58 protein-coding genes and 1 riboswitch (1 of these 59 running past the window's edge) are annotated in these 57,671 nt (G+C 45.6%); of the genes, 18 read left to right on the forward strand and 40 right to left on the reverse strand.

Annotation, left to right across the window (positions count from 1 at the left end; translation table 11 throughout):
• Positions 1–250: 250 nt before the first annotated feature.
• Genes AB3351_RS18865 through acpS form a run of 3 tightly spaced genes read right to left on the reverse strand, consistent with a single transcriptional unit; the run spans position 251 to position 3,359 of the window.
• Positions 251–1,282, reverse strand: coding sequence for a DUF4367 domain-containing protein (locus AB3351_RS18865; RefSeq protein ID WP_371148709.1), 1,032 nt, complete (start codon positions 1,280–1,282; stop codon positions 251–253).
• Positions 1,283–1,330: 48 nt separating this feature from the next.
• On the reverse strand, positions 1,331–2,911 hold the full coding sequence (locus AB3351_RS18870; RefSeq protein WP_371148710.1) for an NAD(P)H-hydrate dehydratase: 1,581 nt from the start codon (positions 2,909–2,911) through the stop codon (positions 1,331–1,333).
• Between the two features lie 40 nt (positions 2,912–2,951).
• On the reverse strand, positions 2,952–3,359 hold the full coding sequence (acpS, locus tag AB3351_RS18875) for a holo-ACP synthase (RefSeq protein ID WP_371148711.1): 408 nt from the start codon (positions 3,357–3,359) through the stop codon (positions 2,952–2,954).
• Between the two features lie 148 nt (positions 3,360–3,507).
• Between acpS and AB3351_RS18880 the strand changes: the two genes are divergently transcribed.
• Positions 3,508–4,020, forward strand: coding sequence for a type 1 glutamine amidotransferase domain-containing protein (locus AB3351_RS18880; RefSeq protein ID WP_371148712.1), 513 nt, complete (start codon positions 3,508–3,510; stop codon positions 4,018–4,020).
• 125 nt (positions 4,021–4,145) lie between these two features.
• On the opposite strand, the gene AB3351_RS18885 is transcribed toward AB3351_RS18880, so the two are convergent.
• From AB3351_RS18885 to AB3351_RS18965, 17 genes are all read right to left on the reverse strand, one after another.
• Positions 4,146–5,897: an N-acetylmuramoyl-L-alanine amidase gene (locus AB3351_RS18885; protein WP_371148713.1), complete on the reverse strand. Its 1,752-nt coding sequence runs from the start codon at positions 5,895–5,897 to the stop codon at positions 4,146–4,148.
• A gap of 164 nt (positions 5,898–6,061) precedes the next feature.
• Entirely contained in the window at positions 6,062–7,126 is a 1,065-nt protein-coding gene (locus tag AB3351_RS18890; RefSeq protein ID WP_371148714.1) for an AI-2E family transporter, read from the reverse strand.
• A gap of 118 nt (positions 7,127–7,244) precedes the next feature.
• Positions 7,245–8,057, reverse strand: coding sequence for a hypothetical protein (locus AB3351_RS18895; protein ID WP_371148715.1), 813 nt, complete (start codon positions 8,055–8,057; stop codon positions 7,245–7,247).
• Between the two features lie 104 nt (positions 8,058–8,161).
• Positions 8,162–8,932 carry a flagellar motor protein MotB gene (locus AB3351_RS18900; RefSeq protein ID WP_371148716.1) on the reverse strand — a complete coding sequence of 257 codons (771 nt, stop codon included), beginning with the start codon at positions 8,930–8,932 and terminating at the stop codon, positions 8,162–8,164.
• The gene (locus AB3351_RS18905; protein WP_371148717.1) at positions 8,907–9,710 is read right to left on the reverse strand and encodes a motility protein A; all 804 of its coding nucleotides are present in this window, start codon (positions 9,708–9,710) and stop codon (positions 8,907–8,909) included. Before AB3351_RS18905 ends, AB3351_RS18900 begins: the two co-directional genes overlap by 26 nt.
• Positions 9,711–9,875: 165 nt before the next feature.
• Positions 9,876–10,001 carry a hypothetical protein gene (locus AB3351_RS18910; RefSeq protein ID WP_371148718.1) on the reverse strand — a complete coding sequence of 42 codons (126 nt, stop codon included), beginning with the start codon at positions 9,999–10,001 and terminating at the stop codon, positions 9,876–9,878.
• 159 nt (positions 10,002–10,160) lie between these two features.
• Positions 10,161–10,691: a DUF3993 domain-containing protein gene (locus AB3351_RS18915; protein WP_371148719.1), complete on the reverse strand. Its 531-nt coding sequence runs from the start codon at positions 10,689–10,691 to the stop codon at positions 10,161–10,163.
• 166 nt (positions 10,692–10,857) lie between these two features.
• Positions 10,858–11,469 (reverse strand): DedA family protein, encoded by a 612-nt coding sequence (locus AB3351_RS18920; protein WP_371148720.1) that lies wholly within the window; start codon positions 11,467–11,469, stop codon positions 10,858–10,860.
• 38 nt (positions 11,470–11,507) lie between these two features.
• On the reverse strand, positions 11,508–12,479 hold the full coding sequence (locus AB3351_RS18925; protein ID WP_371148721.1) for an LCP family protein: 972 nt from the start codon (positions 12,477–12,479) through the stop codon (positions 11,508–11,510).
• 80 nt (positions 12,480–12,559) lie between these two features.
• Complete coding sequence (locus AB3351_RS18930; protein WP_371148722.1) at positions 12,560–14,152, reverse strand: hypothetical protein; 1,593 nt, start codon at positions 14,150–14,152, stop codon at positions 12,560–12,562.
• Between the two features lie 69 nt (positions 14,153–14,221).
• Positions 14,222–15,205: a lysylphosphatidylglycerol synthase transmembrane domain-containing protein gene (locus tag AB3351_RS18935; RefSeq protein WP_371148723.1), complete on the reverse strand. Its 984-nt coding sequence runs from the start codon at positions 15,203–15,205 to the stop codon at positions 14,222–14,224.
• Positions 15,195–15,938, reverse strand: coding sequence for a dolichyl-phosphate beta-glucosyltransferase (locus tag AB3351_RS18940; RefSeq protein WP_373270239.1), 744 nt, complete (start codon positions 15,936–15,938; stop codon positions 15,195–15,197). The genes AB3351_RS18935 and AB3351_RS18940 overlap by 11 nt, the downstream gene beginning before the upstream one ends.
• Before the next feature lie 168 nt (positions 15,939–16,106).
• Entirely contained in the window at positions 16,107–17,507 is a 1,401-nt protein-coding gene (locus AB3351_RS18945) for an efflux RND transporter periplasmic adaptor subunit (protein WP_371148725.1), read from the reverse strand.
• Positions 17,508–17,525: 18 nt separating this feature from the next.
• Positions 17,526–20,597: an efflux RND transporter permease subunit gene (locus AB3351_RS18950; protein WP_371148726.1), complete on the reverse strand. Its 3,072-nt coding sequence runs from the start codon at positions 20,595–20,597 to the stop codon at positions 17,526–17,528.
• Between the two features lie 184 nt (positions 20,598–20,781).
• Positions 20,782–21,090, reverse strand: coding sequence for a rhodanese-like domain-containing protein (locus AB3351_RS18955; RefSeq protein ID WP_371148727.1), 309 nt, complete (start codon positions 21,088–21,090; stop codon positions 20,782–20,784).
• Between the two features lie 50 nt (positions 21,091–21,140).
• Complete coding sequence (locus tag AB3351_RS18960) at positions 21,141–21,863, reverse strand: cytochrome c biogenesis CcdA family protein (RefSeq protein ID WP_371148728.1); 723 nt, start codon at positions 21,861–21,863, stop codon at positions 21,141–21,143.
• Positions 21,864–22,058: 195 nt separating this feature from the next.
• A complete protein-coding gene (locus AB3351_RS18965) occupies positions 22,059–22,673 on the reverse strand; it encodes a cysteine hydrolase family protein (protein WP_371148729.1) in 615 nt (204 codons plus the stop codon).
• 232 nt (positions 22,674–22,905) lie between these two features.
• Between AB3351_RS18965 and AB3351_RS18970 the strand changes: the two genes are divergently transcribed.
• Positions 22,906–23,727 (forward strand): STAS domain-containing protein, encoded by an 822-nt coding sequence (locus AB3351_RS18970; RefSeq protein WP_371148730.1) that lies wholly within the window; start codon positions 22,906–22,908, stop codon positions 23,725–23,727.
• A 29-nt stretch (positions 23,728–23,756) separates the two neighbouring features.
• Here AB3351_RS18970 and AB3351_RS18975 read toward each other — a convergent pair whose 3' ends face one another.
• The 4 genes from AB3351_RS18975 to AB3351_RS18990 are packed head-to-tail and all read right to left on the reverse strand — an operon-like array spanning position 23,757 to position 27,785.
• The gene (locus AB3351_RS18975) at positions 23,757–25,037 is read right to left on the reverse strand and encodes a peptidase (RefSeq protein WP_371148731.1); all 1,281 of its coding nucleotides are present in this window, start codon (positions 25,035–25,037) and stop codon (positions 23,757–23,759) included.
• Between the two features lie 18 nt (positions 25,038–25,055).
• Positions 25,056–25,724: a 3-oxoacid CoA-transferase subunit B gene (locus AB3351_RS18980; RefSeq protein ID WP_371148732.1), complete on the reverse strand. Its 669-nt coding sequence runs from the start codon at positions 25,722–25,724 to the stop codon at positions 25,056–25,058.
• Positions 25,709–26,398 (reverse strand): CoA transferase subunit A, encoded by a 690-nt coding sequence (locus AB3351_RS18985; protein WP_371148733.1) that lies wholly within the window; start codon positions 26,396–26,398, stop codon positions 25,709–25,711. Before AB3351_RS18985 ends, AB3351_RS18980 begins: the two co-directional genes overlap by 16 nt.
• A 16-nt stretch (positions 26,399–26,414) precedes the next feature.
• Entirely contained in the window at positions 26,415–27,785 is a 1,371-nt protein-coding gene (locus AB3351_RS18990) for an aspartate aminotransferase family protein (protein WP_371148734.1), read from the reverse strand.
• Between the two features lie 128 nt (positions 27,786–27,913).
• Between AB3351_RS18990 and AB3351_RS18995 the strand changes: the two genes are divergently transcribed.
• Positions 27,914–29,479, forward strand: a complete 1,566-nt coding sequence (locus AB3351_RS18995) for a PucR family transcriptional regulator (protein WP_371148735.1) — start codon at positions 27,914–27,916, stop codon at positions 29,477–29,479.
• Positions 29,480–29,486: 7 nt separating this feature from the next.
• On the opposite strand, the gene ablB is transcribed toward AB3351_RS18995, so the two are convergent.
• Positions 29,487–30,353, reverse strand: coding sequence for a putative beta-lysine N-acetyltransferase (gene ablB, locus AB3351_RS19000; RefSeq protein ID WP_371148736.1), 867 nt, complete (start codon positions 30,351–30,353; stop codon positions 29,487–29,489).
• 113 nt (positions 30,354–30,466) lie between these two features.
• Between ablB and AB3351_RS19005 the strand changes: the two genes are divergently transcribed.
• From AB3351_RS19005 to AB3351_RS19045, 9 genes are all read left to right on the forward strand, one after another.
• Positions 30,467–31,897 carry a sigma-54 interaction domain-containing protein gene (locus tag AB3351_RS19005; protein ID WP_371148737.1) on the forward strand — a complete coding sequence of 477 codons (1,431 nt, stop codon included), beginning with the start codon at positions 30,467–30,469 and terminating at the stop codon, positions 31,895–31,897.
• A gap of 190 nt (positions 31,898–32,087) precedes the next feature.
• Entirely contained in the window at positions 32,088–33,524 is a 1,437-nt protein-coding gene (gene kamA, locus AB3351_RS19010) for a lysine 2,3-aminomutase (RefSeq protein WP_371148738.1), read from the forward strand.
• 19 nt (positions 33,525–33,543) lie between these two features.
• Complete coding sequence (locus AB3351_RS19015; RefSeq protein ID WP_371148739.1) at positions 33,544–33,816, forward strand: YokU family protein; 273 nt, start codon at positions 33,544–33,546, stop codon at positions 33,814–33,816.
• 14 nt (positions 33,817–33,830) lie between these two features.
• Complete coding sequence (locus tag AB3351_RS19020) at positions 33,831–35,282, forward strand: amino acid permease (protein WP_371148740.1); 1,452 nt, start codon at positions 33,831–33,833, stop codon at positions 35,280–35,282.
• 142 nt (positions 35,283–35,424) lie between these two features.
• A complete protein-coding gene (gene spoVAC / locus AB3351_RS19025; RefSeq protein WP_371148741.1) occupies positions 35,425–35,910 on the forward strand; it encodes a stage V sporulation protein AC in 486 nt (161 codons plus the stop codon).
• Complete coding sequence (gene spoVAD, locus AB3351_RS19030) at positions 35,910–36,914, forward strand: stage V sporulation protein AD (protein WP_371148742.1); 1,005 nt, start codon at positions 35,910–35,912, stop codon at positions 36,912–36,914. The genes spoVAC and spoVAD overlap by 1 nt, the downstream gene beginning before the upstream one ends.
• A 24-nt stretch (positions 36,915–36,938) precedes the next feature.
• Positions 36,939–37,289, forward strand: a complete 351-nt coding sequence (gene spoVAE / locus AB3351_RS19035) for a stage V sporulation protein AE (RefSeq protein WP_371148743.1) — start codon at positions 36,939–36,941, stop codon at positions 37,287–37,289.
• Between the two features lie 31 nt (positions 37,290–37,320).
• Complete coding sequence (locus AB3351_RS19040) at positions 37,321–37,527, forward strand: DUF1657 domain-containing protein (RefSeq protein WP_371148744.1); 207 nt, start codon at positions 37,321–37,323, stop codon at positions 37,525–37,527.
• Positions 37,528–37,589: 62 nt separating this feature from the next.
• Positions 37,590–38,444 carry a DUF421 domain-containing protein gene (locus AB3351_RS19045; protein WP_371148745.1) on the forward strand — a complete coding sequence of 285 codons (855 nt, stop codon included), beginning with the start codon at positions 37,590–37,592 and terminating at the stop codon, positions 38,442–38,444.
• A 96-nt stretch (positions 38,445–38,540) separates the two neighbouring features.
• Here AB3351_RS19045 and clpB read toward each other — a convergent pair whose 3' ends face one another.
• Positions 38,541–41,168 carry an ATP-dependent chaperone ClpB gene (gene clpB, locus AB3351_RS19050; protein WP_371148746.1) on the reverse strand — a complete coding sequence of 876 codons (2,628 nt, stop codon included), beginning with the start codon at positions 41,166–41,168 and terminating at the stop codon, positions 38,541–38,543.
• Positions 41,169–41,298: 130 nt separating this feature from the next.
• Between clpB and AB3351_RS19055 the strand changes: the two genes are divergently transcribed.
• Positions 41,299–41,925, forward strand: a complete 627-nt coding sequence (locus AB3351_RS19055; protein ID WP_371148747.1) for a flavodoxin family protein — start codon at positions 41,299–41,301, stop codon at positions 41,923–41,925.
• A 56-nt stretch (positions 41,926–41,981) separates the two neighbouring features.
• A complete protein-coding gene (locus tag AB3351_RS19060; protein ID WP_371148748.1) occupies positions 41,982–42,134 on the forward strand; it encodes a hypothetical protein in 153 nt (50 codons plus the stop codon).
• 51 nt (positions 42,135–42,185) lie between these two features.
• On the opposite strand, the gene AB3351_RS19065 is transcribed toward AB3351_RS19060, so the two are convergent.
• The gene (locus AB3351_RS19065) at positions 42,186–42,986 is read right to left on the reverse strand and encodes a hypothetical protein (RefSeq protein WP_371148749.1); all 801 of its coding nucleotides are present in this window, start codon (positions 42,984–42,986) and stop codon (positions 42,186–42,188) included.
• A gap of 343 nt (positions 42,987–43,329) precedes the next feature.
• Between AB3351_RS19065 and AB3351_RS19070 the strand changes: the two genes are divergently transcribed.
• Positions 43,330–43,464: an aspartyl-phosphate phosphatase Spo0E family protein gene (locus AB3351_RS19070; RefSeq protein WP_371148750.1), complete on the forward strand. Its 135-nt coding sequence runs from the start codon at positions 43,330–43,332 to the stop codon at positions 43,462–43,464.
• A gap of 185 nt (positions 43,465–43,649) precedes the next feature.
• Here the strand turns inward: AB3351_RS19070 and AB3351_RS19075 are convergent, their stop codons facing one another.
• Positions 43,650–44,021 carry a hypothetical protein gene (locus AB3351_RS19075; RefSeq protein ID WP_371148751.1) on the reverse strand — a complete coding sequence of 124 codons (372 nt, stop codon included), beginning with the start codon at positions 44,019–44,021 and terminating at the stop codon, positions 43,650–43,652.
• 140 nt (positions 44,022–44,161) lie between these two features.
• Between AB3351_RS19075 and AB3351_RS19080 the strand changes: the two genes are divergently transcribed.
• The 3 genes from AB3351_RS19080 (at position 44,162) to AB3351_RS19090 (ending at position 45,765) form a co-directional block, all read left to right on the forward strand.
• Positions 44,162–44,326, forward strand: coding sequence for a hypothetical protein (locus tag AB3351_RS19080; RefSeq protein WP_371148752.1), 165 nt, complete (start codon positions 44,162–44,164; stop codon positions 44,324–44,326).
• 130 nt (positions 44,327–44,456) lie between these two features.
• Entirely contained in the window at positions 44,457–44,654 is a 198-nt protein-coding gene (locus AB3351_RS19085; protein ID WP_371148834.1) for a hypothetical protein, read from the forward strand.
• Positions 44,655–44,739: 85 nt separating this feature from the next.
• Positions 44,740–45,765, forward strand: a complete 1,026-nt coding sequence (locus AB3351_RS19090) for an STAS domain-containing protein (RefSeq protein ID WP_371148753.1) — start codon at positions 44,740–44,742, stop codon at positions 45,763–45,765.
• 62 nt (positions 45,766–45,827) lie between these two features.
• Here AB3351_RS19090 and AB3351_RS19095 read toward each other — a convergent pair whose 3' ends face one another.
• From AB3351_RS19095 to AB3351_RS19150, 12 genes are all read right to left on the reverse strand, one after another.
• The gene (locus tag AB3351_RS19095) at positions 45,828–46,034 is read right to left on the reverse strand and encodes a hypothetical protein (protein WP_371148754.1); all 207 of its coding nucleotides are present in this window, start codon (positions 46,032–46,034) and stop codon (positions 45,828–45,830) included.
• 615 nt (positions 46,035–46,649) lie between these two features.
• Entirely contained in the window at positions 46,650–47,564 is a 915-nt protein-coding gene (locus AB3351_RS19100) for a stalk domain-containing protein (RefSeq protein ID WP_371148755.1), read from the reverse strand.
• A 68-nt stretch (positions 47,565–47,632) separates the two neighbouring features.
• Positions 47,633–47,716: riboswitch (cyclic di-GMP riboswitch) on the reverse strand.
• Positions 47,717–47,987: 271 nt separating this feature from the next.
• Positions 47,988–48,368, reverse strand: coding sequence for a hypothetical protein (locus AB3351_RS19105; protein WP_371148756.1), 381 nt, complete (start codon positions 48,366–48,368; stop codon positions 47,988–47,990).
• Positions 48,350–48,601 (reverse strand): hypothetical protein, encoded by a 252-nt coding sequence (locus AB3351_RS19110; protein ID WP_371148757.1) that lies wholly within the window; start codon positions 48,599–48,601, stop codon positions 48,350–48,352. Before AB3351_RS19110 ends, AB3351_RS19105 begins: the two co-directional genes overlap by 19 nt.
• A gap of 392 nt (positions 48,602–48,993) precedes the next feature.
• The gene (locus tag AB3351_RS19115) at positions 48,994–49,416 is read right to left on the reverse strand and encodes a Fur family transcriptional regulator (protein WP_371148835.1); all 423 of its coding nucleotides are present in this window, start codon (positions 49,414–49,416) and stop codon (positions 48,994–48,996) included.
• Between the two features lie 16 nt (positions 49,417–49,432).
• Complete coding sequence (locus tag AB3351_RS19120; protein WP_371148758.1) at positions 49,433–50,272, reverse strand: metal ABC transporter permease; 840 nt, start codon at positions 50,270–50,272, stop codon at positions 49,433–49,435.
• Between the two features lie 18 nt (positions 50,273–50,290).
• Positions 50,291–51,046, reverse strand: coding sequence for a metal ABC transporter ATP-binding protein (locus tag AB3351_RS19125; RefSeq protein WP_371148759.1), 756 nt, complete (start codon positions 51,044–51,046; stop codon positions 50,291–50,293).
• A complete protein-coding gene (locus AB3351_RS19130; protein WP_371148760.1) occupies positions 51,043–52,023 on the reverse strand; it encodes a metal ABC transporter substrate-binding protein in 981 nt (326 codons plus the stop codon). The genes AB3351_RS19125 and AB3351_RS19130 overlap by 4 nt, the downstream gene beginning before the upstream one ends.
• Positions 52,024–52,129: 106 nt before the next feature.
• Positions 52,130–53,899, reverse strand: coding sequence for an ABC transporter ATP-binding protein (locus AB3351_RS19135; protein ID WP_371148761.1), 1,770 nt, complete (start codon positions 53,897–53,899; stop codon positions 52,130–52,132).
• Positions 53,900–54,027: 128 nt separating this feature from the next.
• Positions 54,028–54,633, reverse strand: a complete 606-nt coding sequence (locus tag AB3351_RS19140) for a nitroreductase family protein (protein WP_371148762.1) — start codon at positions 54,631–54,633, stop codon at positions 54,028–54,030.
• Positions 54,634–54,794: 161 nt separating this feature from the next.
• Positions 54,795–56,609 (reverse strand): IucA/IucC family protein, encoded by a 1,815-nt coding sequence (locus tag AB3351_RS19145; RefSeq protein ID WP_371148763.1) that lies wholly within the window; start codon positions 56,607–56,609, stop codon positions 54,795–54,797.
• Between the two features lie 18 nt (positions 56,610–56,627).
• Positions 56,628–57,671, reverse strand: partial view of an MFS transporter gene (locus tag AB3351_RS19150; protein ID WP_371148764.1) — the 3' portion only. Its footprint extends 126 nt past the window's final position; the window shows 1,044 of its 1,170 coding nt (coding positions 127–1,170); the start codon falls outside the window, past its right edge; it ends in the stop codon at positions 56,628–56,630.

Genomic DNA, 57,671 nt, shown 5'->3' on the forward strand with positions numbered 1-57,671 from the left:
CAGATATATTTACTCGCACACATCGAGTGTCACTGTTCAGTTTTCAAGGAACTTAATAAGCTTGTCTCTATTTTTAAGATGAGACTTTTTACATTCTATCAAACCACTAAAACTTTTGCAATGTTTTTTTTAGAAAAAATTGCAGTTATTTGACTCCGTTTTTTCGCGGCGACAAGAAATAATTTATCACAAAAGAAATAAATTAGTCAACAACTTTTTCAAAAAAAGAAAAAGGGCGGATAACCCACCCTTACTTCCCTACTTGATTAAACATTGATTTTGCTACTTTCACCATTTCTTCTAAAGGCATTTCGCCCGATGAAACCATGTACTCTATCCCGTCGTAATCCCAACGCAGCGTTTTCTTCGCATCTCCTACTACCACACCGACCGTGTACTCCAAATCTACAGGCTCACCTGTGATCAAACTGACTGTAGAAGCCCGCGATTTATTTTCTGTAATAACGAAGGGCTGACTTCCTTTATACGTTAAAACAATCTGTGCTCCTTCTTCAGTATTTACCTTCTCAATACCTTTTAATGCTACACCTTTAGGAAGGTACGTAGGCTCAATCACACCAAAGCTTCCCTCCTGCTTTTTGACAGAAGAATCAGCCATGGCCGGAATCGAATCCAAAATCGCTGCTTGCATATTGCGTTCCTTATCAAAAGCATCTCCATCAAATTTCGGATCCACAGTAAAAGAACTATACTGTACAGTGACCATAGGATTCATATTCGTATCCATAACATCTACACGTGTTGGCTCCAAAGATTTGTTCAGTGTAATCTTCTGTGTAGTCAATGAACGATTTTGATAATCAGCCTTTACTTCGAATGAATATTGTTCGCCTTCTCCTTGGTATTTCCGTGCGGCATCGTTAGCAATGCTTTTAGCAAGGGATTCATATAAATATACTTGCCCGTGCTTCTCCGGCCACTCGCTTTGAAAACGAAAGCTCTTATTTAAATGCGGAGTCAGTACAAAAACTCCTTCATTATTTCGCAAAATAATCTGAGTAATATTTCTTTGCTTAGACGTCAGAGCAATTCGATAAAAATTCGGCTTTTTATGCCACACTTCCACTTCATATTCCTGCGGTGTTTTTCCGGACTGCACTACCAAGGACGCTTTAGACTTATAGCCCGACATCTTCTCCACTTTCTTCGCTAAATCTTCAGCAACATCTCCAGATGATTTCGGCGCACACCCTGCTGCCAGCAGTGAAAATAGCAGCAGAATACTAAAGACTGCCATGCTTTGAGTGAAGAATCGCTTCATTCCGTTTCCAACTCCTTCGCCTATTTTCGACAAAGAAGGGTTCCCATGTCAATTTCCTGGGAAATCTGTAACGTGTGCGTCATCCGCAAATGACAAGCTTTTTATCGCTGCTCCAATTTTGTCGATAACATCGCTTGCCAAAGTAGCATGCATTGACATTTCACCGCAAATTCTGCCGGCTACCCCATGAAGATATACCGCCAGTTGGATTCCCGCTTCGATCTCCTGACGCTGTGCCGCTTTTTGTGCGACCATGCCTGCCAGCATTCCAGTCAGTACATCCCCGCTTCCGCCTTTTGCAAGCGCAGCGGTTCCCGTTGTATTGATAAAAACTTTTCCATCCGGTGTGGCAATAAGCGTATAGGTTCCTTTGAGAACGACATAGACAGCATGTTCCACCGCAAAGTAGCGCGCATATCCTACACGATCCTTCTCGATCTCAGCTGTTGAACAACCGCACAACCTACCCATCTCACCTGGATGGGGGGTAAGGATGATAGGGCCTTTCTTTTCTTTGAGGATTGCCGTATTCTCCGCCAGCATATTTAAGGCATCAGCATCTACAATCAGCGGCACCTCGACCTGTCTGATCAATTCCTTCAGCCACATGTTACCGCCTAACCACGTGCCAAGCCCCGGCCCAATCGCTACTGTATCAAACGATGCTAAACGCTGCTTCAAATCGACGTGACTGTCTTGTGCAAAATGCCCTTCCTCTGCAGGCCATTCCCAGAATACAGGTTCGTTGAGCTTGCTTGCGACAACCGATAAAATCGGCTCAGGAACAGCGAGCGTCAGCAAACCACAGCCTGATCGCAAACCCGCCATGGCAGAAAGCGCTGGAGCGCCTGTCATTTCCTTTGATCCAGCAAGCACAAGGGTATGCCCATATGTCCCTTTATGAGAAAACGAGTGTCTTTGAGGCAGCTTGGTCTGTAATTCTTTTGCTGTTAACACAGCATCACACAATGAAAACTTATCAGCTACATATGGCGGAATTGAGATATCAGCCACAACCATCTCACCAACACAATCCGCTCCTGGATAAAGAAAATGTCCCCATTTTGGATAGGCAAAGGTTACTGTCATATCCGCTTTGACGACTCGCTGTGCCGCTTCGCCCGTATCACTATTTACTCCAGTCGGAATATCAACAGCAACCACAGCTCCCCTGCAGTGCTGAAGTCTCTCTACAACAAGTGAATAGGGAGGACGCAGTTCTCCTTTGGTTCCTGTTCCTAACAAAGCATCAATAATCACTGTCGCCTGTCCGATATCCGCCTGAAGCATATGCGCACATTCCTCTTTCCAGAACTGTACATCATAGCCGACATTTTGCATGATTTCTAGCTGCTGTCTGCATTCAGGACTGCGTTTTGCCTCATCACCGAATAGCCATACGGTTACCTCACGTCCTTCATTGAGCAGATGACGCGCAATAACAAGTCCGTCTCCTCCGTTGTTTCCCGCGCCCGCCAGTACCAATACCGGACCCTTAGGCCAGCGCCTTCTTACCTCCTGAACAACTGCCACACCAGCGTTCTCCATCAATACAAGGCTTGGGATTCCTATTTGCTCTATGGTGAACCGGTCAATGTCACGCATTTGCTGCGCGCTCACCACGTACATACTACTCCCTCCTAACCCGCGTTATATATGTATGTCCGATTTATTCATGATATGCAGACAAGTCTTCTCGTCTCTCAAGAATAACCTGCGCTATCGCATACTGTTCGCTATGCGAAATGGATACATGCAGCATACACCCGCGCCACCCTGTCATTTTCTCCAACAGTGAAGCATCCATGTTAATAACCGGCTTTCCACTCTCTTCAGCCAGAATTTCCGCGTCCTGAAAGGAGAAGTGTCTGCCTATCCCTGTCCCTACTGCCTTCGAAAGCGCTTCTTTAGCAGCGTATCTTCCAGCTACAAATTCAACACGACGCGCCATCGTCTTCGGCACACGCACCCTCTCCTGTTCCGTAAAAATCCGGGCTAAGAAGGTTTCCTCCTGTCGTTCCAAAATTTTTTGAATGCGTTTAAGTTCAACAATGTCAATTCCAGTTCCAATGATCATTGCATTGCCCTTCCTTTATTTTTCCCTCATTATACGCGATTAGAAAACAGAACTGGAATGAAAACTGCGTTTCACAAAAAAATAGAAAGGGTACTGCAACAATGGATGTTACTTTACTATTATTCATAAATAACGGGAGGGAAAAGCCATGGCTAAGAAAATTGCTGTACTACTTGGAGATTTATTCAATGAAGATGAATACATGAAACCCAAAGAAGCGTTCGAAAAAGAAGGACATGAGCTTCATATTATCGGATCAAAAGCCGGGCAAGAACTAAAAGGAGAAAACGGTAAAGGAACAGAGAAAACGTACCACGCAATAACCGATGTATCTGCTGGCGACTTCGACGCCCTCTTCATTCCTGGCGGCGTGTCCCCGGATAAGCTGCGAGCTGACGATAATGTCGTAGCATTCACAAAGGAATTCATTACAAACAATAAACCTGTAATGGCCATCTGTCATGGGCCACAACTGCTTATTACAGCAGAAGGGGTAAAAGGGAGAACCATGACTTCATGGAAGACTGTGCAGGTGGACTTAAAAAATGCCGGAGCCAATGTTCAGGACCAAGAAGTTGTTGTTGACGGAAACTATGTAACCAGCCGCATGCCTGACGACATTCCGGCATTTATCGACAAATCCCTTGCATTGCTGAAATAAAGCATATTGTAGCCGAAACCTTGATAAAGAGAAAACCCAAGAATGCTGTTACATCAACATTCTTGGGTTTTTGTTTTGTGTGCATTTTACTTTATAAAGGGACTTCTTAGACAGCCCCTCTTCTTTTAATTTTTTGCTACATATTCTTTAATGCCTTCATATACAGCATCAGCAACCCGCTGCTGAAATGCTTCTTTGGCCATTTCTTTTGCTTCAGTCGGATTGCTGATAAATCCGATCTCAATTAAAACCGCAGGCATACGGGTATTCCTAGTGACATATAGATTTCTAGCCTTAGCTCCTCGATCTGTAAATCCGGTCGCTTGTACCAACTTTTTATGAATCACCGACGCATAAGACTGGCTTTTCGAGCTATAGTAGAATGTCTCTGTCCCTTTAGCAGAGGCTGTGGCAGAATTGATATGAACTGAAAGGAAAAGATCAGCATTACTGTCATTAGCGATTTTTACTTTCTCTGCCAACTCTTGCTTTACTCCCTGCTGCATCAATCGCTGCTCTACATCACTATCGCGTGTCACTACCACTTCAAACTTTTCATCCGATCTAAGATTATCCGCAATTCGTTGAGCCATTGCAAGGGTTAAGTTTTTCTCGCTTAATCCATTTCCAGAAGCGCCAAAATCCTTACCGCCATGACCGGCATCTATTACAACCTTTACCTTCGGCTTAGATGATAACGGAACTGCTGGCGGTACCGGATTCGGAATTTCAGGTGTCGTATCCCCAGGAGTAACAACAGGCGGCGGAATTTCCACGGGATCTGTTACAGGAGGAGTCGAAGGTACAGAAGGCAGCGGGATTTGAACATCTGTAAGCTTTACTCCGACACTGGATGAGCTTCGTATCAGATCATACTTTGCCGAACCTGACAGCTCTATTACTACTCGGACTACATCCTGGCTGAATTGGCTATAACGGATATTCTTTATGGCCGCATGCTCCTGCAATCCCTTTGTAGGTATGGAAGCTCCGGCAAGCTTCGCATTCGATACATCTACTACAATCCGATCGGGGTTGCTCATCACAAAATCTTTGGCCTGTACTTTTCCACTTGTCTGCACAGTAATGATTCCATCTACCTGTTGGATTTCCCTCACCTTGCCCACCGCAGGCGCTTCGGGCTTCGGTGGAGGTGTAGTTAACCTGCTTACTGTGTATGTAGTGTTGTTCGCATTCCATTTTCCTTCTCCCCCCGCTAGATCCTCAAGGAAGGAGAGAGGGACTACGATGTCATCATCGATCTTTTTGTAAGCGGCAGCCGACAGTTCCTTAGATTCGCCCCCTTTAGAAAAGACGGCTTTTCCATTCTTTACACTGAATGTGTATCCGGTTGCAGAAGCAATCTGCTTTGCCGCCACAAAGTATGCATTGTTTTGCTGAAATGTTTTTGCGGCTACAGCTTGTCCATTTACTTGAAACCGAACCGGATCATTAAGAATAACGCTTTTTGTCTTATCTTCCCAGCCCACTTCCGCTCCAAGCAACTCACCTACTGCGCGAAAGGGAAGAAATGTACGGTCCTTTATGATGACAGGTGCGGTATCAAGTTTTTTTACTGTACCATTTACACGTGCCGTCTTTGAGCCGATCGTCAGTTCTATTTTTTTACTGCCCTCCGCAATGACTACTTGACGAGTTTTTCCATTCCACTGCACTTTCATGCCCATACCTTCTTCAAAGGTATATACTGGGATTAATGTCCGGCCATTTACCAGCTGCAGCGGCACCTTCGGCTCAATATTGTTCCCATTAATCCACAGTTGAATCGACGGGGCAGCCGCTGCCTGTACTGCCGTAGACCATATCCCCAGGAAGAGAAGAAGAAGTATTCCCACCCCATATAGTGTCTTTCTCATTCTGTACCCTCTCTCTTTCTCTTAATTTAACGCAAAAAGACCACTTCACCTACATTTCGACAAAGAATCCTAGCATTATATGCTGTTCTGGGAAATATTTTCTTTTATTGTACAACTTTCGCCATAAAGAATGAACATTTTTTACCTATGAAAAAAGCCTCATCTTAATAAGATGAGGCGTTATCGTTCTGGAACTTAGGCTGAAGATATTCAAAAATATGACAATATATTACTTTTACTACCGCATAGACCGGCACGGCAAGAATGACACCAGGAATTCCCGCCAAACTTCCCGCAAATAATAGAAGCACAATAATCGTAAGCGGATGAATCTCAAGATTGCGGCCCATGATATGCGGTGTAATAATGTTACCTTCAATCATCTGGACGATTAATGAAACGATAACTACTTTTGCGATCATACCCGGAGACATTGTGAGCGCTACGACAATCGCGGGCATCGCTGCGATAAACGGTCCAAGATAGGGGATAAAATTAGTTAGCATCGCTACAATTGCTAATATGGCCGCATATTCAAGTCCAATCATGTAATAACCGATAAAAAGTAAAATTCCAACGATCAGACTTACCGTAATCTGTCCGCGAACATATTCTCCTATCGTCTCATCAATTTCAGATAATACACCATCAATTTGTTCACGCTTGTTCTGCGGAATCAAATACTTAATGAACCTCCAAAAATTCTTCTCGTCCCTCAGCATATAAAACAGGATGAACGGAACGGTAACAAGCGAAAACAACGTGCTAAAAAACCATGGAACAAGTACACCTATTCGTTGTTTCATCTTTTCAATACTTGCATTCGCTACGGAAAACGCTTCGTTAATTGTATCCTGAAGGAACGGCGACATGCTCATTTTCATCTGTTCCCATTCTTCAAGCTGCTTCGGCGCTTGCTCAATCATTTCAGATACCTGTTTAAACAAATACGGACGGATAAAGAAAAATCCGGCGACAAGCAGGCCAATAATACATACGTACATAAAAAGAATGGAGTAGATTCGCTTAATCCCTTTGCGTTCGGCCCACCGAACGACCGGCCGCATAAGATAGAAGCCAACACCTGCTACAATGAAGGGAAGAGCAATGGCTCGAATGATAATAATAATGGGATGAAAAATAAAGCTTGTCTGGTACAGCATCCAAATAATTGTAAGAATAAGGAGCAGCACCACTCCTCTTACTATCCACTTGTTCTGATTTACCATATCTGTCCTCTCCTACTGCGGCATAAAATACGTGCATATATAGATTTACACATCGACCCCTCTCTTCAAACCAAAACAGCGAGAACTCTATCATACTGTTCTCGCTGTCATTCTATATTTATTTATCATTGTCAAAATAAGACACTTTTAGTTTCGCTAAATCGTTACCTGCATCCACATATCTCATGGCCTGCGTAATAATATGCGAGACCAACTCATGCGCTTCCATGAGCGTATTTTGCGTAATATCAAAATCCGAATGAAGAAGGCTCGGGTCGTTTGGTGAGTGGGCGATGTCGGACGCATTGCGCAAATTAAGGATGATGCGCTGCACATCATCTTTTGTTGCATCGATATTTAATTCATTAAGCACATAAGGCAATTGTTTACGCGCATGACCGATAATGGCTTCTAATGCTTTGGTAAACATGAGCATACGTAATTTTGGGTCGCGCTGCAACTCTTCTGCAATGCGCATGTAATGAAGGGCATTGCGAATCTGGGGCGAGCTCATCGCACTTTGAAGACTATTGATGGTATCGCCTAGTACCTTCCGTGCATAATCCGGATTATAGCAGATAATCTCTTGATCAAGATGATGCTTCACCTGCTTCTCTCCGTTGGCTTCACATGCGTATACAACGGTATCTAGCGCCATTGTGAATCCTGCGGTAAAGCTAACATAGTCAAGCAGTAATTCGGCGATATGCTCCCATGACTCGACAGCCTCCTCCATGTTTTCAGCATCAATGCGTGTAGAAAAAAGCACCGTTTTTCCCTTTGTATCTGTACACCGTCCCTGGCATATTATCTTATGTTCACCAAGGCGGAGCGTCACAGAGCTATTTTCATACGACGCATCTTTTCCCCGTATCGCATCAAACCAAAGAAACGCGGAAGTACTCTCCGCATCAATACAATACTCAGGCATATGGTTTCCCCCTCAACTTTTGTCTCTCTCTCTATACCCAAGATTGCTTCTGGTCTATCAAATAAAAAAAACAGACATCCAATAAAGAAATGTCTGCTTCTAGCTTAGTGCTTGCTCTGCGGTTTTTGCGCATCTGCTTGCGCTGCTTTCGAACTTAAAATCATAATCTCGACCCGACGATTTTGCGCCCGGCTATCCGGCGTATTGTTCGGAGCCACCGGACGATATTCTCCATAGCCCGCACCGGAGAGACGCTCCGGCTTGATCTTATATTCATCTGCTAGATAGCGCACCAAATTCATAGAACGGGCAGCAGATAACTCCCAGTTAGATGGATACTGCGCCGTACGGATCGGTACATTGTCGGTATGTCCTTCAATCCGTAATGGATTGTCAATTGAGTTAATGAATTGGAACATATCTTTAACAATCATCTTGGCCTGCGGCTGCAGTGTTGCATCACCATTAGCAAACAAAACCGTACCTGTAATGGTTACATTAATCCCATTCTGGTCAATGTTCACTTTCACATTCTGGTCAAGACCCTTCGCTTTCGTATACTGCTCCATCTTTTCTTTGATTTCTTCAAACTTCTCCTGCTCAGCCGCCACTTGATTCTTTTTGTTTGTCTTGCCTGTATTGCGATCTGTTGTCGGCGTGCTCGTCGAACCAGGAGCAGGCATAACAAGCGAAGCGCCTGATCCGGTTACTTCACTGAATGATTCCTTCAACGCCTGAAATTTCTGGGCATCCACGGCACTCATAGAGAACAAAATCAAGAAAACGATGAACAATAACGTAACAAAGTCCGCATAAGAGACCAACCAACGTTCTAAATTAACGTGCTCCTCATGCCTCTGCTTCCTTTTGGACATAAGCCTCTTCACCGCCTGTCTCAGTATTGCGCTCCGATTCGGAAAGGAAGACAAGCAGCTTTTCGCGCAGCGCAACCGGGTTCATCCCCTGTTGAACGCCGATAATTCCTTCTAATGCAATCGTCAAGTACAATGCTTCGCCTCTTGATTTCGCCTTCAGCTTCTCAGCAAACGGGAAGAAAAACAGATTGGCAAACGCAACCCCGTACAGCGTAGCAAGGAACGCTGCACTAATCGAAGGACCGAGCGATTCAGGCTCATTTAAGTGTGTCATAATAACTACCATGTGCATAACCGTACCCATGATCCCGATGGTCGGACAATATCCGCCTGCATTCTCAAACATTTTGGCTCCACGCTGATGACGAGCTTCCATAGCGGAGATATCGTATTCGAGCATCTCACCGATCACCGATTGGTCCACCCCATCAATAGCACTGCGCAGTCCGCGGGAGATAAACTTATTATCAATCTGTTCAATTTCCTGTTCAAGCGAGAGCAAGCCTTCACGGCGAGCTTTGCCTGCGAGTTGCTCCATCTGGTTTACCAAACCGATATAGTCCATCTTTTGTTCGGTAAACAACTTTTTGAACAATTTTGGTATATTTTTCACATCTTTCATCGGCATTGAAAGGATGACCGCACCGGTCGTACCGCCTAACACCAATACGAAAGAAGCTGCACTCCATAACAGCCCAATATTTCCACCGTCATAGAAAAAACCAAACGCCGCAGCCGCTAAAGCTACCACAATCCCTATAATTGAGGCTAAATCCATGTGACATCACCCTTATTTCTTTACTATGGTAATTTCTATCTTTTTCGTTCTCATTACTATATATCGGCATAACTGAGTCAAAATCAAGCAGATTTTTAACGAAATTAAGACCCTTCTTTTACACAAATAAAAAAAGCGCCCAAACGGCGCCTTTCTCTCTCTCTATTAATAGTCATTCTCAAATTCTTCTACAGATTCCTCTTTTGCTTTGGCAATGAACGGGAGGGCCAGAATCACAGCACACATAGCTGATGTAAACACCATCTCAGCAATCACAATTGCATTCCACATACTGTAACCGCTCCTTTTTTACATAAAGATTTTTACTATTGCTACCATCATTTTACTCTAAACTTCACAAAAACGTCAATATTTTTGTAACTTTTTTGTCAAATTTAAAGTAAATATCGTATTGAAAAAACCAGCGCTTTATGCGCTGGTTGCTTTTATCTACTTGTATTGTACCTCATTTACTTTCCAACTTCCTTCTTCTTGGATCAGTACAACTGTTTCGGTATGAGCTGGAGTCTCCCATGGTCCTTCTTCAGCCGGAAAATACTGTGATATATGAGCAACACCATTCTGTATTTTCACATCCGTATGTGTATCCCAAGAGAACGATGGCATAAATAAATACATATCATCCGAGCCTGGAATCGACCACAGTCCTTGCTTGTGGCCTATCGTCTCCGGCATGAGGCGTTCACCTAAAAATGTACGGGAGAATTCATCTGTCATATATGGACGAACCTTCTCTAACGCTTCAAGCCGTGTCATCGGTTCATTCAATGCGAACTGCGCTTCAGCCGCTTGCTGAATTACAGTGCGTGCAGCTTCCCTATCCAGTTCAGTACTCTGTGCCGCCAAAGCCTCTGTCCCGACCCCTGCTGCCATTTCTTTTATCTGCATTGTACTCGTTGGGGCAAAGAATACAGCGAAGACCACCATACACATAGCAGCGCTTTTCCATATGTTTCGCATTCGTCAAAACCCCTTCCCATTTATTGCACAAGACTGCGAACGTCTCTCCTCTGCACCAAACCTTACATTATAATTATTCCGGAATTATTGCTCTTTACCACTAAATACTTTCTTTGAAAGCCGCATGCACAAAAAAGGGACTCCTGGTACGAACCAGGAGTCCTTGTCAAACAAATCGACTTCTTCTTTTTCTTTTCCATATATAATACACAAGCAATGCTGCACCACCGAACACAACCAACGCATCCCCATAATGCAAATACGTCTTAATTGCTGTCCAATTCGCACCAAGTATCCAGCCGACATAAGCAAGCGCCGTACACCAAATTGTCGTACCGACAAAACTGTATACAATAAAGCGAAGAAAAGGAGCTCGTGCCATCCCCATCGGCAGTGAAATAAATGTGCGTATCGCTGGCAGAAGGCGGGTAAAAAAACCCACGCTGTCCCCATGCCGTGAAAGCCAGCGCTGCGCACGTCTAACTTCATGCAGCGGCACAACAAAACGGAGCGGTCCTTCTAGCAGATGCCCATACTTATACCCAATGATATAAGCAACAATACAGCCAAATGTTCCTCCTATGCTTCCTGCTGCAATAGCTGCAAGCAAGTTCATCTTCCCCTGCGAAGCTAAAAAACCGGCAAAAGGCATAATCAATTCGCTTGGGATTGGAATGCAGGCACTTTCAAGAAACATCCCCCAAAAGACGCCCATGTATCCAAGATAGTCGATAAAAGCGGTAATCCAAGAACCGATGGCTTCGATAATCTCACCCATATGTTCGTCCCCCTTTACCAACTATCCTATACACGGAATCAGTTTGTAGAACTTTTTACCGTATCATTTATACCCGTTTGATCCGGCTCACTTCCAAGCGGGTTCTCTAACAATTCTTTAATATATTCCTGTGTTTCTTCTTTGCGCGGATCAATTACTTTGGCTCCGTTCACCGTCTTCTCACGCAAAATATTGGCCGGAGGAATCTGTTCTGTCTGCAAATGCTCTACATCAAGCTTGTATGCAAGATTAGCCAAACGCAGCATATCCGTTGAACTCATGTTAGTCGTAACATATGGCGATACAGCCTCTAGCACACGAGGGACTTTCCAGATGCTTGTCGCGCTCATGCCCTGCTGAGCAAGTGCCTTAAGCAGCTTACGCTGACGTTCTGTCCGACTGAAATCTCCCATCTTATCATGACGGAAGCGGGCGTATTGAAGAGCCTTTCGCCCATCTAAATGCTGCTGTCCTTTTTTCAGAATGATATCATAATAGCCATTTTCCTCGTACAAGTAATATTCCATGTCTTTTTCTACATACAGATCCACACCGCCTAGCGCATCCACAACTTTTTCGAATCCTTTAAAGTCAGTCGTTACATAATACTGAATCGGTAACCCCGTCAGGTTCTCGACCGTCTGCGCCATCAGCTCCGGTCCGCCGACTTCGTATGCCGTATTAATCCGGCTTTTGCGATATCCCGGAATTTCTACCCAAGAGTCACGCAAAATAGAGAAAAGCTGTGCTTTCTTCGTCTCCGGGTCAATACTGGCTACAAGAATAGAATCAGAACGTGTTGATTCCTCATCCGGCCGCTTGTCAACGCCCATAAGGAGAATATTCACCCGTTCTTTACCTGTCCATTCCGGCATGGATGTGGCAGTCTCCGGCTTTTGAATCTTTGATGTGAATGAGTAGAAGGAATAAGCATAATAGCCGCCAATTCCAATTGCACCTAATAGAAGCACAATAAAACTTATTCGCAATATGCTTCGTAATACTCTCATCGAATGACAAAACATCCTTTCTTTACAGTGAGCAAAACACCATTCCTATTATATCGCACCGGAATGCTCCATCACTATCTTTATTTTGTTCCATTTACTTTATCCATATTTATACTTTCGGAGTTAAAACGCGTATGATCAAGACGCAGCAGCTCGTACGTCTCACCCCGGTTTACCAGCCGCAGCGGCACAACACGCATATCCGGCTCTAGGCCAAGCAGAATACCATGCTTCATTTCTTCATTTATCACAATTTTTTCATTTTGTAGAATGGGACGCACCGTCGGAAAGTAACGGTTATTGGCAAGCGCTCGAACGTTCCCGGTTAGAGCCCAATCACTGCTGGCGGTACTGCGAACATGGTTTAAAAACGGCACACCAACTTCTACCAGTTCCTTATCTGCTCCAAACAAATAGATAGCATGATTCCCATCCAGCTTCCCACTCTGATGTCCTTGTGCAATAATCTGCTCCGCAACATAACGATCGGTCTGGCTCACTCGCTTATAATCTACAATGTCTGCTACATTAACAACAATAAATATACATGTCAAACAGCCGAGAATGGCGCTGTATAGGAGTTTTCCTTTTTCCTTCTTTATAAGAAAAAGAAGCAAGCCATCAATGAAAAGCGCAAACCCTAATAGCGGAGGAAGAACATTGCGCAGGGCAAGACCGCTCTTATCGAGAATAAAAAACGGAGAAAGCGGAAGAACTATCAGCAGCACTCCAGCCAGAAGTTGTACCTTCGGATGATATGGCTGCTGTCTGGCATGGAGAAAACGAAACACCGTCCATCCGATAGCTAGCGAAAGAATACTTATGGCAATCATATACATGTACGATTGATTCTCCACCAACAGCCGAAGACCACGTCCAAAACCGATGCTGTAAAACTTAGCATGCAGCAGCACGACGATATCGTAAAATTCATGGAAAACGCCTCCCGTATGAACGAGAAGCCGCTCTAGCGGGACGATCTGACCTCTAGTTGCTGCATTTCCTCCTTCTTTGAATACCACGTAATATAGCCCAATGATCACAACATTTAGAATAGGAAGCCATACAAGCCGCTGCCTTCCCTTCCAAAGCAGGATAGCAATAGCACTGCCCGCCCCCATCGCTATGATCTGCTCATACATACCGAAGGAAAGAAGCTGAAATATAAAAAATCCGATCAAGCTGCCAACTTTTCTCGGTCCCTTAAGAGCTTGCACCAGAAAAAAAAGGGAGATGAGCATAAGAAATACGCCAACAAGCACGCGTGACGAGGCCGAAATCCAGTATACACCCTCACTCGCTAACGGAATCAAGCCGAAAATAATGGCAGTCCCTGCACCTAGAGCAATTCCCAATTGGCGAAAAATCCGATACAACAGATAACAACTCGCAAAGTGAAGGATGGTAAGCAGAATAAATGCCCAACTTAGATCAGGCCAGAATTTCCCCCATATGTACAAGTCAAATAGTGAGGCAAGCGGACGTGTATGATACGTATAGCTTAAGAATACCTCTTGAAATGGATGTGCATACTGCTGGAAAACGCCATATTGAATCCAATCATCTAATATTGGATAATAGCGAAATGCTTCATAACCGAATTTTAGCCCAAAAGCGATACCAAGCAATCCCCAAAACCACCATCCATTTTTTCTTATGTGATTTTCATTCATTTCGCTTCTCCTTTCTTTATACTTTTGCAGAAAAAAAGACAGGACTTCACCTGTCTTCCTCATCCTTTCCTACTCTGAAAACCGCTGCCGTCCTGTAGCGCTGCGATAAACGTCCCGTAGTGTACACTCTCCTCGCACAAAGTAATACAGTGTAAGCGGAAGCAGTGCGACATATTGGATCAAATGCAGCAATACCGATAGAAGCGCTTTTTGAAACAACTGCACATCAAACAAAGAAAGCGAATAAATACATGCATATTGGAACACGCCTATTCCGCCTGGAGCAGATGGAATCAGCATAATCAAATTCGTCATCACGACCACAACTAAGCTTGCTATCCAGGCCGTATGATCATAGATTCCTACCGCCATCAACCCGAATACAGTCGATATGTAGACACATGCCCACGAACATCCTATATAAAATAGCACACGTACTCCTACCCAAGGAGATTGCAATAGCGGACACTGTACGACAAGGCCGATCGCTCTTCGCATGAATGACGGTATATGTACAGAAGCAAGAATACGAGCACGGAATCTAAATACAAGCATAAGGGCTACGCCGCCCCCTGCTATCGCTGCCAGCAACGCCTTGCGAAGGAACGCAAGTTTCGCTTCTACCACAGATTCAAACGGAACGAAAAAAGCTGCACTCACAGCTAGCAGAGCAAGAATTAAAACATCAACCATACGCTCCACTACCAAATTCATGCTGACGACCCCATACTCCTGTCTCACCCGCCCTGCAGTAATCACGCGAACCGCCTCACCCATCCGAAATGGCAGCAGCATATTCGCACCGTTTCCCATGCAGACAGATGCAAACATTGCGCGAAGAGGGATATCAGGTGCAAGCCCTCTTGTCCAGGATAACGCGCGGAACCACTGACTTGCCGCATAAGCTGAGATGGCAAGTATTACATACAGATAATGAATCGGATACTGCAGAAGATGCACAGGATTCAACGTATCTAAACTGCGATAGGCTAGAAAGAGAAACAAACACGTAATCAACAGGCTTCCTGCAAGCTGCAACCACTTACCCTTCATGCCGCATTTCCTTTAGCTTATTATATACACCATTCCAATCGTTCATCCGAACCCGAAGAGCATCCCGGAACATCACCCAGGAATCTCTCATCATATGTACCTTTGAATCAGCGGAATGCCTAAGATTAACCGGGATTCTTTCAATATCATACGCATATTTGCGCCCCAAAAATAGCATTTCAAAGTCAAATCCAAAGCCTTGAATCGTCAACTGCGGAAAAATTGTCCGCGCCGCCGCACGGGTAAACCCCTTGAAACCGCATTGTGTATCAGGAATACCTAGGCCGAGCACCGCATTAATAAATCGCGAGAACATAGCCGATGCAACTTTACGAGAGAGGGGATAAGGTATATCCGACTTTCCCTCATATAAATCACGCGCTCCTAGCACAATATCCGCTTTTCTGGTATAAAAAACAGCCAACGCTTCATGAATGCTCGTAAGCGGATACGGCAGGTCGGCATCCATAAAAAAGATATACTTCCCCTTAGCCAAAAGCATTCCATGCTTTAATGCCATTCCCTTGCCCATATTTTGCTTAAGCGACACTACATGCAGTTGGGGATGCATAAAGCTTTCAACAATAGAAACTGTACGATCTGTACTTCCATCATCTATGACAAGCACCTCGAAATCGGAAAAATGATGGTCCATAAATGGCATGATTGTCTCTAGGGTATATATGATACGTTTTTCTTCGTTGTATGCAGGGATGACAACCGATAACTCCACTTCGAACACGTCCCTTATTCCATGGTTTCTTACATAGATAACAATTATATAGTAAACATAAAAGCGATGTATATGGTGCGAATTTACACTTTCCTGCTCTGTCCCGATATACGCCTGTTATCCTATAAAAAAGAAAGAGGGAAAAGGACAAGCCCATTCCCTCTTGTATTACTGTATAATCCGCACCGGGGTCTGATCCTTTAGCTGAGTCTGCCCTTTCACTACCACCTTATCCCCGGCTTTCAAACCGCTGACTACAAGAACATGCGTAGAATTACCTTCCGCCGTCACGATGGAACGTTTGATTGCTCTTGTTCCTTCTATAATATAGACGCTCTTCTTCCCATCCTTCTCTATGATCGCATCAGTAGGAACAAGAAGCCCTTTCTGGCTGTCCATTTGTGCGCCGACTACATTTACCTTCATACCGGGCAGGATGGTGCCAGATGCATTAGACAACTCAATCTCTATCGGGAACATCCTCGACTGATGATCGGCTTCTATGCCTTTGTACGTGACTTTCCCTATAACGGTCTTCTCTAATGCTGGAATCTGCACATCCACTTCGCTTCCTTTTGTGAACTTAGCAATCATCGACTCGGATACGTTAAGCTTGACGAGAACCGAATTCATATTAATAATGGTGGCAACTGGCACTTGCGGACTTACAAGCTCTCCTTGTTCATATCCTAATGAGCTAATGGTGCCTGTAACAGGCGACTTGATAACCGTATCATGTAGAGCATGACGTGCTTTTTCTACACCGACCTGCGCCTGCTGCACCCCGGCACGGGCAGCCCGTTCTCCGCCTATGGCTTGTTGAACAGCGGCAGCAGCGGTTTTATTCGCACCGACTTGTGCCTGCTTTACATTCGACTGTGCCGCATTAATGGCACCCTGCCCCTGCGCATCTGCCTGCGCCGACTGATTCAGTACATTTTTCGCCTGAAGCAGAGCTTCCTCCGCTTGATCCAGCTGCGCCTTAGAGATAGCCCCTGCATCCACCAAGCTTTTTACACGATCATAATTAGCCTGGGCAATCATCACGCCCTGCTTGGCAATCTCATACGAAGTATTTCCTGAGGCTTTTACACCGTATGTATTCTTCGCTTGAGTAAGGGAGGCGGCAGCGGTTTCTACCGACGCCTGTGCCTGTGCCTGCGAAGCCCTGGCCGCACTTATACCTGCCTGTGCTTGAGCTAGGGACGCATTGGCGGTGTTAAGAGCAGCCTCTGCTTGTTTTACTCCCATTACATAATCCGTTGCATCCAGACGTCCAATCACTTGCCCCGCTTTTACTGCATCCCCTTTTTGCACGGATAATGAAGCTAACGTGCCTGATTGTTTAGCAATAACAGTCACGCTGACCTTCGGCCATACTTCTCCTAATAGTTGGCTTCCGCCTGTCAGCACGCCCTCCTTCACCTGGGCTACACTAACCGCAACCGGCTTTACTTCTGCCGCACTTCCCGCACTCATCGTACCCGTCTCCTGCGCCGCTCCACAGCCGCTAAGCAACGAAGCCGATAGGAGACACGCCGTCCCAATCTGCATCCATTTTCGTTTCATAAACACACGTCCCCTCCTTTACGCGGGCTTTTGTTCTTCTTCGGTCGATTCCGCCGCCGGAAGCATACCGCGCTTTCGTAATGTGTAATTGCGTATTTTATCCAGAACCTCATAGCCAACCGGAACAATAACGAGCGTAAGCAGTGTCGAGGTAGTCAAGCCACCGATCACTACAATCGCAAGCCCAGGTGACATAAGAGATCCCTTTACTTCTCCCAATCCAAGCGGTAGGAGAGCGACAATCGTCGCTACGGCTGTCATAATAATCGGCCGCAGACGCGTAATCCCAGCTTCAAGCAACGCCTCCCGTGTCGATAGTCCCTTCTCCTTCTGCTGTTGCACACGGTCTACATACACAATCGCATTCGTAACTACGACTCCAATCAGCATCAGAAAACCAATTAATGCTGTTAAATCAAGCGACGAACCCGTAACGAACAGGCCCACAATGCCTCCAATGGCTGCAAGAGGCAGAGAGAGAAGGATCGAGAGTGGTGCCATAGCATTCCCAAATGCAATGACCATTACGATATATACCATGACAACGGCTGCCCCTAATGCGTAAAACATCTCCTGAAAGCTCTTCTGCATGTCTTCACTGATGCCCCCGCTTGCAACCGTTACACCATCCGGCAACTTCATTTTCTTTACTGCCTCATTCTGTGCTGTGCTGATTCCCTCTTTATCGTTACTGGTAATATCAGCTGTGATAGAGACGAATTCCTTTTCATTGCGGCGCATAATCTGAGAGGGCGCCTCTTCTTTTATTACCTCTGCCACATCCTCAAGACGAATCTGTTGTCCTGTCGGTGTATTCAATAGAATTCCTTTAATCTTCTCTAACGAATTGCTATCAGCTTCTCTTAGTCCGAGAATGAAATCGTATTCTTCGCTATCAATCTTAATCTTACCGATTTTAAGACGACCTGTCAGACTGCTTACATCACCGGCAACTTGAGCTGGTGACAATCCCCTTTCTGCGGCCTTATCACGGTCTACCCGTACAATCACTTCTGACTTTTTGTCTGATAGATTATCTTTTACGTTGACGAGAAGCGGGTTCTTTTCTACTTCTGATCTAACCATCTCCGCCGCCTGAATGAGCGCTTCCTTATTCGGTCCATTCAGCACAACTTCATAACCTTCATTTGCTCCGCTGCTAATTTTGTCTATTGTCAATTTAGAATCGGCAGGAACAATCGGTTCGGTCTGTTCACGAAATTTACTCAGAATAGCTCCTACATCAGCACCGTCTTTTAGCATAATAAACATGGAAGAACGGTTGGGCGCATCATTCTCCCCTATATTCGTCTCAATATAATCAACGCCTGGCTCCTTCTGAAAAACATCCTGGATTCGCTGCGTTGCTTCTGCCGTCGCCTCAAGCGTCGTACCTTTGGGCATTTTTAGCGCAGTCTGAATAATACCCAGATTGGAATCACCGAACATACTCACATTCAAGAAGCCTACCAGACTTACACTTCCAAGCAGCAAACCAAAAGAAAGAACTACGGTTATGATTTTATGGCGCAATGACCAGTTCAACAGGCGCTGGTATGCAAATGAAGCTTTACCCGGCTTATGTTCCTTTACTTTTGTGGAGTGAAGCAGCAAAAGCTTGGTCATCAGCGGAACTACCGTAACCGCTACCAAGAGCGAAGCAAGCAGCGAACATACGACCGTAATCGCAAACGGCCGGAATACTTCACCTACAATACCGCTCACAAAGGCAATCGGTACAAATACAGCGACAGTTGTAATGGTAGAGGATGTAATGGCGCTCGTTACTTCCTTGGCAGCAAATCGAATTAAATTCGGTGTACGCTCACGACTAAGCTGCAGGTGACGGAAGATATTCTCAATTACAACAATACTATCGTCTACAACCCGCCCCACCGCAATTGCCATACCAAACAGCGTCATCATATTCAGTGTTAGTCCAAGCCAACCCATAAAAATCAAACTAACTAAAATCGAAAGCGGAATGGATACCAGAACGATCAGTGTGGATTTCATGTTGCGAAGGAATAGAAGGATCATGAGGGAAGCCATAACCGCACCCATCATTCCTTCATTCATCATACTCTTGATGGAGTTCTTGATGTCTACCGAGGTGTCATATACCGTTTTGAAGTCAATATCCGGATAACGCTTTTGCAGTTCTGTAAGCTTTGCATTAATCATGGTTCCGGTTTCTACCGCATTGCCTTCTCTTGATTTGTAGAGGCGAATGCTGATACCGGGCTTGCCATTGAGACGGCTAATCTGGTCAATGTCTGTTTCGAAGGCAACGCTTGCTACGTCACCGATCTTTACATACGATAGTCCTCCGTTCATCCCGGAGGGTAAAAATAGCTTGGTATTTTTAATTTGTTCAATATTAGTGAATTCAGTAAGTATGCGGACCGCCTGATCTTCTCCCTGGATTTTTACATTTCCGGCGGGGATGCCGACATGATTGGCCTGAATAAGCTGCTTAAACTGCGAGGCAGAAAATCCATAGCTGCTTAATGCGGACAGGTTGGGATAGATGTGGACCTTATTCAGACGTTCACCAATGGTCGAGACTTTTTCTACCCCACCAATGTCCTCTAGTTCCGGTACGATCGTATCCTTCACCAACAAATTTAGCGAGTCATCGGATACACCGTTATTTTTCGTGCTTATAGCCAGATAATAAATCGGCTCCGTACCGAATCCTTCCGTGCTTACCTGCGGACGCTCCGCATCTTGAGGCAATTTGACCCCTGAGATCTTCTTCTCAACCTCGTCTCTTGCCTCCTCTGCATCCGTACCTGCGTTCAGCATGAGGACAAGCGTTGAATGATTATCAACAGAATGTGATTCGAGGTATTTCGTTCCTTCGACAGAACTGACCGCTTTCTCCAGCGGTTTTGTCACATCGTCAAGCACGTCTTCCGGTGCTGCATTCGGGTAATCCGTCTGAATGATAACGACGGGGAATGAAATATCCGGCATGCTCTCAATTTTTAGAGAGGTTGCCGCTACGATGCCGCCCATTGTAATCAATAGAACAATAATGATAATGGCAGCCGAATTTCGCAATGAAAAGCGAGTTAAAAACTCCACGCCTCCTCCTCCTTTCTCTTTTCCACTATGAAATACCATGAAATGAATTCGTTTCTATGTTAGCGCATCGGTCTTTTATAGCGGAACGGCCTAAGAATGATTCTTCATCAGCCTTAGGACGGAGGGATTATGACATAAAAAGGGAGAAGGTCTTTCAACCTTCTCCCATCTAATTCCTATTCTTTTACTTCTCAGTAGAACCGGACCAATCCAGCATGCCGCCCACCATGTTTTTGACGCGGTAGCCGCGCTCTGCCAGCCATTCGGAAGCCATACCGCTTCGATTTCCACTGCGGCATACCATTATATATTCCTTGTCTTTATCCAATTCATGCAAGCGAGCCGGAATTTGACCTAGAGGAATATGCTTGGCACCCGGAATACGGCCGGATGCATACTCATCGTCCTCTCGAACATCGATGAGATTGAGTGTTTTGCCCTGCTTGACCTGCTCGTCTACTTCACGCGTTGAGATCTCACCATGTGCGCTCATTACATCGCCTCCTCTTATCTGTGCGTAACGCTCTCATTCTTATTATACCCTTATATGCCCGTAAAAATAGTAAAGGAAGACAGCCAAGCGCTCAAGCGCTGCATCTCTCCAGTATAGATCAGCACACCCATGCCGATCAGAAGCCACCCACTTACGTTTTTGATTACAGGCATCCAACGATTCAAACTGCGAATCGCCTTAACGGAATAAAGCATAATGAAAGAAATGACAAAGAACGGAACCGCAAGGCCAAGAGAATAGACACCCAGAAGAAACATCCCTGTATTCACAGTGTCAGCATTGCCGGCCAAAAGCAGAATCGAAGACAGCGCAAGCCCTACACAAGGTGTCCATCCAGCCGCAAAAGCCATGCCGAGCAGAAGGGAAGAGAACCACTTGCCTGCCTGAATACGCGACATATCGAATCGCTTCTCACGCATTAAAAATCCAAGCTTTAACCACCCGATCGTTTGAAACCCAAATATAACGATTAAAATTCCACTCAACTGTTCAAACACTTCACGGTTTGAACGTAGGAACTGGCCAAAATAGCTCGCTGTCGCTCCGAAAAGCACAAAAATAATGGAAAATCCGATAATGAATGCCAGCGAACGAATAAACAATGTACTGCGCCGGATCGTCAGCCGGTCATCCTGCACCATCCCTCCCGTCAGATGGGTCACATATGCCGGGATTAACGGAAAAACACACGGTGAAAAGAAAGAAATCAAACCGGCAAACCAAGCAAACGATATTGATATGGATTGCTGCATCGTACCTACCACCTCATTAAGCATTTTCGCATATTCCTTTCAGTCAGTGCAATAAGAGCAGGCTGTTTTCCACCGTTGCCGTTCTCGGGTGTCACCTTCCCGCCACAATTCAACCTCATATACATAGTATATGAGGTTGAATAAAGAAAAAACGGCTGCATCTCCGAATCTGTCATCGGAGGCACAGCCATTTTATTATAAAATAATCACTTTCCCATCTTTGTTTACAAACTCAATGCCCTCCTGCAAACGCGTATCCACATCCAGAACCGTCTTCATAATTTTAATGGCATTTTCGTTATCTTCTTTATGATTCGAGGCGATACAATCGGAAGGAATGTACAAGTGAAAATCCCGCATATAAGCATCATTTGCTGTAAACAAAATACAGCTATTACCTGCTACTCCTGCTATAATCAGCGTTTCTACTTTGAGGTATGCAAGCAGCGTATCGAGTACTGTAGAATAAAAACCCGAATGCTTAGGTTTTAAGACAAAGTAATCGTCTTCATCCGGGAGCAACTTATCTACAAACGGCTTCCCGCGTACATTATCGCTTGTAGCATGGGCCACCAGCTTAAGAAAATCAGATTGCCATTTTCCATAATTATCATTTACATAAATGACAGGAATATCCGCTTCTTTCGCACGTTTTTTCAACGCAACAATATTGTCTACAATCTTCATGGAATTGGCAAATAATAAATCACCTTCCGGATATTCAAAATCATTAACAACGTCAATTAATAAGAGCGCCACGTTAGAAATATCCGGCACATTCCCATGAAGATCAATATTTTTAGATGGCACACTTCCACCCCTATTCTGCTATCTCTTCCTATACTCTCTACCTCTTTCCCTATTCTCACAAACACTATGCATGCGCCCCATCTGCTTCATGAACGTAAAAACAGGGAAGAAATAAATAATGCGCAATGGCTTGTTTGGCGTACTGGGTAGAATGTATCATGACACATACATAACCGACCGTTGATTCAACTTAGACGTACTATACGACTTGTCTGGTAAGGGGGTAAATCGTTTGAATTCAATTCAGCAATTCGCTTCACATCTAATAGAAGAACATGCAGCAATCGGGGAACTTATCACAGAGGCTATCCTCTCGCAAACAAAGGAATCGGCACGCCCCGATGAACGAGAACATGGACAAGCAATCCTCTCCAAAATCGTAGAGGTTGCAGGAAAATCCTTACTCCTACCTTTAGAAGATCTTGAGAGGGAACTGGTTCTCTGGAGTCGAACCATCGGCGAGCAAAGGGTTCACCAAGGGCAAAGACTCGGTAAAGTCCTTGCATCTGTACCTATTGTTCGTTCTGCATTCATTGGCTATATGGGTCAATTATGTATAGAACAGCAAATAATAACGAAAGACATCCTCTACATCATGGAGAAGATCAACTATACGCTTGATATTGCAGTCAATGAAATGATCAGAGCGTTCGATCAATTCAAAGACAAGATCATTAGTGCAGCTTATGAAGAAGTAAGCGAACTCTCCGCACCGATTGTGCCTATACTAAAAGGAACGGCTGTTCTTCCACTCATCGGTTCTATTGATTCGCATAAGGCCAACCATATTTTGCACAATGTTATTCCTAAGGTTGCAGAATTAAAACTCCACTGTCTTATTATTGATTTCTCGGGAATTCATGTGATTGATACGATGGTTACTGATCATATTTTCAAAATCCACCGCATTCTTCGCCTGCTCGGCATTCATGCTGTATTGACAGGGATTCGGCCAAGCCTGGCGCAAACCGCCATCGGCATCGGCATTGATTTCTCTACAATTAAAACATATGCTACCGTACAGCAGGCGCTTGAAGCCATACAAAAAGAATAGCACACCCATTCGCAGGTGTGCTTTCTTTGCTATTTCTTAGCACCGATTGTTTTTTCATTCTCCACACCGCACCAATGCATAATCGTATGCGCCATAATCTCGGCACATTCAATCACACGGTCAAGCTCGATGTATTCATTCGGATAATGTGCCATGCTGGTTACACCCGGTCCGAATACAAGCGATGGAGTCTCTCCTACCTTAGTCAGCAGACCACCGTCCGTTCCCCACGGCGAGGCTTCGATTACAGGATCTTCACCTAGAACCGTGCGATACGATTGGACAAGATGATTCATCAATTCATGATCGGAATCCATCATTCCAGGTACCCACTGAGCACCGAACCATTCTAGTTTTGGAGGATGCTCTGTCAACCATTCATCATCAAGTTCTGCCAGCGCTTCAGCCATTGCCTGCTTAGCATCCTCCATGTCTTCATCCGGGGCAACCCCCATTCTTCCTTGAAGTTCTACCAGATCCGGTACAGAAGACGGCCACTCTCCCCCTTGGATCATTCCGATATTAATCGGAATCGGAATGGGGATATTTTGATAGAGCGGGTCTGTAATCTGATCATTCCGCTTTTTTTCAAGGTTGCGAACCGCTTCTACGATCATCATCGCTTTCTCGATGGCACTCACACCTTCATAGCGAGTACCACCGTGTGCCGAACGTCCCTTAACCTTGATTTTGAACCACATGGAGCCTTGCTGTTTCGGAAAAATCTTCATCTGTGTCGGTTCCGGGATGAGCGCTGCATCTGCCTTATATCCTCTTAGCACAGTGGACAGCGTTCCTGAGCCTCCGCTTTCTTCTTCAACTACACTCTGAAAAATAATATCTCCCTTAAGGCGAATACCTAATTCCTTTAGGCATTCAATGGCGAACAGCATAGCGACATTGCCGCCCTTCATATCTGTAACCCCACGTCCGTACATTCTCCCATTCTCTATCTTACCGCTGAACGGGTCATCATCCCACTGCTCCAGATCTCCTGCAGGTACAACATCGATATGGCCGTTCAAGATGAGCGACTTACCGCCGCCCTCACCTCTCCACACACCGACCACATTAGGACTGCCTTCAAACGAGGTGCGCGGTGAACAGAAATATGGATGCTTTACCAACTCATCTCCCGCTGGCTCCCATACATCCACTTCCAAGCCCAACGCGGCCAATTTATCAGCTACAAGCTTTTGTGCTTCGGCTTCCTTTCCCTGTACACTCGGAGCTTGCACGACCTGCGCCAGAAAATCCATCGCTTCCTGCTGATGTTCCTGCATCCATTGTTTAATTTGATCCTTCATCATGCCTTGGCACCTCCCTGGTTATTTAAAGACCGGAACTTGACTACCTTCAGCAATTATAAGTGGGGCTTCTGTGCTTTCCACTACCTGTTCAACTGTGTAGGGATAGAGCACTTCACGCAGATAGAGCGCATCACCTACTACTTCAATCACTGCACGCTCGGTAATAATCATATCCACACATGCTGGTGCGGTCAGCGGTAGTGTACACTTCCGCAGAATCTTAGGCTCTCCTGCCTTATTCGTGTGGTTCATCAGCACAATAACTTTCTTTGCTTTCTGCGCCAGTTCAATTGCTCCTCCCATGCCCGGCACCCGCTTACCAGGGACGATCCAATTCGCCAAATCACCGTGTTGGCTCACTTCAAGCGCTCCTAGAATTGTAATATCGAGATAGCCACGACGAATCATTCCAAAAGCCACCGTACTATCAAAGTACGAAGCACCCGGAGCTAACGTAATCGGAAAGCCGCCCGCATTACACAGATTCTCATCCTCTTCTCCACGTATAGGCGATGGTCCTGTACCGAGAATGCCATTCTCGGCATGGAACATCACATTCCACTCATCCGGAATATAATCCGCTACAAGCGTCGGAATGCCAATGCCTAAGTTTACCAGCATACCGGGATGGATTTCTTTTGCCGCGCGACGCGCGATTAGGTGACGCTGCTCTACTCCCACGCCCATTTCCAGTTCACTCCTTCGCTTTTGACGATATAGTCTACATATACGCCCGGTGTAACAATACATTCAGGGTCCAATTCGCCCTTTGGCACAATCTCATTCACTTCTGCAATCGTAATATCACACGCCATAGCAACCAACGGATTGAAGTTGCGGGCGCTTTTATCATAGATGAGGTTTCCGTATTCATCGGCCTTAAGCGCATGTACAATCCCAACCTGTGCTGTTAGCGCAGGTTCTACCATATATGTCCTGCCCTCAATCTCAATCTGCTGCTTTCCTTCCTCCACAATCGTGCCAAGTCCAACATCCACCAGTATGCCGCCAAGCCCCATGCCACCCGCACGAATCTTCTCTGCAAGCGTTCCCTGCGGATAGAAGGTTACATTCATTTTTCCTTCCGTCATAAGCCGACCCGCATTCGGGTTGGAGCCGATATGTGAAGTAATCAAGCTGCGAGCACGTTCCGCCGTGACAAGACGGCCAATTCCGATATCTGGAAAGCCTGAGTCATTACCAATTAAATCTAAGTTCTTCACTCCTTTATGGAGAATGCCATCGATCAGTGTCGGAGGATTGCCTACCCCGCCGAAGCCTCCAAACATTAGAGTGATACCGTCATTAATATGTGTTAACGCTTCATCAAGCGCAACGACTTTGGATATGGTTTCCTTCATACCTGCTCCTCCTCTGCTATACGTTTTCTTTAGAAGCAAGCAGTCCTTCCTGCTCTAGCTCCAACGCCAACTCACCAATCGATTGGTCAAGCATAAACAATAATTCATTCATTTCCTCTTCTGAAATAACAAACGGCGGTGCTACTATGATGCAGTCTCCAGCCTGGCCATCCATGCCGCCGGATGCATTGTAGATGAGCAATCCATTCTCCGACGCGCGCGCAATCACCCGTTCGGTTACACCCGCGCTCAGTGCAAACGGCTCTTTCGTAGTACGGTCTTTAACGAATTCGATGCCGCACAGCAACCCCTTTCCTCGAACATCACCGATTATTTCATGCTTATGCATAAGTGTTTTTAATCCTTCTATTAATTGACGACCGCGCTCTTCAGACTTGGCGATGAGCTGATGATCTTCAATGTATTTCATAACCGCAAGCGAGACAGCAGAAGACTGCGGATTTGCGCTGAACGTATGACCCGACATGATCGATTTAGAACCGGCGGCAATCACATCAATAATTCGCTGGCTGGCAATCGCAGCCGCCATCGGCGTGTAGCCCGCGCTCATTCCTTTACCTAGTGCCATAACATCCGGTACCACACCCCAATGATCAATGCCGAACGGCTTGCCTGTGCGTCCGTTTCCTGTCATAACTTCATCGGCGATGAACAGAATATCATAGCGTTCACAGATGTCTTTAATTCGCTGATAATAAAACGGAGGTGGCGTCACCGCACCGGCGGATGCGCCAATGATCGGCTCCGCAATAAAAGCGGCGATATTGTCTGCGCCGACGCGATGAATCGCCTGTTCTAGCTGATTTGCACATAACAGATCACAGCTCGGGTACGTACTGTTAAACGGACAGCGGTAGCAGTACGGAGGCTCTACAGCCGGGAATTCTTCCAGAAGCGGAATAAAGCGCTTTCTTCTTAAAATATGTCCGGACATAGACAGCGCTCCCAACGTAATACCGTGATAGCTCATCCATCGGGATAGAACCTTATTCTTGCTGGTCTTACCCTGCTCCTGCCAATATTGGATGGCAATCTTCATCGCGGTCTCCGTCGCTTCCGATCCGCTGTTTACAAAAAATACGTAATTCAAATCACCCGGCGTCCAGCTCGCAAGCTTCGCCGCCAGTTCCTCTGCTGCCTCGCTCGTAAACTGAGAGCGGTACGTAAACGACACTTTTTTGGCCTGCTCATTCATCGCATCAATAACCGATTGTACACCATGTCCAATGTTGGCTGTAACAGCACCTGAGCAGCCGTCCATGTAGGCTTTTCCGTTGGTATCATATAAGTAAACCCCGCTACCATGTGAGACGGTTGGGTATTCTTTATCTAAAAACGGTTTAATCACATTGCTCTTTTTATCCACCGGGTTCTCCCCCTCTGCATTTGTCGATTGATTTCATCATAACAAGAGACCTTAGGAAAAAATATTCTCACTATTAGATAAATTTATAGTATATTTTTTATACATGATGTATAAAGAGAGGCGGTCCCATGTCGATTACACTAAAGGAAGCACTAACATTACCTAATATCCAACAGATGAAGCTGGTAGGCGGCCACAGCGGCATTCATCATATTATTAAATGGGTAACGATTGTTGAAATTGTTGAAGATATTTCTCGGCTGCAGGAGGGTGAGTTCCTCATTACGACTGGCTATGGGCTTGATACAGAAGCTAATCGGCGCTTCTTCATCGAAAAGCTCGCCAAGCAAGGCTTATCAGCCGTAGCCATTCATACGGGCTTCTATATGGAGACGATTCCACCTGAGTTCATCGCGGCTGCTGACGCTCACCATCTGCCACTCATTGAAATTCCGCGCCATATGAATTTCTCTGAAGTAACCAAAGCTTTATTAGGTCATATCGTAAATCGTCAGTTGCAGTTGATGCAGGATACACAACAAATCCATCGAGAGTTGACTATGTTAGCGCTGAACAATAAGGGGTTTGCTCCGCTTGTACACACGTTGGCGGATCGGCTACAGGCGGAAGTAGAACTTTATGATGCACAAGGCGAACGAATCGAGCGTAGCGGCAGCGAGGAGAACCATACGCAGCCACTCTCCTTTCCTAAAGCGGTTGTCTTGCAGCCAGAAAGCAGTACAGACGCTTCTCTGCTCCTCTCCGAACAACGGCTTGTGCATGCGATAGCTACTGACACAGAACAATACGGACACCTGCATATTCAAAAAAACACCGCACTTACAGAGATGGATCATCTAATCGTAGAGCAGGCCAGCATGGTATGTGCAATTGAATTTCTAAAACAAAAAGCGGTCGACGAGGCCATTTTGCGCATGCAGGAAAACGTATTCGATGAACTTCTTGAGCATACCGGACAAGATGAATCCACCTTGCAGAAGATGGCACAAAAGCTCGGATATCAGCCGGTGGAGAATCTATGTATCATGCAGATTGCTGCACCGAATGATGATACGCTGCGCCAACTCGCACAAGTATGGGCTCACAAGCAGCCAAGGCCGGTACTCTTGCGTGAAAAGCAGCGTACCGTCACCATCCTGCTTCCTGTACAACAAGAAAGAGATGCCATCCGTGCTGCGCAATCCCTGCAGCAGGAAGCCCAACGAAAAGGCTTAATGGGATCGCTTCATATCGGGCTCAGCTTTCCGTTTTGCGGATTCACTCCGATTGCGGCCCATGCTCAGGAAGCGCGTGAAGCACTGCAGATAGCAATTGCAACCGAAGAGGCGCTTATGACACATGATAAAATCGGAGCCTTTGCGCCGCTTTTGCAGATGAAAAAAGCGGGCATTGAGCTGACGACCCTATTCCGCCCTCTGCTCGACCCGCTGCTTGCATACGATCATAAGCACAATTCAAGTTTGGTAGACACGCTAGAATGCTATCTACAGCACAATTCCAACATCAAGAACACAGCATCCGCATTATTTATTCACCGCCATACACTCAAGTATCGGCTTGAACAAATCGAGGAAAAAACAAAGAAGGATTTACAGAATGCCCATACGCTTACACAATTTCATCTTGCCCTTATGGCATACCGGCTTGAGCATGCAGCCATTACCATACTATAGCGAAAGATTAACACCGAGAAAGATCCTTCACCCAGAGACTCATGTCCTCAAGCTTATCGAAAATATTGCAGTTTTTCGTCATGCGCCCTGCATATTCATAGCCGAGTTGATGAAATACCGCATTCATGCCAAACGATAGGGAACGGGCCAACGAATAGGCGCAATAAATATGGCGCGTTTGCAGTTCATTCTCAAGCGCCGTAATCAAGTGACGCATCAAGCCATGCTTGCGGTGTTCATTATAGGTCGCACAATCTGTCATTTCTGCATTGTTATATATAGCATTGATTTCGGCCGATGCGGCGCTAACAATACGCGCCTCCGCTTCCGCTACATAGAAAACCGTGCCTTCAAGCATCACCTTCTTAATATAGGCAGGATCGTTCATTGGCGTCGGATATGTCTGAAATACCGTTCCATATAGATGGGCTAGCTGCTCCGCATCTTCAGTGACAGCAATACGAATCGTATATCCTTGTGCGAGCGGCTCATCGGATGCCTTAAGCGGCAGAGACAGCACTTGACGGAGGATATCGTCCTCTTGAATCCAGTACTCACTTGTGCGACGCTCATCTGAGAGGTACATTGCCATACTGTACGCATCACCGCCATTGAAGTATTTCTTAAATACTCCTTCGAGCATATAACCAAGACCGAGAAGCGTCGCAACGTCTTCCGGCCGGGATTTGATGAATATTTTTGTAAGCGCATGCTCGTTGGCGAGCGCTAGAATCCGGGTATGCATAAGCCGCACACTCCCCCGGTAATCGTCAACACGCAGCCGCGCATTAAACCGGTCAAGACTTGCATCCATTGTAAAGGATGAGCCTGTTTCTATGAGTGATTGAGCGTACAATTCGTTTTTTGTTGTCATAAGATGCCCTCCGTTCTTCTATAGTTTTCATAATAAATAACTTTGCAATAAATGTGCCATTCTTTTTTCAAGCGGCGTGCATACTCACTACTTCAAAGAAATGGGGGATCGATATGTCCAAATTAGCGGCGATATGGTCGGAAGAGTTCGAATGGCTGCTAAGCATCATTAATGTCGGTATTCATCTAGTGGACAAAGAGGGAACCACTTTGTTCTTCAATGAGACGATGGCCGAAATTGATGGGCTGGATCGCCGAGATGTCATCGGACAAAGCGTATTCGACCTGTTCCCGTCTCTCACCAATGAAAGCAGCACGCTTATTGGTGTCCTTCGCACCGGCGAAGAAATCGTAGACAAAGTACAAACTTATATGAATATGAAGGGCAAGCAGATTACATCCATTAACAGTACCTATCCTCTACTCAAGGACGGAGAGATTGTCGGAGCTGTAGAGCTGGCGGAGGATATCACCCGAATCGTGCAGCTCAACGACCAAGTACTGGACTTGCGACAACAGCTCTATCAGAGAACAAAAGAAAAGAAAAGCACCAAAAACGATACCCAATATCATTTCAGTGATTTGATTGGTGCAAGCGCTTCGTTCCAGCAGGCGCTCACGCGCGCCAAGCGGGCAGCACGCACACATTCGCCTGTGCTTATCTGCGGTCCCACAGGAACAGGAAAAGAGCTCATTGCCCAAAGCATTCACAATGCGGGCATTCGGCGTGATAAGCCTTTTATTGCACAAAATTGTGCTGCCGTACCCCGCGAATTAATGGAGGGCTTATTGTTCGGTACAACAAAAGGAGCCTTCACCGGCGCTATTGACCGCCCCGGGATTTTTGAACAGGCTGATGGCGGCACGCTTTTTCTTGATGAGATTAACAGTCTTGACATCATGCTTCAGGCTAAGCTTTTGCGCGTGCTGCAGGATGGGCGTGTTCGTCGGGTTGGCGGGGCTGTCGAACAAGAAATCAATGTTCGAATCTTAGCAGCCATGAATATTCGGCCGCATGAAGCATTAAAACATAACATTCTACGATCGGATTTGTTTTTTCGATTAAATGTAGTTAATATCGAGCTTCCCCCACTGCTTGATCGTAAGGATGATATCGCATTATTAACAAACCATTTCATCGATAAATTCAACCAGACATTCGCCATGAAAGTACAAGGTGTAAGCGAAGAAGTAAAAGCGGCCTTCCTCGCGTATACATGGCCGGGAAACATCCGGGAGCTGCGTCATACTATTGAAGCTGCCTTCAACATGCTAGAGGAGAACGAGGAGCAGATCGAAGTACGGCATCTTCCCCTACAGTTCAGCGAAGTACCAGCAGAATATCTATCTTCTGACACCAGTAGATCAACCGTGCCATCGCCAACTGCGTATCCGATTGATCTGCCTGGCTATATCGATCGCATCGAACGGGAGATTCTCTCCGAAGCACTGCAGCATTATGAAGGAAATATTAGCAAAACTGCAGATTCACTTGGCATTAAACGACAGGCCCTTCAATATAAACTCAAAAAATTCAATTTATAGACAAAATTTTTGCAGCAAAAAATTCATGAACCGCCAGTTTTTTTGCAGTAAAAGAGCAAAAAAAGAGAGAGAGCCATCCTCTCTTTTTTTCGTATATCGCGTCATATCAGTATTTTTAGAATTTTTTTATTTTGGCATGCATCTTGCTGTAGTTAAAATGTGACGAGAATACGCTTAGGAGGTACAGCAAATGAGCTTACTAGAAAGAGATCTGAATAATGAAAAGCAAGCGCCAGCAGTAGGTCATGGATGGCATGCAGCTCCTGCAAAAACACGTAACTTTCGCGATATTGAACTTTGGAAAGATGTAACGGATGAACAATGGAATGATTGGCTCTGGCAGCTTACTCATACAATCAAAAGTGTGGAAGATCTGAAGAAAGTCGTAAACCTAACTCCAGAGGAAGAAGAAGGCGTACGAATTTCTACACAGACGATTCCGCTGAATATTACACCATACTATGCTTCTCTTATGGACCCTGATGATCCGCGTTGTCCTGTTCGTATGCAGTCTGTTCCTGTATCGGCAGAGATCATGAAGACAAAATATGACTTAGAAGATCCGCTGCATGAAGATGAGGATTCGCCTGTTCCGGGCTTAACACACCGCTATCCGGATCGTGTTCTATTCTTGGTTACAAATCAGTGCTCCATGTACTGCCGCTACTGTACACGCCGCCGCTTCTCCGGCCAAGTAGGCATGGGCGTGCCGAAGAAGCAGCTCGATGCAGCAATTAACTACATCGCTAATGCGCCGGAAGTACGCGATGTGCTTATCTCCGGCGGTGACGGCCTGCTAATTAATGATACCGTGCTTGAATACATTCTTAAAAACCTGCGCGCCATTCCACATGTAGAGATCATCCGCATCGGAACCCGCGCACCAGTCGTATTCCCGCAACGTATTACGGAGAACCTGTGCAACATTTTGAAGAAATACCATCCGGTATGGCTGAATACGCACTTCAATACACCGCTTGAAATCACACCGGAATCAAAGCTTGCCTGTGAAATGCTGGCTAATGTCGGCGTACCTGTAGGAAACCAAGCCGTCATTCTTGCCGGTATTAATGACAGTGTACCAATCATGAAAAAACTGATGCATGAGCTGGTCAAAATCCGTGTACGTCCGTATTACATTTACCAATGTGACTTATCTGAAGGTATCGGACATTTCCGTGCTCCCGTATCAAAGGGTCTTGAGATTATTGAAGGCCTACGCGGACATACATCCGGCTATGCTGTACCAACATTCGTCGTAGATGCTCCTGGAGGCGGCGGAAAAATCTCGTTGCAGCCAAATTATATGATCTCGCAAAGTCCAGACAAGGTTGTTCTTCGCAACTTCGAAGGTGTAATCACCTCCTATCCAGAGCCAAAAAACTATACGCCTGGCCGTGCGGACGCCTACTTCAATGAGCAGTATGGCATCACCGAAGAAGAGGAAGGCGTGGGCATCACCGCAATTATGCGTGATGAGAAGTTCAATCTGGTTCCGGAAGGACTGCGACGCATGAATAAGCGCCAAAACTATCAGCAAGCAGACGACCATGCATCGCTTAAAGACCGCCGCGATAAACGCGACGAGATGAAAGCAAAATTAGCAAAAGCAAAGGACAACAAATAAGCAGCAAGGGGGAACGTTTATGAAATGCATCTGGTGTGAGACTGAGGAAGCGAAAGAAGGCCGACTGGATTGCTACTGGGTAACACCGGACGGAAAAGCCACCGTGCAAATTCAAAGCATCCCTTCTGTGGATTGTCCGAATTGCTACGATAAATTCGTCCCAGAAGATACTTCGCAAAAAATCGAGGACGCACTATACTTAAACGATATTTCCTCTTTAGGTGCGGCATTCACGTATGAGCAGCTCCTACAGGCACCGCGCATCAACTTATTTAATGCCAAATCGCAATAAGAGGAGAGGAATTGATGAAACAACGCGAGCATTCGTCTTCGCATGAATTAAAGCGCACAATGAAAAGCAGACACCTGTTCATGATTTCTTTGGGCGGTGTAATTGGTACAGGATTGTTTCTCGGGTCTGGCTATACGATTAATCAAGCCGGACCCGGAGGCGCAGTCCTCGCCTACTTAACAGGCGGATTGATTATGTATCTGGTGATGCTCTGTCTTGGGGAACTGGCGGTCGCTATGCCGGTTGCCGGCTCCTTTCAAACATATGCCACCAAGTACATCGGACCCGGAGTCGGTTTTACAATCGGCTGGATGTATTGGCTCAACTGGGCGGTTACGGTCGGTGTCGAATTCACCGCTTCAGGACTTCTTATGAAGCGATGGTTTCCCGATTCACCGGTCTGGCTGTGGTGTATTATATTTGCCGGAGTGCTTTTCCTTCTCAATGCACTCTCAGCGCGCAGCTTTGCTGAAACCGAGTTTTGGTTTGCCGGCATCAAAGTAGCAGCGATCCTGTTGTTTATTATTGTAGGTGCAGCAGCTATGTTTGGCTTTGTCAGTCTTAACAGCACAGGACAAGCCCCCGGCTTCTCCAATTTTGTTAATGATGGCGGTCTTTTCCCTAATGGAATGACAGCGGTTCTTCTGACGATGATCGCCGTAGTCTTTGCCTTCCAGGGAACGGAGCTTATCGGGATTGCCGCAGGTGAGAGTGAAGATCCGGAGAAGAATATTCCACGTGCCATTAACACGACAGTATGGCGCACGATTTTCTTCTATATCATTTCGATGATTATTTTAGTCAGTCTCATTCCTTGGCGTCAGGCTGGTGTCGTGGAAAGCCCGTTCGTCATGATTTTCGACAGTGTGGGGATTCCTTATGCCGCCGATATCATGAATTTCGTTATTCTAACCGCTGTTCTATCTGTAGGCAATTCAGGTCTGTACGCATCAACTCGTATGCTCTGGGCAATGTCGCGCAACGGAATGGCAAGCCCGTTTCTTAGCAAGCTTACCAAGCGCCGCGTCCCATTGAATGCTCTTCTTGTAACACTTGCTGTCGCTTGCTTGTCGCTGCTTTCAAGTGTAATTGCTGAGAATACAGTCTATATGTGGCTGCTCTCAATTTCTGGTATGGCGGGTATTATCATCTGGATGTCCGTTGCGGCTTCGCAATTTATGTTCCGCAAGCGCTTTCTTGCTGAAGGCGGACACCTAAAGGACTTAGCATACAAGACTCCGCTATATCCGTTAGTTCCTATCGTTTGCTTCATTGCCTGTACTATCGTATTCATCAGTATGGCCTTTGTCGAGGAGCAGCGAATGGCGCTCATCTGCGGTATTCCATTTATGATTGCATGCTATGCGTATTACCGGATACGGATTCATCCAAAGAAGGAAGCGGAACGGCTTTTCGAAGGGTCAGAATCAAACGAGCCCTCCTCGTTACAAATCGCCAATAAGTAGTGAGAATCGCATCTAAAAATAAAGCACGAGACACGCATCCACCCTGCTGTCTCGTGTTTTTATTTGCGTCCGTACGCATGAAATTCCGTATTTTCTCCAAAATAATAGAAGCTACCTTAACTATGAGAGAAGGAGAATGCGTATGGTCAGCAAGGAACAAAAAAAGAAACTCACTCCCACCCAAATGGAATACCAGACACTCGCACAGGCACACGAACCGGCTCGACCGGTTATGAAGAACGTGCTGCGCGCTTTTTTTGTAGGCGGCTTCGTCTGTCTTATCGGGCAGTTTATCCAGACTTTCTTTATGAACTACTTCCACTTCACCGAGAAAACAGCGGGAAATCCGACTGTCGCTGTTCTAATCTTCATCTCGGTGCTGCTCACCGGTCTTGGGGTCTATGATAAGATCGCTCAGTATGCGGGAGCAGGAACCGCTGTCCCTGTTACCGGATTCGCCAACTCCATTGCGTCTGCCGCTATGGAACACCGCAGCGAAGGTCTTGTACTTGGTGTTGGCGGCAATATGTTCAAACTCGCTGGTTCTGTCATTGTGTTTGGCGTTTTCGCCGCGTTTATTATTGGGCTTGTTAAATGGGCATGGATGGCGATAGGAGGAATGTCGTAATGCTACAGGGACACCAATCATGGGTTTTTCCAAGTAAACCTGTTATTCTATCGTCTGCCGCGGTCGGCGGACCGTTCGAAGCGAAGGGAAATCTAGCGGACGACTTCGATTTACTGTATGGCGATATTTGGCTGCAACAGGATAGTTTTGAAAAAGCGGAGAAAAAAATGCTCGAAGATGCCTGTGATACTGCGATTAAGAAAGCAGGCATCCAAAAAGGCGAAATCAACTTTCTTCTTGCTGGCGACCTGATGAACCAAATCATCTCCAGCAGCTTCTCCGCACGTACTGTCGGCGTTCCATATCTTGGTATTTTCGGAGCCTGCTCCACCTCTATGGAAGGACTGGCTCTTGCCGCTCAACTCATCGACAGCGGCGCTGCTAAGTATGCACTTGCAGGTACATGCAGCCACAATGCAACTGCTGAGAAGCAGTTCCGCTATCCGACAGAATATGGCTCACAAAAACCGCCGACCGCTCAATGGACTGTAACAGGTGCAGGTGCGGCTGTCGTCGGTCCATCCGGTACAGGCCCACGTATTACCGCAGCCACCATCGGCCGCGTCGTCGATATGGGGATTACCGATCCGTTCAATATGGGTGCTGCTATGGCCCCTGCCGCTGTAGATACCATCGAAGCACATTTCCGCGATTTGCAGATTACCGCCGACCATTATGACTTGATCGCAACAGGCGATTTAGGGAAGGTCGGTCATGCGATTGCACGCGATCTCTTAGCAAAACATGGCATAGCTGTTCCGGAAAGCAAACTGACCGATTGCGGCCTGTTGATCTATAACGATGAAACACAAGACGTCCTGGCCGGTGGAAGCGGCTGTGCCTGCTGTGCGACCGTCACCTACGGCCATCTGCTCAAACGACTCCAGGCCGGAGAATGGAAGCGCATCCTCGTTATTGCTACAGGCGCTCTTCTCTCCCCGCTCAGTTTTCAGCAGAACGAGAGCATTCCCTGTGTGGCACACGCAGTTGCCATCGAACAATAACGATAGGAAAAGGAGGCATACGGCATGATTTTTTTCTGGGCTTTCGTCATTGGAGGTCTTATCTGTGTCATCGGCCAATTGCTGATGGATGTCGGAAAGCTAACCCCCGCCCATACCATGTCTACACTCGTCGTAGCAGGAGCCATCCTAGACGGATTCGGATGGTATGAACCGCTCATTACATTCGCCGGGGCAGGCGCAACCGTACCGATTACAAGCTTTGGCAATGCACTGGTACACGGCGCGATGCAGGAGATGCAATCTGATGGTGTTGTAGGGATTATTACCGGTATTTTTGAAGTAACCAGCGCAGGCATTTCAGCCGCCATTATTTTTGGATTTCTTGGCGCTTTGGTGTTTAAACCAAAAGGATAAGCACATACTATCTGCTGTGGAGGTGAAGGTCATGACAGTATCAGCACAGGTGAAACAAGCGCTGGCGAGCTTAAAAAGCGCGCAGGCCAGCTTAGAGACTTTTGCTCTGAGCACACAAAATCAGCAAGCAAAGCAGCTTTTCACCCAAAACGCGCAGCAAACCCAAACCATTATTGATGCGCTCGAACCGCGTATTCAGCAATTGGAACAAGAGGAGCCACAGTACAAAGGCTTCTAAGCACGCAACAGCAGGGTGAGTCATCGGCTCACCCTGCTTACTTTCTAGGGGGGTACATCAAGGTGGATGTTGTAAACATCGCATTACGCGCTTTTTTTGCACTGGTGACCTTATTTATCATCACACGGTTAAGCGGCAAAAAACAGTTAGCACAGCTTACGTTCTTCGAGTACATAGTCGGCATTACGATCGGCGATATTACCGCATTTATCGCCACAGATCTTGAGAATAATCTGCTGCACGGGTATACAAGTCTAATCGTATTTGCCGCAATTCCGTTTCTTATTGATTACCTTTCATTAAAAAGCAAATTCGTACGCGACCTATTCGAAGGAAAAGGCACCATACTAATCAAAGAAGGCAAAGTATTAGAAGACAATATGAAGAAGGAGCATATCAGCACAGACGAGCTGCTTGAACAGCTTCGTCTTAAGGGTGCTTTCAAAGTAGCAGACGTGGAGTTCGCCATGCTTGAGACCAATGGACAGGTAAGTGTCTTACCAAAAAGACAAGCACAACCCGCTACTATCAAGGACCTACAGCTAAACCTACCTAACGAGGAAGAACCGGAAACAGTCATTATGGATGGAAACATTCTGCTTGATTCTTTACGGGCGAGCGGGCATACAGAGCAATGGCTGCATACAGAACTCGAAAAAAGCGGCGTCACACTCGATAACGTATTCATCGGTCAAATTGATTCGCAAGGTCAGCTTTATCTTGACGTCTATAACGATCAGCTGCAAATGCCTACCCCAAGCCAGAATCAGCTTCTGCTCGCCACGCTTAAAAAGTGTCAAGCCGACTTTGAAATGTTCGCTCTTGAGACCAAAGCACCCAGAGCAAAACAAATCTACGGCAAAGCAGCCGAGAAGCTGCAGCAAACTGTCGATCAGGTAAGCCCGTATCTTCGGTAGTATGACAAAGCCTGGAATCCTATACAGACCATAAAAAAGATGGGCAGCTTACTCGGTTGCGAACCTGCGCCCATCTTTTTCACACTTGCGTATATGTTATTTGCTATCGGTACGGTTCCGCCATTGCAACGTTAGCTCATTTTCTTTATCATCCACTATCAATACTGCTCCGTCCATAATCTCCCCGCCAATCAACGCCCTTGCAATCATTGTCTCAAGATGTCGCTGCAAAAAGCGGCGCAGCGGGCGCGCTCCATATACCGGATCATACCCTTCTCTGGCAATATGCTCTTTGGCTGCGTTCGTAAGCTCTAATTCAATGCTGCGTTCTGCTAATCGCTTCTTCAAATCAATCGCAAGCAGCTCAACAATCTGCCCGATTTCAGCAGCAGTCAACGGCTTAAATAGCACAATATCATCCACCCGATTCAAAAACTCCGGGCGGAAATTCAGGGACAACTCATTCATGACCTGTTCACGCGCCGCTTCCTTGATCTCTCCATCTGATGTAATTCCATCAAGCAAAAAGCTTGAACCAATGTTGGACGTCATAATAATAACCGTATTCTTAAAATCAACAGTCCGTCCCTGCGAGTCCGTAATGCGACCATCATCAAGCACTTGAAGCAGTACATTGAATACATCATGGTGCGCTTTCTCGATTTCATCAAACAAGATTACTGAATATGGCTTACGCCGTACCGCTTCAGTAAGCTGGCCGCCTTCTTCGAACCCAACATAGCCCGGAGGCGCACCGATCAGACGGGATACACTGTGCTTCTCCATATACTCACTCATATCAATACGTACAATATTTTCTTCCGTATCAAATAAGGTTTCCGCTAATGTCTTGGCAAGCTCGGTTTTTCCAACACCGGTAGGGCCAAGGAAAATAAACGAACCAATTGGCCGGCGGGGATCTTTAATACCGGCACGCGCGCGAATAATGGCATCTGCTACACTGTTGACCGCTTCCTCCTGCCCGATCACGCGCTGATGCAGAATTCGATCCAGCTTCAGCAATTTTTCTCTTTCACCTTCTACCAGCTTAGCCAGAGGGATACCTGTCCAGCGCGAGATAATACGGGTAATTTCTTCTTCTGTTACCTCTTCACGCAGCAGCGATTCTTCCCCTTTGCGATCGTTCTGCTTCGCTTCTTCCTCCTGCAGTTTCCGCTCCGCTTCCGGCAGTCTGCCATACTTAAGTTCAGCGGCTTTGTTTAAGTCATAGTCACGCTCCGCCTGGGCAATCGCTTGATGAATCGATTCAATCTCCTCGCGCAGCTTCTGAATAGTAGTAAGCGCCTGCTTCTCGCTCTCCCATTGCGCTTTCATGGAAGCTGCGCTTTCCCTCCGCTCCGCAAGCTCCTTCTGCAGCTGCATGAGCCTCTCACGACTCGCCGGATCGGTTTCTTTTTTGAGAGCCGCCTCTTCAATCTCAAGCTGCATCACGCGCCGTGCTACCTCATCAAGTTCCGCGGGCATCGAGTCAATCTCGGTACGAATCATTGCGCATGCTTCATCCACCAGATCAATCGCCTTATCGGGCAAGAAGCGGTCCGTAATATAGCGGTGCGATAATACTGCGGCTGTAACAAGCGCATTGTCATGGATTTTCACACCATGAAATACTTCAAAGCGTTCACGCAGACCGCGCAGAATTGAGACTGTATCTTCAACCGTCGGCTCATCTGCAACCACAGTCTGAAATCTACGCTCTAATGCAGCGTCTTTTTCGATGTATTTACGGTATTCATCCAATGTCGTAGCACCGATACAGTGCAGCTCGCCGCGCGCAAGCATTGGCTTTAAGAGATTGCCTGCATCCATCGCTCCTTCCGTCCGTCCAGCCCCTACAATCGTATGAATCTCATCAATAAAAAGCAGGATTTTCCCTTCACTGCGCTTAATCTCCTGCAGCACCGCTTTTAGGCGTTCCTCAAATTCCCCTCTATATTTGGCACCTGCAATCAAAGCGCCCATATCCAATGCAAAAATATGCTTATCACGCAGGCCTTCCGGCACATCCCCTCGTACAATCCGATGCGCAAGCCCTTCTACAATCGCCGTCTTGCCTACGCCAGGCTCCCCAATCAATACCGGATTATTTTTTGTCTTGCGCGACAAAATCCGGATCACATGACGAATTTCTCCATCGCGTCCGATAACCGGATCAAGCTTATTGCGGCGCGCTTCCTCTACGAGGTCATGGCCATATTTCTCCAACGCCTCATATGTTACTTCAGGCGTTGTGCTGGTAACCCGCTGATTGCCGCGCACTTCATTCATCGCTGCAAGAAATGTCGGCCGCGTAATTCCTTCATTCGTAAGCAGGTTCCGCAACATGTCTATCTTCTGCACCTCATCTATAATGCCAAGAAAAAGATGTTCAACAGAGATGTATTCATCCTGCATCGCCTTCGCTTCATCTTCCGCTTTCAGTAAAATGTTATTTACGCTTGCACTAATGTAAATTTTCCCTGCTTCCCGCCCCGTACCGGATACACGGGGCTTTTGTTCCAACCTTGTTTCGATTTTTTGAAGCAAATTGTCAACCGATGCATTCATTTTGCGAAGCAATCGCGGCAGCAATCCCTCATGCTGCGTCAGCAGTGCCAGCAGCAGGTGTTCCGTCTCTACTTCTGGATTTCCGTATCGCAGGGCTTTCGTCTCCGCCTGCTGGATTGCTTCAAGCGATTTTTGTGTAAAACGGTTCATGTCCATCCTGATTGTGCCTCCTTTTCGATTCGCTTTTCTTTTTCTCAAGCTACTATATAGAACATTCTATATTATACCCTTCTGCTTTAGGGTAAGAGTACATGTATTCTATCTTTGTAGAAAGGGAGGACGTATAATGAGCCTTCAAGCACTCGTCATCAACTGCACATTGAAAAAAAGCCCGGAAGAGTCGAATACAGAAGCTCTTATCCAGGATGTTGTTTCAATTTTTAACGAACAGGAAGATATCAGTACGGAAATCATCCGCGCAGTCGATTACAATATCGCATTCGGTATGTCACCGGATGAAGGCGATGGAGATCAGTGGCCCGATATTTTTGAGAAGGTACGGGCTGCTGATATTTTACTTATTGGTACACCAATCTGGCTGGGTGAGAAGAGCAGTGTAGCAACTCAGGTAATCGAGCGGCTGTATGCATGCAGTTCCATGACCAATGAGAAGGGACAGTATCTATACTATAATAAGGTCGGCGGTGTCATCGTCACAGGAAATGAGGACGGGGCTAAGGAAGCCTCCCGCTCCGTATTGTACGCACTCTCACATATCGGATTTACGCTCCCGCCTAATGTCGATACGTATTGGGTGGGTGAAGCAGGTCCTGGCCCTTCGTATATTGAAGCACATGGGGAACGCAACGATTTCACCCGTCAGCATGGACGCATCATGGCATATAACCTCATGCATTTCGCAAGACTTTTGCGCAATAATCCGATTCCCGCCCAGGGAAATGTGGTAGAGTAAAAGATAACTTATCCTCACATACTACCTATGATGTGAGAGCACACAGGAGGGATAGGATGGATAAGGAAAAGAAAGGCACACCGACTACGCTGAAAGAATTAGAAGAAAAGCGCCACATGCAAAAAGAGCCGCCCAGCACACCGGAGAACAACCGGGAGATGAAGGAGTTAGGTGAACTCAAAGAAGAGATGGTGCAGGATGAACCGTAAATGAATACACATAACGACCTCGCGGGCAGCCCAGCGAGGTCGTTTTTTCGTTTATTTACTATTAACGGCCGTGCAAAGGCTATCAATTCCAAATGTTCCGAATTCTATGCCTGTGCCTGTAATTTCTTTTCGAGTATCAGACAAAATTTTCATTGCATTCTTTTTTGAGATGCAAGCAGTCTTGATTGCCTCTGCCCGTCTTTGATTTACTTTCTGTACAGTTTGTGTTGCAGTCTGATTAAGCTTATTTTGTGTATTTTGCCTAATCTTCGCAAAGGTTTTATACAGGTTTGTGATATTACCGCCGTTACGCTCAAAATAATGAAGCGTTAAGCCGCTTCTATATAATTCTCCATAGTAACGATCCAATGCAAGCCCGCTCCTGTAGACTTCTCCATAGTAACGATCCATCGCAAGTCCGTATCTGTATATCTCTCCGTAATAGCGATCAAAAGAAAGCCCGTATCTATGTATTTCTCCATAGTATCGGTCCATTGCGAGTCCATTTCTATTAATCTCTCCGTAGTATGCATCTGCCGCCCTTGAATCGTATTGCTTCTCCACGATTCGATAATCAGCCCTTGCCTTCTGCATAAGCTGCTGGTAATCGCTCTGAACCAGTGCAGTAAGTTCCCGATAATTTGTCTCTGATTGCTGCTTGTAGCGTTGGTAATCACTCTTGACTTTGGCTGCATATGCCTGATAATCAGCCTTCACCTTTGCAACAGCCCGACTCTTAGCAGATGGAGCTGCCTGTGCGGGTGTGATCAGCAGCGAGCTTTGCAGGACGGCAAAACAAAGAAGAAGCGTACATAAAGCTCCTGCTGTTTTTTTACTTAAAAATCTGTTCACCTACTCCATTCCTCCTTTTCTTACTCCCGTACCAATTGTTAGTATCAAATACCAAAATAATACATACACCTCTTTTTTACACTGTTTACCTATATTTGTATATAGATCGTTAGTTTTACAGTTTTTGTATGATAATACTGAACGTATGTAAAATATGTACGCTCCTTTGTTTTCCACTCTTTTGGACTACATCTTTATAATTAATGAAATTTCAAAGAGTCTTATCTAGTCGATTTTTACCATGGATGAAAGTGTAAATTTTGCAGTTGTCATCTACAAAAAAACAAGATAGATTTGTTAGAGATTAACAAGCAAGGGAATGAATATATTGAGTGCCGTATGTATGTCTGAGATTGAGGATATGAAACATCTATTAATAGAAGTAGCAGAAAAATACGACTTTGATTTTCAGCACCCTGATGTGATTATGGTAAGTCAAGAACTTGACCTTTTAATTATAGAGGCTATGAAGGCATGATAATGATTCAGTCGGGCCTTCATAACCTCTATCGGTAACCACGTATATACAAAGGAACCTTTTTGTTTTATCGTTCTTGCTTCGGGGTAATTATATTACTACCTAGTTGTCTTACATAGGGATTGCATCCCGCTTATGAATCTCCCCTCTTCGCTCCTTCCTTATGGAAGGAGTTTTTTTATCCGCTACTGCATTCCGCCAGCCTGCTCTACAATATGCAATGCCTGATGATGTTTTGCCTCATCCACGACTACCGTCAACAGAATGTCGCGGCCGGTTATATCGTCCTGTCCTCCATCACTCATACCACTTGCACTTACATCCGCTGCCAGAAGTACACCAGCCCCTCGATTCGTAATATCAGCATCCAGCACAGTGCTCGCCAAGGAAGGGAGGTCTCCGCTCAATGTGTTGATCATCTGATCTGTACCCTGCCCAGCATATCTAGAAATGCGATCGATAGACTGATCAATAACGCCAAGCTCGGTTAACCTTCTTGCTGCTTCTTCTGCTTCTTCCGGACTTTTGAAGTAAGCCAATATATTCTTTTCCGCCATGATATATTCCCTCCTTTTACCTTAGTGTTAGAAAAGAAAAGCTTTTTATACAGCCTCCACTGATCACATTTTGCATGTATAAATACTTAATCTTTTTCTATCCTAATACAATACAAACAAGCAAAGGAGACAGCATAATTATGAAAGAGAAAAACAATCCTGAACTGGAAATACTGGGAACACATCAAGCTGCTTTAACCGATTCCTTTGAAACCATCGAAACAGCACAGCCACAGCATATTGATCCTCCCAAAACAGGCCCTGGTGTCTATGACGGGCGGCGCATAAACGAAGAGAAGTCGTAATACTGCGTTGATTACGAAAAAAGGAGCCGCCCATACATACAGTAGGGAAGCTCCTTTTTTGTTCAATCCTCATCCCCCTCTCTACTTCTCCTCCTCTTTATCTGCTATGATATTAGTTGTTAAATTCAATATGAGGGTGATTTCCTTGACCACTGAGATAAAAGAAGACGAGAGTTATGATCTAACCATTGTGTATGACTATAAAGAACACCCAGATGTTGTTAGCGGGCGTTGCGATCATTGTGGCACTGCCCATTTTAAAAGTTCTGTGAAGGACACCATTTTTATTAGAGAATGCAGAAAGTGCGGCATGAAAAAAAGTATTTAGCCCTAGAAACTGCAAAAATCGGGGCATGAACCATTGCTGCTATTATTTGTAGACGTATAAAATTATGCAGAGGGGCAGCCATACAATGGAAAACAACGGCCTTATCGAACATAAAGTTGGAAACTCAACCTTCGGATGGGATACTGAAAAGGGAAAATTTTATTTTGATGGTGCAGAATGTGTTCTATTCTGGATCGATTCCGCTTTTAAAATGTTGATGGATGCGATTGAGGAAATATCAGGTCATGATTCGGCTGTATTAGTTCTCGAAACAGCAGGCTATCGTATGGGGGAAGTCGTGGCTAGCTATTACTCACGCATCGGTGACATCGCACAAGTACTGAATGATCTGCCTGTCATTTACGGTTCAGCCGGCTGGGGGAAAATCGAGATTCCTTACTATAGCTTACAAGAAAAAAAAGCAGTGGTAAGGCTAAGGGATAGTTGGGAATATGTCATTAATAAAGAACAGCAAAAAGCACGGGCCGGCTCTTTTTTACCCGGACACTGGGCAGGCACCTTTACCGGCTTATTTAAGGAAAATATGTGGTATCGGATTACCAAAAGTCAAATTTCCGGTGATGACTATGATGAATTCGAATTCTTCGCCTCCCCCATCACGCCAAATCAAAACATCCACGATCTTATTCGTCAAAATGAAAAACAAAAAATTAATGTCTTAGAGAAAATAGTGGCCGAGCGCACCAAGGAATTGGAAATACTGGTTCAAGATTTGGCTGTGCCTGTCATTCCGGTTTTGGAAAACATTATCGTTATCCCTCTTATGGCTAAATATGATGCCAAACGTGCCGAAGAACTGATGGAAAAAGCGCTCTACGGGATTAAACAATACGAGGCAAAGTACTTATTGCTTGATTTAACCGGCTTAAAGCATGTAGATGACTATACCGTTCAGCTTTTACATAAGTTAGTACAAGCTACAAGATTGCTGGGCAGCACCTGTATTCTCGTCGGCATTTCTGCCTCTTTAAGCCAACATATTATCCAGGCCAACTATAACGTCGATGATATTGTGACATTCTCTACCCTGCAAAACGGTATCTACTATGCTCTAGCCCAAGAGGATATGCATATTCTAAGCAAGAAATAAGATCAATATCTTTAGCACCGTACATCTCAAAAGGAAGACTGGGCATAATCGCCGGGTCTTCTTTAACTCGCTCTCTTTTCTTTTACTGGTCGCATGGCTAACACATTCTCAGCAGAGAAATATCGTGTTGCCTTTCGTGTAAAGCAGTACGCCCGGACTCTTCCGTTCTTTACGGACAGCAGCCGGATCTTTCTCTGACTCAACTCTCCGTTTCGGTCTACATAGATAATCTCCACTGTTTTTCCTAGATGCGTGAAAAAGTTCATCACTCACATCGCCTCTTCTCGATGAATGTTCCCATAACCGCTCCGCTGTACATACTCTGGCTTACGATTTCCTTTCCGCCAGTAACCTTTTACAATAAGATCATTTGTTCTTGTTTTATATTATAACAGAACACTAGTTCCTATTCAATTAGGAGGAGAGAAAACAATATTAATTCATGTTAGTTTTGCTGATAAGCCAGAAGAGGCCGAATGAAAGGGTACTATTCTTTTTCCTTACTTTTTGGCTAATCAACACTTACACCTTGATAGGTTTTAATTTATACATTCCTACCAACATACAAATGACACTTATCGCCCATAATACGCCTGCTGTTGCTATTTTTGAAGAGGTATTCTCAGATAACATAGTATGATTTGAGCTATTTATAACTGATAACCATAAGGCGATACTCAATGACAGAAAAAGTTATGCCTCCGCTGCTACTTAATAAATAAAAGTATATAGCTGGTGAAAACTACAGTTGTGAAATCATCGTCCCAATGTATTTTCTCTAATCGCATCCTTCTCTATCTTTCCATATAAAAAAACCCGAATAAGGGACTTTTTTCAAAGCGTCCATCATCCAGGTTATAGTTCAATCTAAAGAACATTCCTTTTTATTGAGCTTGAGTGTTTGTTTTCTTTGCAGTATTTCCTTCTTCGTAAATAACTACCGCTTTCGTTTCAGGTTCATATTGTACATTCGCGCCAAAGGCCTCGCTAATAAAACGAACAGGAACCAGGGTTCGTCCGTTAACTATTTCAGCTGGAACATCAAGCGTAACTTTCTGATTGTTCACATGTGCAGTCGTATTTCCCAAACGAAGTTTTATTTCCACTCCATTTTTTGTAACCGTGACAGATTGCTCCTCCGCATTCCACACTACGGTTGCATCCAAGGATTCAGAAATAGCTCGGAACGGAATCAACGTACGTCCTTCCTTAATTACAGGAGGCACATCAACCGTTAGTTGTTCACCGTTAACGAAAGCACGCATTCCCGTTTCACCGATTTTCCCGTACATTTTACCTAACTTCTTATAGGATTCTAAGTTCCTGATATTTTCTTTAACTACTTCCTTTTGAATGGCTATCGCTTCGTTAATTTCGCCTGATTCTTCATAAACATCCGCTAGCTCTTCAAGATATTCTTCAATATTTTCTAGTGATTCTTTCTGTTTTTTAATCTGTTCTCTCAAAGTTTGTATATTCTTTTTAAACTCTTCTTTAGATTGATTACCAAAACCTTTTGAAGATTGATCCTTCAGTTCTTGTAAAGATTTTTTCAATTCTTTCTCTAGTGTATTTTTGTGATCGTCTTTGTCGTCATCATCTTTGTCGTCATCATCTTTGTCGTCGTCTTTGTCATCATCATCAACTTCATCTTTATCATATCGCTGGTAGTCCTTACCTTTTTCACTTTGACTTTTCGGGCTGCTGCTTTCATTAGCTAAGGCCTGTGATGCATCTAATACGAAAGGTGACGCACTTAACGCAAAAACTAAAGATAGTGACACAATTTCTTTCTTCATTACGATTCCCCTCTCCATAATAAAAAGCTTATTCGATTGCCGAATAAGCCTATGCTGTCATATAGGTATCCGGTAACTGGCTGGCATCGTCTGAGACATTAGCCCCTGTAGCTTTGCGTCCCCATCTTTCAATGGGTTTGCCTTTATCGAATGAAGTTATTTTTCAAAATAATACTATGTTTTTACATTTTTTTCACAGGCAAAAAGTAATGAATCATTTGTCTATTTGTTCATTTTTTTACTTTGCTTTAAATCGCACGTCTCCACACTAGAAGCATACGCTGTACATCTCAAATCTAATCGGTATACAGAAAACAAAGATAAAACCCGGCACTCAGCCGGGTCTCTTTTTTCTTTTACTGACCACCTCTTACTAACAAATAAGATTTGACTCTTTTATATAAAGGAAATGGCACATTTCAGTTATAGGTCATCAGATTTTGCATCTGTAGCAATTAAGAATACAAGACTTTTTTGATTGCTGGATTTCACAGTTGTTATATGTGCCGCCATCAAAATGTCTCCAATTTTCTCAAAACCATACTGTGATATGAGTAACTCACTGATTTTTTTGTTTATATCATCCCCTCCAACTCCCAGAGCAGAAGCTACGATTTTTGCTCCTTTAATGGCCTCTTCGATTGTTTTATCTGTTAATTCACCTGAAAAGTATGTACCAACGCCTATGATTGATACTTTATTTTTCTTATTAGGGATAATAACAAATTTTTGTTTCGTATTTATTGCTAAGGAATAGGAACCGAATTTTCCTTCCTCATCATTTTTTAATGGTTCCGTTTCCATTCTCCAGCGCTGATCTTAGGAAATGCATTCTTTTCCTTGTAATGTGACGATGGATCAGAAAGTCTTTTTTTAATTTCATCTACCGAATATTTAAACCCTGCTTGATGTAATGTAGTCTCGCTAACTGAAACTGGTTTTCCTTGTTCTTGGGCATGTACAACATCTTTTGGATTGAAGCTAGTAAAAATAATCATGCATACTACTAGGCTAAATAAGTACACGTATTTTTTCATATTATTCCTCCTTACAAGCATACTTGATAGTCTGATTATTTTTACTATATTTTACACCAAATACTTACAATTAATGTAATTTTCCCAGAATAAAAAGCCCTCTCATCTAAAATTTCCTACATATGGTATAATACTTTCGTTACTTAATTTGATATGGTTTCTCAACGATGGACGGCTCACTCCCTGTAAGAAAGGGGGTAAGCTTATGACGGTATTCGAAGCACTGATACTATAAAGTCGAGATCAATTTGGGGAACATCCGAAAATTGTTTCCGAGCGCCCTTAAAAAATCGCTTTAGTATACTAAAGGCGGTCAAAATGTGGTCAAACGGGGCTTTTCAACAATGTTTACCCAACAAAAAAACAAAAAACCCCTTGTATCTCAAGGGATTTTAAACACGTACCTCTTCGCACTGGGAGCATACGCCGTAAATCTCAAATTTATGCCCGGTAATCGTAAAGTCGTCCGGCTCGCCGAACATCTCATCTAGTGGACACGACGTAATATGACGCGTCTTGCCACAAGATAGGCAGATCAAATGATGATGGTGATCGCCTGTCGAGCAGCGAAAACGATACTTCCGCTCGCCGCCAAGCTCTGTTACTTCAAGAATGTCCAGTTCGGTAAACAATGTCAGGTTCCGGTACACCGTATCAAAGCTCAACGCCGGGTATTCTGTCTGCATGTAGGCCAGAATATCCCGGGCTGACAAGTACCGCTTCTCTTTGGCGAAAATGCGAATGATCTCTTCGCGCTTTCCTGTATATTTATATCCTTGTTCTTTGAGCATCTGCAATGCTTGTTCTACGGTCATCATTTCCACCGCCTTCTTAATTCAATGAATCACGTACCCGCTTGCCAATCAGCACACATATAAGCAGAAAAACAGCAACCAGCACAATCGTTCCGCCTGAAGCCAAATCAAACGTATAAGCAATCATAAGGCCGCTCAGTACGGAGATCTCTCCGAAAATAATAGCATATACAAACGTTTGTCGAAAACTGTTGGCCAACTGAAGAGCGGCTGCAACCGGCAGTGTAATAAGAGCTGACACCAGCAGAATCCCAACGACCTGCATCGAGATGCTGATGACAAGCGCGACGAGTACGCTGAAAACGACATTAATCAAGTTGCGCGGTACACCGGAGATACGGGCGCCTTCCTCATCAAATGACAAATATAATAGCTCTTTATAGAACACCCATACAATCCCGATCACCAACAAACTCGCGACAATAACACGCCATAAGTCTTCTTCTGTGACCGACAGCAGACTGCCGAACAAGTACCCGAATAAATCAACGTTAAAGCCATTTGCCAAACTGATTAATACAACCCCAAGGCCGATTCCCGCAGAGAGAATAATCGGAATGGCCAGTTCTTGATAAAATTTGTATGCCTGTCGCAGCTTATCCACCATGAATGCGCCACCGACCGAGAATACCATGCCGGTATAGATCGGACTCACACTTTGGAAAAACGGTATATACTGCGAGAGTAGAAGGCCTGCCGCTACACCCGACAGCGTAATGTGTGACAGCGCATCGGCAATCAAGGACATTCGCCGCACCACCAAAAACACACCAATCAACGGCGCGACAAAACCAATAATCACCCCCGAAAGCAGGGCGTGCTGCATAAATGTATAATTCATAATCGCTTCTATCATCGTCTACGTAAATCCCTTCTAATGGTCATGATGAAGAATATGTACATCATGGCCGTATGACTTAAGCAAAAGCTCCGGACGTAGCCGCTCAAACTCCTCTGCTCGCCCATGAAAATGAAGCCTATGATTTAAACAGGCAATGGAATGCATCTTCGTACTGACTGCTCCCAAATCGTGAGAAACAAGAATGATTGAGATACGACGCTCTTCATTCAGTTTCTTCAATAATTCATAAAACTGCGCTTCCGATTGCGCATCTACCCCAACAGTCGGCTCGTCTAAAATCAATACATCCGGATCGCTGACAAGCGCGCGTGCGATAAATACCCGCTGCTGCTGTCCTCCGGAGAGACGCCCGATATTCTGATTTTCAAACGCATCCATCCCCACCGTCGCAATCGCTTCCTTCACTCTCTCCTTATCCTTCTTACCAGGACGGCGGAATAAGCCAATCTTCGAGGTCAGTCCCATCATGACCACTTCAAAGACCGTAGCAGGAAAGCCGGTATTAAAGCTGTTCGCCTTCTGTGATACATAACCGATACGCGGCCATTGCATAAACTTGTGCAGCGGCTTTCCAAACCAGTTGACCTGCCCTTTCTGTGCAGGAAGCGCGCCAAGAATGATTTTAAGCAAAGTAGACTTGCCAGATCCGTTCGGTCCAACAAGCCCCATCATCTCACCTTGGTGCAACTGAAAGGAAATATCTTCGAGGACATGCTTATTCCCATAGCGATGGGAGACATGCTGTACATCTAAAATGATGTCGCTCATTGTACTTCTAGCACCTTCTTCAATGTAGTTAGATTTTCCTTCATCATATCCAGATACGTCTTACCTGCGCCAAACTGCTCCTTCGTCAGGTTCTCTAACGTATACAGTGTAACTGCTTGTGCACCCGTCTCACGCTGTACGGTCTTGGCAACCTTATTTTCTACAAGACCTTCGAATGCTACGTAGTTAATAGTATGCTCTTTTGCCGTTTCAATCAATTGCTGCAGTTGCTGCTGTGTCGGTTCCTGAGAAGGAGAAATACCTGATACGGCGATCTGCTCCAAACCATAACGTTCAGCCAAATACGTAAATGCTTGGTGAGAGACAATGAATTCTTTCTTCTTCGCTTTTGCTACCGCGTCTGTATACTCCTGATCCAACGCATCCAACTGCTGCGTCAGCTTATTATAATTGGCTTCATAATCGGCCTTATGCGCCGGGTCTACCTCCACTAGAGCCGTTTTGATATTACCTGCTTGCTGCTTAGCAAGCTGCGGGTTCAGCCAGACATGAGGATCGTAGCCGCCGTGGCTATGCTGCTCTTCAACCTCTGGGGCTTCCCCTTCATGCCCATGATCATCGTGTCCTTTTGCTTCGACCAGCTTCACACCCTGGCTCGCATCCACGGCCTTTGTTTTTTGTGGATCAAGATTTTTGGTCATGTTATCAATCCATGCTTCATAGCCGGCTCCGTTATAGATGAACAGCTTGGCTTCATTCACTTTTCCAATATCTTTAGCGGAAGGTTCATAATCATGCGCTTCTGCACCGGCTGGCAGCAGACTGTTCACATCAACATGCTCACCGCCAATCGCGCGTGCAAAATCATATAAAGGAAATAATGTAGTATAAATCTGCAGCTTCCCGCCTGCCGCATTTTCTGTCTGTTGTTCCGTCTGCCCGCAGCCGGCCAAGAATACGGAAAGTGCAATGCTTAGCGTCAACATTGCATATATGATTCTGTGGTATCCCTTCACTCTCTTTCCCCCATCCTGCAAATAAGATCGTTTCCGATTTGTCCGAAAATCAGTATAACGGAATGATCCCGATTTGTAAACAGGGAAAACACTGTGAGCCTTTGACTTACTCTCTCCCCTGCTGTTCATGAGTGGAAAAAGCGTAGGCGGCGAGTTCTCTGTATCGTTCATGCTCCGTAAGCAGCTGTTCATGCGTGCCGCTTCCTGTCACCCGTCCCTGCTCCAATACAATGATGCGATCCGCATGCCTGACGGTAGAGAGACGATGTGCGATCACAAGCGTAGTCCGTCCCTGCATCAGCTGGTTCAGCGCCTGCTGAACAGCCATTTCCGATGCGCTGTCCAAATTCGATGTCGCTTCATCCAGCATCAAAATATTCGGATTGCGCAAAATCGCCCGCGCAATGGCAAGGCGCTGGCGCTGTCCGCCCGATAGCTTAATGCCCCGCTCGCCAATATCCGTATCGTATCCATCGGGCAGCTCCTGAATAAAATCGGCGGCAAAGGCCTGGCGTGCAGCATGCTCCATCTCCTCCTGCTCTACGTCGCGCTCCATCCCATAGCAAATGTTTTCCCTGACCGTTCCGGCGATCAGCGGACTTTCTTGGGAGACATAGCCGATCTGATCGCGCCACGAGGCCAGCGTATAGTCATCGATGCGCTCTTCCCCCAGATAGATAGCACCGGATGTCGGCTCATAAAACCGTTCCAGCAGAGCGAACAGCGTTGTTTTGCCGCTTCCGCTCGGTCCTACAATCGCGGTCATGGAGCCGGGCTCAACCGTAAACGATACGTCATGCAGTACCCTCTCTCCCTGTCTATAGCCAAAGCTTACATGCTCAATGCGGATCGGCTGGCGGGGGTTTTCCACGCGGCGCTTGTCCTGCGTATCCTCCTCTTCGTGCTGCAATAAAGCAATCACTCGCTCTGTTGCTCCCATAGCCTTCTGCATGCTCGTGAAAAAACGGGCCAAGGAGCTAAAGGGAAGAATGATCTGGAATAAATACAGCAAAAATGCCACCAACTCACCCGCTGTCAGCGCGCCTGTGGATACCCGTACGCCTCCATATCCGACGACCAGCACCAGCACGCCCATTAACACGAGTGTCATGAGCGGCGCGAGAATCGCATGAATTTTTGCCTCCTTCATACTGTATGCAAACAGGGTGGCGATACGTTTCTGTCCGCTGCCTGCTTCCACCGCTTCCGCACCGGACAGCTTGACGAGACGAATCTCGGCAAGCACCTGTGTCAGAAGTGAAGAGAATGTCGCCGTCTCATCCTGCAGATTTTTTGATACGGTATACATTTTCTTTCCCATTGGACGAATGATCAAGCTGACGATCGGAATAACAAGCAGAAGCACCAGTGTCATCTGCCAGTCGAGATAGAACAGAATGCCGATCGCTCCGATAATCGAAACAATGCTGGAGAAAAATGAAATCAGGTGGTTGGCGATCAAATCCTTGATTACCCCGGTGTCATTGACAATCCGGCTCATCGTGTCGCCTGTCCGGGTGTGGTCAAAGTAGGTGATCGGGAGGCGCAGCACCTTCTTCCATAATTGAGTGCGCATATTGGCTACCACCGTTTGTCCGACATAGGATAGCATATACAGCGACAGGCCGGAAGCAAGCGCCTGGACAATAAATGCGCCGATTAGCAGCGGAAGGATCGGGCTGCTCCAGCTTAACTGGCTGAGACCATCTACCAGATTCTTCGTAACGAATGGAACCACCAGACCGGCCGCGGTTTCAACCAAGCTGATCAGCAATGCAAATCCGATCAGCCATTTCGGTGGGTTGCTTCTCTGCAGCAGTGTCCAGAATGCCCGCCAGTCGATGGCCGGGGGATGTTGCTGTTCCGTTTCCTCCATGATAGCTCCCTCCCTTCTTTCTTCATACTCATTCGTGTATACGCACAATCTCCTATCATGACATCACTTTCTCCATGAAAAAACCAGTCCGAATGTGTTGGACTGGCCGGTTCGTACGTGCAGGCCGATTAGTCGTGCCATTTCACAATATCATCAAAGGGCAGAAAGCTCCGCTCGCCAGGCTGTTCATCCGGCTCGCCAAACGGCATCTGCGCCACAAGACTCCAATCGTTTGGGATGTCCCATTTCCGCTTTACTTCTTCATCTATCAGCGGATTATAATGCTGTAGAGATGCACCTATGCCTTCCGCTGCAAAGGAAAGCCAGACCGCGTACTGAAGAATTCCGCTCCCCTGTTCAGACCAATTAGCGAAATGCTGCTTATAAAGCGGTGCTTGTTGCTCCAGATGACGTACGGTTTCTTGATTCTCAAAGAACAAAATGGTGCCTACACCCTCTCGAAAGCCCTGCAGCTTATCTTCGGTAGGCTTGAAATCTTCGGCAGCGATATTGGGGCGTAGTGTTTCTTTGACGATGTCCCAGAATTCCTCATGATGATTTTCTAAGAGTACGGTCATGCGACCGCTCTGCATATTGAATGCACTCGGAGCATGCAGGGACAGCTTTAGGATATTCTCTATCTTGTCTTTCGTAATGCGTTCATTTTTTTTCACTTTGCGAATGGAGCGCCGTTCTTTGATAGCATCCTGCAGACTTTTCGCTTCAACTGACATACATACCAATCCTTCCTTTTTGTAAGTAGGTATCCTTTATAATGTGCCTCACATACTTTTACCAATATACAAAACAGCATAAACAATAGCTTGTATGCTCAGGGTGCAGACAGAAAAGAAGCACGCGGCGAGCGTGCTTCGATTGTACGCTATAGCAGGGCTTACGAACGGACGATGCCCTCTTTTAGAAGATACAGCGCGTTCTTTACTTTTCCGAACTCCGAAGCATGCGGCCGATCTCCATCATCTTTATAGCCATAATCCACCATGCGGTTTCGATTCAGGCACAGCTTCGTAAGCTCCGGCTTGAATAAGTCAAAGAGCGCAAAGCGCTCGGCAAGCTGCGGAAACTTCTTCTGATAGGCCAGAATCTCATCAGCGAGTTGACCCCAGAATTTCTTTTCATCCATAAGCGCGTGATTGACCATAAGATTAGAGAGATAGCGCAGGTGACAAATGAACAGCCCCGTAAAAATGAACTGTGTCAGCCCCTCTGGCGGCTCACTGCGCAGCACGGCTTTGAGATCATCGGTTAGACCCGCAAGCTCGGGCAGCGGCTGATCACTAATGTTCACATCATCAACAAAATCTTTGATTGCTAAACGGTGTGGTGCATACTCCTTTAACACAAGTATCGTATTCTGCCCGTGTGGGGAAAATACGGTTCCATATTGGTATAAGTAATGCAGTAGAGGCGGCAGCACCACAGAGAAGAATTGCTGCATCCACTGCTCCGCAGATAAGCCGGAGCGCTCTATTAAGCTTTGTACGAACGGTTTACCATTCTTATCCGTATGCAGAAGCGCCGCCAGGGTAATCGGATGCTCTCCTTCTTCAAGATACGTATAGATGCTCTCCCGCCAGATTACACCCAGCATCTCCAAATATTGATAGGGCGCATTCTCAAGCTTTGCATAATTATGGTGGTCGCAATTGATGCTCGCAATCTCACCCGGCAGAATTACTCGACATTCATCCCGCAGAAACGAATCGTGATCCTGGATGCCTTTAATGTATTGCGTAATTTTCGGTGCGATCAAGGTTCGCTCCGCCGGCAGCCCCCGATATACTAGCGTATTCAAAATACTCATTGGCAGCTTCACATGGTGCTTCGCCTTATGTGTCATGTTGACAAAGGTACGAATGGATTGCTGCGGCAGGTACCAATCCGGTCCATCCCCTAATGGAATGATGCTTCCATAAGCCAGATCCTCGGCAAAATTTTGGATCAGCACATTTTTCCACTGCCATTCATGGACAGGCATAAAGTAATAATCTGCCGCCTCATATCCTTTTTCCTCAATAAAGGAAACAAAACGCTTCTTCGTTTCGTCATCAAGTTCATGCGCGAGCAATCCCTCCACATCCAACCCCTCAACGGATTGGAAAGTAGCTCGTTCTTTATGTACGGCAATCCATGATAGCTGTACTTCCTTTTGCTGCTCCGGCGCAAATGCTAGATAATCGTCGTATCCAAATCCGATTCTTCCTTTGTTGTAGGTAATCCATGGATGGCCGCTCATCTCCCCTTCAAGCAATGCATAGTCGAGATCAACTAATTCATCCGATGTTTTAGCGTCTTTGGCCATGATATGAACATCGGCAAGCAGCGTATGATTCAGTTCTTTGATGAGATGCCCTGCCGTCTCCGCAGACATACCGATGAGCGGTTGAATATCGAGCAGGAATTCGATTGCACTCTGCGCTTCGCTCCACTCTCCCTGCCGCAGGACTTCAATCGAATCATTGCATACATCATAACTATCAAATAACCGTTCCGCTGCACGGAATCTGTAGCTTTTAGTGTCAGATATGCGCACTTCGTATTGATTGCCTTCATCCTTTTGATCCACTAATTCCGGCACAAGCATATCCTCATACATATACTCGGCAAGCATCTTTGCTAATAGCTCCCGGTTTGCTTTTCTCCATGCGGCTTCCTTTACTATCCTTTGCGTTTCATGTATATATAACATCGTTGCCCTCCTTTAGTTTTAAATTTTGTGCACAGTCCTTTTTCTGTAGCTGGTTATTGTAACAACGAAAAGATGCACCACAAATATGACACCCGCCGCGATAAACGGAGAGACAATCGAATAGTCTTCTACAAGCGCAAGCGCACTTAATGGTGCCAGCAGCAATCCGATGTTCTGAAAAGAGGATAAAACGCTGTAATCAGAATGAACATTGCGGCTCCGCTCAAACAAGTACATATCCAGACTTGCTTGGCATACAGCTAACGTAAAGCCGAATAGGCACCTTGCCAGTATAAGCACCCAAAGATTTGAAGCCACGCCTTGCAGAACCAAGCTGATAAGAAGAAGCAGACCCGACATTTTATATAACGATAAGATTCTCTGCGAACTGCACTTTTTCATGACCGGCAATGCCGCAACCGCCATCAGACTTGGGATCAAGAACAGCAGACTGCTGCCAATGATAGTCGTATGGTATGTCTCTTCTGTGAACACCGTAAAGAAGGGACGGATGATATTTACCGCATAATGCAGCGTAAAGATAAGCAAAGCCATTTTCGCCAAAAACCGAATATCGACCCGATTCTTTAGCATCGTATCCGCTTCTGCAGGTATAGAATTGTCTATTATCGCTACTCTGCGCAACACGAAGAAACAGACTGCCGCCTGCAGGAAATCAAGCAAGGCGATCCACCAAAACACCTGCAGCGGATTTGCAAGGCCGATTACCCAGCCGCTCATCACAGTAGCGGCAATGATCGCCGTCTGAATCACCGCATGATACACTCCCGTCACATTCTTCTTCTCTTGTCCTGCAGCCTGAATCATAATTGTATACAGCAGAAGATAACTGCTTTTAAAAATCAGCAACAAAACAGAAAAAGCCAGAAACTGATAGGCATTAGCAGACAGAGCCATAAGCACGCAAGAAATAGCGGTCCCAACCTGTCCTATCAGTAACAACCACCTGCTGTCCACCTTTCTAGACACAAGCCCCCAGATAGGAGAAGCGATGACGACTGTCAATCTGCAGGCAAAAATATAAAATCCGGTAAACCCAAA

Origin of the sequence: Aneurinibacillus sp. REN35, from assembly GCF_041379945.2 — a bacterium.
Lineage (GTDB): Bacteria > Bacillota > Bacilli > Aneurinibacillales > Aneurinibacillaceae > Aneurinibacillus.

Coding starts and splice junctions, on each gene's coding strand:
- AB3351_RS18945 (WP_371148725.1), bottom strand. CDS start 17,507: ATGAAACGAAAATGGATGCAGATTGGGACGGCGTGTCTCCTATCGGCT.
- AB3351_RS19085 (WP_371148834.1), top strand. CDS start 44,457: ATGAGGGTGATTTCCTTGACCACTGAGATAAAAGAAGACGAGAGTTAT.
- spoVAD (WP_371148742.1), top strand. CDS start 35,910: ATGCTACAGGGACACCAATCATGGGTTTTTCCAAGTAAACCTGTTATT.
- AB3351_RS19075 (WP_371148751.1), bottom strand. CDS start 44,021: ATGGCGGAAAAGAATATATTGGCTTACTTCAAAAGTCCGGAAGAAGCA.
- ablB (WP_371148736.1), bottom strand. CDS start 30,353: ATGACAACAAAAAACGAATTGTACGCTCAATCACTCATAGAAACAGGC.
- AB3351_RS19040 (WP_371148744.1), top strand. CDS start 37,321: ATGACAGTATCAGCACAGGTGAAACAAGCGCTGGCGAGCTTAAAAAGC.
- AB3351_RS19005 (WP_371148737.1), top strand. CDS start 30,467: ATGTCCAAATTAGCGGCGATATGGTCGGAAGAGTTCGAATGGCTGCTA.
- AB3351_RS18985 (WP_371148733.1), bottom strand. CDS start 26,398: ATGAAGGAAACCATATCCAAAGTCGTTGCGCTTGATGAAGCGTTAACA.
- acpS (WP_371148711.1), bottom strand. CDS start 3,359: ATGATCATTGGAACTGGAATTGACATTGTTGAACTTAAACGCATTCAA.
- kamA (WP_371148738.1), top strand. CDS start 32,088: ATGAGCTTACTAGAAAGAGATCTGAATAATGAAAAGCAAGCGCCAGCA.
- AB3351_RS19015 (WP_371148739.1), top strand. CDS start 33,544: ATGAAATGCATCTGGTGTGAGACTGAGGAAGCGAAAGAAGGCCGACTG.
- AB3351_RS19135 (WP_371148761.1), bottom strand. CDS start 53,899: ATGGAGGAAACGGAACAGCAACATCCCCCGGCCATCGACTGGCGGGCA.
- AB3351_RS19120 (WP_371148758.1), bottom strand. CDS start 50,272: ATGATAGAAGCGATTATGAATTATACATTTATGCAGCACGCCCTGCTT.
- AB3351_RS18935 (WP_371148723.1), bottom strand. CDS start 15,205: ATGAAGGGTAAGTGGTTGCAGCTTGCAGGAAGCCTGTTGATTACGTGT.
- AB3351_RS18960 (WP_371148728.1), bottom strand. CDS start 21,863: ATGCAGCAATCCATATCAATATCGTTTGCTTGGTTTGCCGGTTTGATT.
- AB3351_RS19140 (WP_371148762.1), bottom strand. CDS start 54,633: ATGTCAGTTGAAGCGAAAAGTCTGCAGGATGCTATCAAAGAACGGCGC.
- AB3351_RS19090 (WP_371148753.1), top strand. CDS start 44,740: ATGGAAAACAACGGCCTTATCGAACATAAAGTTGGAAACTCAACCTTC.
- AB3351_RS18895 (WP_371148715.1), bottom strand. CDS start 8,057: ATGCCTGAGTATTGTATTGATGCGGAGAGTACTTCCGCGTTTCTTTGG.
- AB3351_RS18890 (WP_371148714.1), bottom strand. CDS start 7,126: ATGGTAAATCAGAACAAGTGGATAGTAAGAGGAGTGGTGCTGCTCCTT.
- AB3351_RS18975 (WP_371148731.1), bottom strand. CDS start 25,037: ATGATGAAGGATCAAATTAAACAATGGATGCAGGAACATCAGCAGGAA.
- AB3351_RS19100 (WP_371148755.1), bottom strand. CDS start 47,564: ATGAAGAAAGAAATTGTGTCACTATCTTTAGTTTTTGCGTTAAGTGCG.
- AB3351_RS18925 (WP_371148721.1), bottom strand. CDS start 12,479: ATGAGAGTATTACGAAGCATATTGCGAATAAGTTTTATTGTGCTTCTA.
- clpB (WP_371148746.1), bottom strand. CDS start 41,168: ATGGACATGAACCGTTTTACACAAAAATCGCTTGAAGCAATCCAGCAG.
- AB3351_RS18910 (WP_371148718.1), bottom strand. CDS start 10,001: ATGTGGAATGCAATTGTGATTGCTGAGATGGTGTTTACATCAGCTATG.
- AB3351_RS18905 (WP_371148717.1), bottom strand. CDS start 9,710: ATGGATTTAGCCTCAATTATAGGGATTGTGGTAGCTTTAGCGGCTGCG.
- AB3351_RS19080 (WP_371148752.1), top strand. CDS start 44,162: ATGAAAGAGAAAAACAATCCTGAACTGGAAATACTGGGAACACATCAA.
- spoVAC (WP_371148741.1), top strand. CDS start 35,425: ATGGTCAGCAAGGAACAAAAAAAGAAACTCACTCCCACCCAAATGGAA.
- AB3351_RS18930 (WP_371148722.1), bottom strand. CDS start 14,152: ATGAATGAAAATCACATAAGAAAAAATGGATGGTGGTTTTGGGGATTG.
- AB3351_RS18995 (WP_371148735.1), top strand. CDS start 27,914: ATGTCGATTACACTAAAGGAAGCACTAACATTACCTAATATCCAACAG.
- AB3351_RS18955 (WP_371148727.1), bottom strand. CDS start 21,090: ATGAGCGCACATGGTGAGATCTCAACGCGTGAAGTAGACGAGCAGGTC.
- AB3351_RS19105 (WP_371148756.1), bottom strand. CDS start 48,368: ATGGAAACGGAACCATTAAAAAATGATGAGGAAGGAAAATTCGGTTCC.
- AB3351_RS19110 (WP_371148757.1), bottom strand. CDS start 48,601: ATGAAAAAATACGTGTACTTATTTAGCCTAGTAGTATGCATGATTATT.
- AB3351_RS18870 (WP_371148710.1), bottom strand. CDS start 2,911: ATGTACGTGGTGAGCGCGCAGCAAATGCGTGACATTGACCGGTTCACC.
- AB3351_RS19115 (WP_371148835.1), bottom strand. CDS start 49,416: ATGACCGTAGAACAAGCATTGCAGATGCTCAAAGAACAAGGATATAAA.
- AB3351_RS18880 (WP_371148712.1), top strand. CDS start 3,508: ATGGCTAAGAAAATTGCTGTACTACTTGGAGATTTATTCAATGAAGAT.
- AB3351_RS19020 (WP_371148740.1), top strand. CDS start 33,831: ATGAAACAACGCGAGCATTCGTCTTCGCATGAATTAAAGCGCACAATG.
- spoVAE (WP_371148743.1), top strand. CDS start 36,939: ATGATTTTTTTCTGGGCTTTCGTCATTGGAGGTCTTATCTGTGTCATC.
- AB3351_RS18865 (WP_371148709.1), bottom strand. CDS start 1,282: ATGAAGCGATTCTTCACTCAAAGCATGGCAGTCTTTAGTATTCTGCTG.
- AB3351_RS18900 (WP_371148716.1), bottom strand. CDS start 8,932: ATGTCCAAAAGGAAGCAGAGGCATGAGGAGCACGTTAATTTAGAACGT.
- AB3351_RS19070 (WP_371148750.1), top strand. CDS start 43,330: ATGTCTGAGATTGAGGATATGAAACATCTATTAATAGAAGTAGCAGAA.
- AB3351_RS19125 (WP_371148759.1), bottom strand. CDS start 51,046: ATGAGCGACATCATTTTAGATGTACAGCATGTCTCCCATCGCTATGGG.
- AB3351_RS19145 (WP_371148763.1), bottom strand. CDS start 56,609: ATGTTATATATACATGAAACGCAAAGGATAGTAAAGGAAGCCGCATGG.
- AB3351_RS19060 (WP_371148748.1), top strand. CDS start 41,982: ATGGATAAGGAAAAGAAAGGCACACCGACTACGCTGAAAGAATTAGAA.
- AB3351_RS18980 (WP_371148732.1), bottom strand. CDS start 25,724: ATGGGCGTGGGAGTAGAGCAGCGTCACCTAATCGCGCGTCGCGCGGCA.
- AB3351_RS19055 (WP_371148747.1), top strand. CDS start 41,299: ATGAGCCTTCAAGCACTCGTCATCAACTGCACATTGAAAAAAAGCCCG.
- AB3351_RS18885 (WP_371148713.1), bottom strand. CDS start 5,897: ATGAGAAAGACACTATATGGGGTGGGAATACTTCTTCTTCTCTTCCTG.
- AB3351_RS18915 (WP_371148719.1), bottom strand. CDS start 10,691: ATGCGAAACATATGGAAAAGCGCTGCTATGTGTATGGTGGTCTTCGCT.
- AB3351_RS18920 (WP_371148720.1), bottom strand. CDS start 11,469: ATGGGTGAGATTATCGAAGCCATCGGTTCTTGGATTACCGCTTTTATC.